A 40,576-nucleotide genomic window follows, 5' to 3' on the forward strand; every position below is an offset into this window, starting at 1 on the left:
TAGATGGCGAAAGGCACTGGCTCGCTGGCATTGGGGTGTGCTTTGGCACCGTCGGCCATCGACGATTCGGCTGCGGTGTACATCACGGCGCTACCTGCGTCTGAGAACTGACCGGCCAGCTCGCCGCGCAGCGTTCCTCTTGGGGGGGAAGTATCAGGCAGGCGAACCCCATTTCGCTTTGTCAGCTCTTTTAGAAGCAGCGCGCTGTCGTAGCCACTGCCCACGGTTTCAATACAGGTGCCCTTGGACAGCCGCAGCATGAGTTTGCCGTCATCGGCAATATGGAATTGAGCAGGATTATCAAAAAACGGCAGTTTGACGGTCAGTTGCGCATCCGTCGAAGGGTAACGTTGGTGAGCGTCCCACACGCGCTGACTGGAAGAACCAGGCTGCCTGCGGGTTTTAAAACCTAAATCATAGAGCACAGGCACGTTGACGAGCAGATCACGCTCCTGAAAACGCATCGAGGCACTGCCGAGGTCGATGGCCCCAAATTTCCAGTAGCCGTTTTCGGTGGCTTCCTCATAACTGACCTTGTCACTGACCTTGCCGGTGTGACTGCTGTGATAGCGGTCCCAGTGAAGGTTGAGCGTTTCCTTGCTGAACAAACCAAAAAACGGCGGATTGCTGAGCGATTGGTGATCCGCCGCCCCATCAGGGTCTTGCTCGTTTTCAATGGTGTGCTTCATTTACTACCTCCTGCCCAGTTGACTTGCACGAAACTGGATTTGAGCAAGTGGTATGGGTTCGCACAACTGGCAGAAATGACAGGTGCCTGCGTACAGCTGATTGGCGGCTGTTTCATCTATCACATTCGATAAGCCGTGATTATTCTTCCTTAGGAAACATTTGCAGGTGAGCGTTGTTATGGCCATAATCAGTACGTAATTACATGCTACATAACACAGTACAAAATCGTAGGAGCACGCATGGCCCGGGGCGGTATCAACAAGGTGGTGGTTCAGCAGGCACGTCAGGCGTTGATTGCCCGCGGCGAGAACCCCAGCATCGATGCCATACGTATCGAGCTGGGCAATACCGGCTCGAAAACCACGATTCACCGCTACCTGAAGGAATTGAACGGCCAGCAACCCGTGGCATCCGAAGGCGGCGCGGCGCTAAGCGATGTGCTAAGCCGCCTGGTCGGGCAATTGGCCACGCAGCTACAAGATGAGGCCGACCTGAAGATCGAACAGGCCGAAAGCACCTTCACCCAACAGCGAGAGCAGCTTGAGGCCCAGCTGGAAATCGTCCGTCAGGCCCTGGCGGCAGCGCAGCAGCAGCATCAGATCGATGCAGCGGCCTTGGCCGACGAGACGGAAAAGCGGTTGACCACGCAAAGCACGCTGCAAGCCGAACAGCTGCGCAGCGCCAGCCTCAACCAGTCACTGGGTGAGTTGCAGGTGCGCCTTGCCGACAAGGACGAACAGGTGAAGTCACTGGAGGACAAACACTGCCATGCCCGCGATGCTCTGGAGCATTACCGCAATGCCAGCCGTGAACAGCGCGAGCAGGAACAGCGCCGTCATGAAGCACAACTGCAGCAGATGCAGGTGGAAGTGCGCCAACTGCAGCAGGGCATGATCGTCAAGCAGGACGAGCTGACCCGCTTGCACCGCGATAATGAGCGTTTGCTGGGTGAGCACCGCCAGGCCGCCAGCGAGTGCCGGGCGCAGGACGAGTTGCTGGAGCAACGCGATGCGCAGATCCAGGGCTTGCGGACGATCCTGGCCCAGGCACAAGGTGCCAGCGAAGAAATGCGCCGGCAGCTGGATATGCAAGCGCAGCACCTGGAAACCAGGCGCGACGTGTGCGCGGAACAGGCGCGGCAGTTGCTGCGGTATGAAGAGCAGTTAAAAGAACGCGATGCGGCGTTGGCGCAATGCAGGGCACAGCTGCCGGCACATGCAGAGTGACGGGCCGTCTAATGTTCGACGTAACGGCGCATTGCACAACGCTCAGTGAGGCCGTGCGCACGTTCATTGGCCAGGATTTCCCGTAACCGGGGGCTCAGCAGCCGCTCATCGAGCACCTCGAACCCGAACCGTGCATAGAAGGGCGCATTCCAGGGCACCTTGGCAAAGGTGGTCAACGTGAGCTCGCGCAGGCCTGCGTCACGCGCGGCATCAGCCACTTGCTGCAGCAAACGCCGCCCCACGCCTTGCCCTTGAACCTCCTGGCGCACCGATATTTCATAAAGGTGCAGAGCCTGCCCTTCACGCCGGGCACAAGCAAAACCGGCAAGCCACCCATTATCGTCCTCGGCCACCCAGCTACCGCCCGCGTCGACGAAAGCCCTGTGCGCAACGCAATCCATCACATCACCTTGCGCCAGCCAGGCCAGCGTTGGCCAGCCGGCAAACGCCTGGGCTGCCGAACGCTCTACGTCCGGCAGGTGTTGAATATCGCGCTTGAGGGTAGGGCGGATACGCATGAATCACTCCTGTTTCAGTAATCCGCCGCCAGTGCCTGCGGCTGTAATTGCCAGCGCACCGAGCTTACACCTTTCTCCAGGCTCACCCGGCTGACCAGCCGCTCCAGTTGCGCGGGTGCCTGCGCGGTGCCCAACAGCTCGGCGCGTACTTCCAGGCGCGGCGGGCTGTCCAGGTCCTGGCTTTGCAGTGACTGCAGCCGCAGTTGCGGATCGCCCAGGCTGTGCAGCATCAGGCTGCGCACCTGGATTTCGTCCTCGGCACGGCAGACGATTCGCACTTCGAAGTGCTGCTCCACCTCGCTGGCCGGCACCACGTCCTGACGGTCCAGCCGCTGGGCGATATCACGCAGCAGGATATTGGCACATAGCACCACCAGGCTACCCAATGCCGCCTCCAACAGCAGCCCAAGGCTGCACAGCACACCCACTGCCGCCGTGCACCACAAGGTGGCTGCAGTGTTCAGGCCTCGTACGTTGAAGCCGTCACGCATGATCACTCCACCCCCGAGAAAGCCGATGCCCGACACCACATAGGCGGCGACGCGCGATGCATCGGTAGGAGCCATGCCTGGCACCGCCTGGGTCATCAGCACGAACAGGCAAGCACCGGTGCTGACCAGCGCATTGGTGCGCAGCCCGGTCAGGCGTTGGCGCAATTGCCGTTCGGCACCGATCAACGCCCCCAACAGCAAGGCAATGCTGACGCGCAGCAGAAATACCTTCCAATCCATAGCAAACCTCTTGCGCAGGCATACACCCGCATGAACGCCATCAGTTGGCGCGGTTGAAAAACCAGAACAATGCGCAGGACCACGAGGAAGGGAGGAAAAGCGGGGGTTACAGGAAACCACCGTCTTGCCAGGGCGGCCAGACAGTGCAGGACACTGCCGGGCTAGTGCGCCACGCGGGCCTGTCGCAAGCGACTGGGGCTACTGTCCAAGGCAGGTCTCCTGTTGAGGAAGGCAAAATTGCGTCGCGGACCATACGCCCCGGGGCAGAGCAGGTCAAGGGCGAAAACATGACAAGGGCTTCATCCTTGAATGGCCTGCAGCCGGTCACGCCCGCATGGAAAAAAACTTGGGCAGCCGTTAACCTTGCGCCTCTCTTTGCCATCACCCGGACCGTTCCATGCTGTTCAATCTCGCCGTACTGTTCGGCACCCTGGTGGCCATGGAGGGCGTTGGCACGCTGGCTCACAAGTACATCATGCATGGCTGGGGCTGGTGGCTGCACCGTTCACACCATGAGCCTCAGCTGGGCATGCTTGAAACCAATGACCTGTACCTCGTGGCCCTGGGCCTGATCGCCACGGGACTGGTAGCGCTGGGCAAAAGCGGTTATGCACCGTTGCAGTGGGTGGGCGGTGGGGTGGCAGGGTACGGGGTGCTGTACGTGGTGGCCCATGACGGTTTTTATCACCGGCACTGGCCGCGCAAGCCTCGGCCGGTCAACCGCTACCTCAAACGCTTGCACCGGGCGCATCGGTTGCACCATGCTGTGAAGGGGCGCACGGGAAGTGTCTCGTTCGGTTTCTTCTATGCGCCCCCATTGAAGGTGTTGAAGCAGCAGCTGCGCAGCAAACGCAACCAGCGGTAACTACCTGAACGGGCCTCAATTCACCGTTTCGCCTTCGGGTTGAGCCGCCACATGCCCACGGCTTACCCACCAGCCAAACCCCGCTGCCGTAAAGAACATGATCAGGCTATACAGCGCCGCCGGTACCGCCATGGTCGCGTTGTTCAGCAGCGAAGGGCTCAACGCCAAGGCAATGGCCAAGGTCCCGTTATGGATGCCGATTTCCATGCCAATGGCAATGGCCTGGCGTTTGGGAATATTCAACAGGCGCGGCACCCAGTAACCCACTACCAGGCTCAACAGGTTGAACAGCAGCGCCGCCAGGCCCACCACCGGCGCATACTCGACCACGGTCTGCCAGTCCTTGGCCAGGGCCAGGACGATGGTGAAGGCGAGGAACAGCGCGGCCACCAGCTTCATCGGTTTTTCCATACGCGCGGCGAAAACCGGGGCGAAATGGCGAATCAGCATGCCCAGTGCCACCGGCAGCAGCACAATGGCAAACACCTGCATCACTTTGGCAAACTGCAGCGGAATGGCTTGATCCGAAGCCATGAACCAGCTCAACGACAGGTTCACGAGCAATGGCATGGTCAGGATTGCGATCAGCGAATTGACCGCCGTGAGGGTGATGTTCAGCGCCACATCGCCATGGGCAAGGTGGCTGAACAGGTTGGCCGTGGTGCCGCCTGGCGAGGCCGCCAACAGCATCAGCCCTACCGCCAGGGCCGACTCCAGGCCAAAACCGTTGGCGATCAGGAAACACACCAGCGGCAGCAGCAGGATCTGGCAGGCCAGGCCCACCATCACCGGTTTGGGGTACTTCACGACGCGAGCGAAGTCCGCCAGGGTCAACGACAACCCAAGGCCGAGCATGATGATGCCCAAGGCGAGCGGCAGAACGGCGGTGAGCAAGGGCGAGGCTGTCATGGGCAATCTCTTGGGCGAAGGATCTCGAGGAGTGTAGGCAGGCGCGGATTGATAGCTAATCGCAAAGGGCCCGCTATTGGTAACCATTTGTTACCAAGCGCAGCGGCTGGCCGGGCTGCATGCCGCGTTGCAGTAGGCCTGCAGGCGCAGTAGCATTTCTGTTTTTACCAAGGATTAGCCTGTCATGCCGTTCCAGCAAGGTCTGCTTGCCAACCCTGTGCCGGCCCATGCCCGTCACCTGTTCTTCACCCTGCAGTCGCCCGAAGCGTTGCCAGCTGCGCTCGATGCCTTGCTGCCGCAGGTCGATGGCGAACAGCTGCTGCTCGGTGTCGGCGCCCCGCTGGCCAAGGCCCTGGGCCGCGAAGTGCCGGGCCTGCGCGCCTTCCCGCTGCTGGACGCCGCCGTTGAAAACCCGAGCACTCAGCACGCCCTGTGGCTGTGGTTGCGCGGGAACGAGCGCGGCGACCTGCTGCTGCGCGCCAACGCCCTGGAGCAGGTGCTGGCACCGGCCCTGCGCCTGGCGGACAGCGTTGATGGCTTCCTGCACCGTGGCGGCCATGACCTGACAGGCTACGAAGACGGCACCGAAAACCCGGTGGACGAAGATGCGGTGCAGGCGGCCATTACCAGCGATGGTTCCAGCTTTGCCGCGTTCCAGCTGTGGAAGCACGACCTTGACTACTTCAAGTCGCTGCCCCAGGCCGACCAGGACAACATTATCGGCCGCCGCCTGAGCGACAACGAAGAGCTCGACGATGCGCCCGAGTCCGCACACGTCAAGCGCACCGCCCAGGAAAGCTTCGAGCCCGAGGCGTTCATGGTGCGTCGCTCGGTCGCCTGGGCCGACCAGCGCGGTGCCGGCCTGGCCTTTGTCGCCCTGGGCCACAGCTTCGATGCATTCGAGGTACAACTGCGGCGCATGAGCGGCCTGGAGGACGGCATCATCGACGGCCTGTACCGCTTCAGCCGGCCACTGACCGGTGGCTATTACTGGTGCCCGCCGATGGGTGACGCGGGTGTCGACCTGAGCCAGCTGCTGCAGGCCTAATCACTAAACATCCAGATACAGAAACACCCGCTGGCGCGGAGCAGAGCGACTAGCCTTGAAAGTTTCCGATTCATGACGGGAGCTTTCCATGTACGCACGTCGTGATGTCCTACGCGCCAGTGCCGCCTTGAGCTTGCTGGCGGCGGCCCCTTGGCTGCATGCTGCCAGCCCGGCCGGCTTGCTGACCCGTAAAGTGCCGTCCTCCGGTGAAGCGTTGCCGGTGATCGGTGCCGGTACCTCGGGCAGCTTCGAAGTGCACGCTGGCTCGGCTCAGTACGAGCAGCTCAAAATCGTGCTCAAGGCCTTTTTCGAAGGCGGTGGCCGGGTGATCGATACGTCGCCCAATTATGGGGGGGCCGACAGCGTACTTGGCCAGTTGCTCGAGGAGGGTGGCTGGCACCGGCAGTGCTTCATAGCCACCAAAATCGCGGCCAACAGCAGGTCCGAGGCCGGAGCACAGTGGGCCGGCAGCCTGAAGAGCCTGCGTACCGACAAAGTCGACTTGCTGCAAATTCACAATCTGCGTGAGTGGCAGACCCAGCTGCCCTATGCCCGTGAGCTGAAGCAGCAGGGCAAGACCCGTTACGTCGGCATCACCCATTACCTGAACAGTGGCCAGGATGAAGTCGCCCGCATCGTGCGAAGCGAGCCGCTGGACTTCATCCAGATCAACTACTCGGTCAACGCCCCCGACGCAGCCCGCGAACTGCTGCCGCTTTGCCAGGACAAAGGTATTGCGGTGCTGATCAACCGCGCTTTCGACGATGGCCGCCTGTTTGCCAGGGTCAAGGACCGGGCGTTGCCCGGCTGGGCCGCAGAAGCAGGCATCGGTAGCTGGGCGCAGCTGTTTCTGAAATTTGCCATCAGCCATCCTGCGGTGACCACGGTCATCCCTGCCACCGGCCGGCCCGAACGCCAGCTCGACCAACTCAAGGCCGGGCATGAACCCCTGCTTAGCCAGGCGCAGCAACAGGCGCTGATCAAGCAGTTTGCCTGACTCCATGCAAGCGTGGCGGCGGCGGCTCGATCAAGGCCTGAACATCAAGCCCGGCGAAGGGCCGGCGGTCATCGCCGGCTTGCTGCTGTTCTACCTGCTGTTCACCGGCTACTTCATGCTGCGCCCTGTGCGCGAAACCATGGGTATTGCCGGTGGGGTGGACAACCTGCAGTGGCTGTTCACCGGCACCTTCATCGCCACCCTGGCGTGCCTGCCATTGTTCGGCTGGCTGGCGTCCAGGGTGCAACGCAGGCTCATCCTGCCGTGGACCTATGGCTTCTTTGCCAGCAACCTGCTGCTGTTCGCCGTCCTGTTCGCAGTCGCCCCTGACGACTTGTCGGCGGCTCGGGGCTTCTACATCTGGCTGTCGGTATTCAACCTGCTGACCATCTCCCTGGCCTGGAGCGTACTTGCTGATCTGTTTTCCACCGCCCAGGGCAAGCGTTTGTTCGGCCTGTTGGCCGCTGGGGCCAGCCTGGGCGGGCTGAGTGGCCCCCTGCTGAGCACGTTGCTGGTGGCGCCGCTAGGCCATGCCGGGCTGCTGGTGCTGGCGGCGGTATTGTTGCTGGGCAGCAGTGGCGCGGCCCTGTTCCTGCAACGCTGGCGAGCACGCCAACGTCTTCCGGAACAACCCCAACGCTCGGGATCGCGACCTTTGGGCGGTAACCCGTTTGCCGGTGCCACCGCGGTACTGTGCTCGCCGTATCTGCTGGGTATCGCACTGTTCGTCGTGTTGCTGGCCAGCGTCAGCACCTTCTTGTATTTCGAGCAGGCACGCATCGTCAGCGAAACATTTGCCGATCGCACCCGGCAAACTCAGGTATTCGGCGTGATCGACACCGTCGTGCAGGCATTGGCCATCCTTACCCAGGTATTCCTCACGGGCCGCCTGGCGCGTCGGTTGGGCGTGGGGGTATTGCTGGTAGCGGTGCCGCTGGTGATGGCTGTGGGCTTTGTGTGGCTGGCGCTGGCACCGGTGTTCGCAGTATTCGTGGTGGTCATGGTGGTGCGCCGAGCTGGCGAATACGCACTGGTGCGGCCTGGGCGGGAAATGCTGTTCACGGTGCTGCCGGCCGAGGACAAGTACAAGGCCAAGAACTTCATCGATACGGTGGTCTACCGGGGTGGCGATGCCTTGAGCGGATGGGTCAAGCGGGCACTGGACGTGATGGGCGAGCACCCGCAACTGGCGATGCTGACCGGCGCATTGATTGCCCTAGGCTGGGCAGTGACCGGCGGCTGGCTTGGCCGCCGACAAGCACGCCTGGATAGCCCGCCGCACGACTGACAGGCGCCCCAAATATGGCGTTGTCGCTTATTTAACGCCACCGGTCCGAACCCTTCGCAATAAACCGAATCCCCCGAGGGGGCCGTACTCACAACCTGTGTACGGCAACGTGCCGTGCACATCCAAGTCATACGAGGTTTCAAGACCATGGCCAACAAAGAAAACAGCCGTACTGGCAATCAACAAGGCAGCCAGGGTGGTAGCAAGAACCCGGGCAACTTCGCCAACGACCGTGAAAAGGCTTCCGAAGCCGGGCGCAAGGGCGGCCAGTCTTCGGGCGGCAACATGCCCCACGATAGCGAGTCGGGCCGTAAGGGCGGCCGCTCGTAAGTGACCTGATGGCAGTGCCGGGGCGACCTGGCACTGCAATGAACCGGGGGTTTGCAATTAGCCAGGGTTGGCCGACAATGGCGGCGCCCTTTGCAGCCACCCGGAATCATCTGCTCCATGATGCTGATCAAGCAATTCCCTGACATTTCACTGGATGACACGCTATTCGTCTTCGCCCTCGAGGCCGAGGCTGGCAATGTATTCAGCGAGGTGCGTACCGTATTCACCGGTATTGGCAAAGTGAATGCTGCCATCGCCCTGACCAAAGCCATTGCCGCGCACCGCCCAAAGCTGATCGTGAACCTGGGCTCGGCGGGCAGCCAGCGCCATGGCAAGGGCGAAGTGGTGTGCTGTAACCGCTTCGTGCAACGCGATATGGACGTGACCCCACTGGGCTTTGCCCGTTATGAAACACCGCTGTCGGACATCCCGGTGGTTCTGGAGCACGGCACCGCAATCCCGGGCCTGACGCTGGAAACCTGTGGTAGCGGTGACAACTTCGAGATCAACCATGGCGATGCGCCTTATGACGTGGTCGACATGGAAGCCTATGTGCTGGCGTTGATCGCACGCGACGAACGCATTCCGTTTGTATGCCTTAAGTACATTTCCGACGATGCCGGCAGTGAAGCTGCAGATGACTGGGCGGTGCAGGTGCATCTGGCGGCTGAGGCGTTCAAGCGGGTGTTGTTCAGCCGCGTGTGACCTGCGTCGCAACGCCAGGCCAGACGGCCGCTGCAGGGCGTTGCACCAACAGGGTGAGGTCGGGTTGAACTTTGCGGCGGTTGACGTTTCCACCGCATACACGCCAAGCCCAAGGAATGACCTGCCAACCCTGGAGGCAAACATGGCACGACATATCATCCATTTCACCGGGCCTATCAACTCGTCAACCTGCGGCAACCTGGTCAATACCTGTTCACGGGCGTTGCAGCAGGGGGCCGATGTACTGCAATTGAACATCGCCACCATGGGAGGCGAGTGCAGCTACGGGTTTACCCTGTACAACTTCCTGCGGGCGTTACCGGTCCAGGTGCAGACGCACAACCTGGGCACGGTGGAGTCCATGGGTAATATTCTGTTCTTGGCCGGGGAGCGGCGTACGGCATGCAGTTACAGCAAGTTCCTGTTCCACCCGTTTCATTGGACCTTGCATGGCTCGGTGGACCATTCACGGATGGCAGAATATGCCATGAGCCTGGATTACGATTTGCGCTTGTATGCGCAGATCGTCGCCGAACGAACCGAAGGCGCCGCTGAGGTACTGGATGTGCCGCGGTATCTGATGGCCTATCCGCGCATCTTGGGGCCACGGGAGGCGCTGGAGAACGGGATGATCCATGCCATTGATGAAATGCCGATCGATGTGGATGCGGTCCAGTGGAGTGTTCATGCTTGACGGTCAAAAGCCGGCAGCTTTGCCGCGCAAAAATTTTGCCCGTGGGAGTTTCGTGCCGCTCGTCACCTGCGGGCAAAACGATTGAGCAGACCTTGCAATTGGCGGCTCGGAAGTAGGGCATGGTACAGGCCATGCAACCGCCAATTCCTCGCAAGGAGTAATGACATGGCACTGGATCAAGCGCAAACCGGCCAACGTGGTGGCACCAAGGAAACCAACCCAGGCAACTTCGCCAACGACAGGGAGCGCGCCTCCCGCGCCGGACAAAAGGGAGGGCAGGCTTCTGGCGGCAATTTTGCCAATGACCGCCAGCGGGCATCGGAAGCGGGCCGCAAAGGGGGGCAGAACAGTCATGGGCGTAGCCGCAGCCAGTGACTGAATATCCCCACCGTAGGGTAACGGGTTCTAATTGTTCGACAATTTTTTGAATTATCTGGCCCTGCCCGAATCAATCAGGTTGTCATCCATGGAGAAGAGGAGGCCCCCTGCGATGCCTAGCCCACAACTGTACATCATCGATTACCAACTGCATGGCCAGCCGCGCAGTTTCATCATTCGTCTGGAGCGGTTGGACAATGCCGAGGCCTGGCATTGGGCAAGTTGCGATGCGGGCATTGGCATCATTCCCAAGTTCGGCCGCGAGAAGATCAGAAAGATCAGCCGACCCATGGCCGAGCGCTACGGCATTACCGCCGTGACGTGGCGGATTTCGGGGAGCAAGCCGAACCCGTCGGTGGTCGACCCGGCGGCAATGCGTTGAGGCCATACCTGAAGCTGCCGGCCACTTCGCGGTTGAACCGGTGAAGTGGCCGGGGAGGTCAAGCCATCACTCCGGCTGCTTCAACACCAGGGTCAGGATGTCATAACTGGCCACCAGCTCACCCAGCTGGTTCGTGACTTCAACATCCCACGCCACCACACCCTGCGGCTGGCCCAGCGGGCTGGTCTTGCCCTGGTCGATCTTGCGCTTGCAGGTCAAGCGCGCCTGGATGGTGTCGCCGATGCCCACTGGGTTGATGAAGCGCAGGGTGTCCAGGCCATAGTTGGCCAACACCGGCCCGGCACCTGGCGACACGAACAGGCCGGCTGCCGCCGACAGCACGAAGTAGCCATGGGCAATGCGCTTGCCAAACTGCGATTCCTTGGCCGCGATTTCGTCGAAATGCATGTAGAAGTGGTCACCCGAGAGGCAGCCGAAGTTGACCAGGTCGGCTTCGGTCACCGTGCGGCGGTGGGTCAGCAGCGACTCGCCGATGCGCAGCTGCTGGAAGTAGCGGCGGAACGGGTGGACTTCGGTTTCGATCACTTCGCCACCGCGTACGTATTCGCCGGTGATTGCCGTGAGCATGCTCGGCGAGCCCTGGACAGCGGCACGCTGCAGGTAGTGCTTGACCGCACGCAGGCCACCCAGCTCTTCACCACCACCGGCCCGGCCAGGGCCGCCGTGCTTGAGTTGCGGCAGTGGCGAACCGTGGCCGGTGGACTCCTTTGCGGCCTCGCTGTCGAGCACCAGCAGGCGACCATGCCAGGCAGCCGCCACCGGAATGGCCTTGGCAGCCACGCTACGGTCGGCGGTGACCAGGGTTGCCACCAGGCTGCCTTTGCCCCGTGCGGCCAGCGCCAAGGCTTCGTCAAGGTCATCGTAGGCCATCAGCGTGCTGACCGGGCCAAACGCTTCGATGTCGTGCGCGCCGCCTTCGGCGTGCGGGTCGCGGGCTTGCAGCAGGGTCGGTGCGAAGAACGCGCCCTCGGCCACACCTTCGCCGCGCGGGGCAAAGCCATCGCTGGCGCCGAACAGCTGGTCACAGCTTTGCAGCAGGCTGCGTACCCGCTCGGCCACGTCGTGCTGCTGGTCGTGGGAGGCCAGGGCACCCATGCGCACACCTTCCAGCGAGGGGTCGCCAACCACGACTTTGCTCAGGCGCTCGCGCAAGCGTGTTGCAACGGCGTCGATGTGCCTGGCCGGCACAATGGCCCGGCGGATGGCCGTGCATTTCTGCCCGGCCTTGGTGGTCATTTCACGTACCACCTCTTTGATATACAGATCGAACTCTTCGCTGTCCGGGCTGACGTCCGGCCCGAGGATGGCACAGTTCAGCGAGTCCGCCTCTGCGGTGAAAGGTACCGAGTTACGTATCAGGTTCGGCGTGACGCGCAATTTGGCAGCGGTATCGGCAGAGCCGGTGAAGGTCACCACATCCTGACCTTGCAGGCGGTCGAGCAAGTCGCCTGTGCTGCCGATCACCAGTTGCAGGCTACCTTCCGGCAGCAGGCCGGAGGCGTTCATCAGGCGTACGACGGCTTCGGTCAGGTAGCTGGTGGAGGTCGCAGGCTTGACGATACAAGGCATGCCGGCCAGGAAGGTCGGCGCGAATTTTTCCAGCATGCCCCAGATGGGGAAGTTGAACGCGTTGATGTGCACCGCAACGCCTGCACGCGGCACCAGGATGTGGCTGCCGGCGAAGTGGCCTTGTTTGCCCAGCGCAATGGCAGGGCCTTCGTGCACCAGGTTGCCCGACGGCAACTCACGGCTGCCAATGCCCGCGTACGAGAACAACGTGGCGTTACCGCCCTCGATGTCGATCCAGCTGTCGGCACGGGTAGCGCCGCTGTGGTGGGACAGGGCGTAAAGCTGTTCTTTGCGTTCGGCCAGGTACAAGGCCAGGGCTTTGAGGCGCTGGGCGCGTTGCTGGAAGTCCATGGACATCAAGCTGGAAAGGCCACGGGCTCGGGCATAGTCCACGGCTTCGGCGAAGTCCGGGCGCTCTTCATGGCTGTAGGCAAGCACGTGGCCGTCGAGGGCACTGCGCAGGGCCTGAGCGCCATGCTGGCCCAGCCAACGGCCGGCAATGAAGCTTTGCAGGGTAGGGGCGGCAGACATGCTGTTCTCCATGCTGTTCAAATGTAGGGGCGCGCTGTTACCACAGCGCCAGGGTGTAGCCGATGATCAGGCGGTTTTCGTCCACGGCATTGGTCAGGCCGTTGCCGGAACGGAAAGTGACATTGCGCCAGCGCAGGCTCACGTCCTTGAACGGGCCGCTCTGGATGACGTAGGTGATGTCGGTGTCGCGTTCGCGCTCGCGGCCATTGCTGACGGTGGCGGTTTCGGCGTGGCGGCCGTCGGTGTAGCGGGTCATGAAACTCAGGCCGGGGATACCCATCGCCACAAAGTCGTAGTCATAGCGCACTTGCCATGAGTCCAGCCCGGCACGGGTGAAGGTGTTGTAGGTGACCAGGTTGACCGTGAACGGGTCGCCGCCGTTGACGAACGGGAAAGCGCTGTTGCCGGACATCTGCTGCCAGGTGGTGGTGAACTTGTGCGCCCGCACACCGAGGGTGAACATGGCGTTGAAGTTGCGGTTGTCGATGTTGCCGGCACGCTCGGCGCCGTCGTTGCGGCTGTCGAAGTACCGCAGGTCGCTGCGCAGGCTCACACCTTCGCTCAATGGGCGGGTATCGATCAGGCCCACGAATTGCTGGCGGTAGATGTCTTCGAGTTTGGCGTAGTAGTAGCTGACGCTGGTTTGCGGGGTGATGGCATAGCTGCCACCGCCGAAGTCCAGGTGATCGCTGGTGGCAGCGCCATAGCCGATGTCGTCCCGGCCCGAGGAATCGCGCAGGTTGGCCTTGGTCAGGCGGCCGGCGTTGAAGGTGAGGCCATCAAGGTCCTGGCTGGTCAACAGGCCACCCTGGAAGGTGGACGCCAACAGGCGGGTGTCGTTGTAGACCACCACCGGCAAGATGGGTTGCAGCGTGCCCAGGCGCAGTGTGCTTTTGGACACGCGTACTTTGCCGGTCAGGCCCAGTTCGCTGTAGTCGTCGACCGGTTCATGGCTGTTCGGGCCAAAGGGCAGCAGGCCGGTGTTGCGGCGATCGCGACTGGAGTCGAGTTTGATACCCAGCTGGCCCATGGCATCAACACCAAAACCGACCGGGCCTTCGGTGAAGCCCGACTCCAGCTTCGCGGTCAAGCCCTGGCCCCATTCCTCGGCCTTGGCCTGCGGGGCATTGCTTTGGCGGAAGTCGCGGTTGATGTAGTGGTTACGCAGCTCCAGCCGTGCGTGGCTGTCGCTGATAAAGTCTGCCATCGCTGGCAATGGTAATGCGAGGGTGGCCAGCCAGGCAGCTGACATGAAGTGCGTGCGGTTCATTGTTGTTGTTTTACCCGACATGGTTGTTCGTCCTTGAAGTCAGTGCTTGCTAGCGCCGGCGGCGCCGATACCGGTCATGGAGCGGATGAACTGGGCCAGGTAGCGGCCACGCTCTTCAGTGGCACGCTCGGAGCTGTCGGTGACCGAGAACACCCAGGCGCTAAGGAACGCCAGGCTCATGGAGAACAACGCCGGGTTGCTGTAAGGGAACACTGCTGCTTCATTGTGCAGCACGTTGACCCACACCGCCGGGCCAAGCACCACCAGCAGCACGGCCGAAACCAGGCCAGCCATGCTGCCGCATACCGCGCCACGGGTGGTCAGCCCCTTCCAGAACATCGAGAGCAGCAGCACCGGGAAATTGACCGAGGCCGCCACTGCCAGTACCAGGCCGGAGAGGAAGGCGATGTTCTGCGACTCGAACATCAGGCCGAGGATCACCGCCAGCAGGCCGATCAGCAGGGTGGCGATACGCGACACACGCATTTCTTCCTGCTCGGTGGCCTTGCCTTGACGGAACACGCAGGCGTACAGATCGTGGGACACGGCCGATGCGCCAGACAGCGCCAGGCCGGCAACCACGGCCAGGATGGTGGCGAAGGCCACGGCAGAGATGAAACCAAGGAACAGGTTGCCGCCCACGGCCTGGGCCAGGTGCACGGCGACCATGTTGCCGCCGCCGATGATGGCGCCGGTGGCATCGCGGTAGGACGGCTCGGTACCGACCATGACGATGGCGCCAAAGCCAATGACGATCAGCAGCAGGTAGAAGTAGCCGATAAAGCCGGTGGCATAGAACACGCTCTTGCGTGCTTCCTTGGCGTCGCTCACGGTGAAGAAGCGCATCAGGATATGCGGCAGGCCAGCGGTGCCGAACATCATGCCCAGGCCAAGGGAAATGGCATCAATCGGGTTGGACAGCAAGCCACCCGGGGCCATGATCGCCTGCCCCTTGGCATGCACGGCCACGGCGCTGGCGAACATGGCTTCGGTGCTGAAGCCAAAATGCCTGAGCACCATGAAGGCCATGAAGCTGGTGCCCGACAGCAGCATGACGGCCTTGATGATCTGCACCCAGGTGGTGGCGAGCATGCCGCCGAAGGTGACGTAGGCCACCATCAACACGCCAACCAGCATGACCGCGTACAGGTAGCTGATGCCGAACAGCAGCTCGATCAGCTTGCCAGCGCCGACCATCTGCGCGACCAGATACATCAATGCGACGACCAAGGTGCCGAACGCCGATGTGAGGCGTACCGGCGTTTGTGCCAGGCGGTAGCTGACCACGTCGGCGAACGTGTACTTGCCCAGGTTGCGCAGGCGCTCGGCGATCAGGAACAGGATGATTGGCCAGCCGGCCAGCACGCCAAGGGCATACAGCAGGCCGTCGTAGCCGTTCATGAACATCATGGCCGAGATGCCCAGGAAGGAAGCGGCACTGATCATGTCGCCAGCGATCGCCAGGCCGTTCTGCATGCCGGTCAGCCCCCCGCCAGCGGTATAGAAGTCGCTGGCCGAACGGGTGCGCAGGGCCGCCCAGCGGGTGACCAGCAGGGTGAAGCAGACGAACACCATGAACATCGAGATGGCAGTCCAGTTCATTGTGCGCACTCCTGCTTGACCTTATCGTTGAGCGGGTCGAGCACATTGTTGGCGCGGTGCACGTAGATGCCGGTCAGGGCGAAGGACAGCAGCACCATCAGCACACCCACCAGCATGCCCACGGTGGTTACGCCGCCGCTGAGGGACTGGCCGAGGGTGGTGGGCGAGAACGCCACCAGCAGGACGAAGCCGTAGTAAATTACCAGCATGGCCAAGGTCAGGCTGCCGTTGAGGCGGCGTTTGCGCCGTACCAGGTGCTGGAAGTCGGGGTGGTTGGCGATGCTTTCTATGCGTTCGGGTGTCATGGGTTGCGATCTCTGGGTGTTGTAATTGTTTTGTTGAGGTCACGCGGGTGTTGCGGTGTCGCTGATGGCCTCTTCGCGGGCTTGCCCGCGAAGCAAGCGACTTGGTCTCAAAGCTGGTCGAAATCGAGGACCACTTTGTCGCTCACCGGGTAGGTCTGGCACGACAGCACATACCCGGCCGCCACTTCGTAGTCTTCCAGTGCGTGGTTGCTGTCCATTTCCACTTCGCCTTCGATCACCCGGCACTTGCAGGTAGAGCACACACCGGCCTTGCAGGAGTAGGGCAGCTCGGCGCCGATGGCATTGCCGGCGTCCAGCACGTTCTGGGTGTTGCGTGGCAAGTCGAAGGTGAGCGCGCGGCCGTCGCTGATCACGGTGATGTGGCTGAGCGCCGCGTCCACCTGGCGCGCCGCTTCGCGGGCTTCACGTCGTGCTTCGTTCCCGGCAGCGGTGAACAGCTCGAAATGGATGCGCTCCTTGCCCAGGCCGTTGGCCTGCAAGCTGTCGCGTACGGTCTCGGTCATCGCTTGGGGGCCACAGATGAAGGCCGCGTCCAAGCCAGGAACGTCCAGCCAGCGCGAAAACAGCTGGCCGCACTTGTCAGCGTCGATGCGACCGTTGTACAGGTCGACATCCTGCTGCTCGCGGCTGAACACGAAAATCAGGTTCAGGCGGTCGAGGTACCGGTTTTTCAGGTCTTCGAGCTTGTCGCGGAACAGCGCGCCAGAGCTGGAGCGGTTGCCGTACAGCAAGGTGAAGCGGCTGTGCGGCTCACGGTCCAGGGTGGTGCCAATGATCGACAGGATCGGGGTTATGCCGCTGCCGGCGGCCACGCCCAGGTAATTGCCGTGGCGGGCAGGGTCCAGCGGCACGAAGAAGCTGCCCGACGGCGGCATCACGTCCAGTTGCTGGCCGGCTTTGAGTACATCATTGGCAAACGCCGAGAAACGCCCGCCTGGCACGCGTTTTACGGCCACGCGCAGCTCACCGTCCTGGACAGCGCTGCAGATGGAGTAGGAACGGCGGACTTCTTCGTTGTCCAGCCGGGTACGCATGACCAGGTATTGGCCCTGGGTGAAACGGAACTGCGCCTGCAGGTGCTCGGGCACGTCGAAGGCAATCGACACCGCGTCACGGGTCTCGTTGCGCACTTGCTTGATGGTCAGGCTGTGAAACTGGCTCATGGCATTCTCCACGGCTCAAATGCATTTGAAATAGTCGAACGGCTCCAGGCACTCGCGGCAGCGGTACAGCGCCTTGCACGCGGTGGAGCCGAACTGGCTGAGCAATTCGGTATGGGCGCTGCCGCATTGTGGGCAGCACACTTGGGGCACCTCGCCCAGCAGGCTGCGCTTGCTGGCGCTGCCTTGGGGGGGCGCGATGCCGTAAGCCCGCAGGCGCTCGCGGCCCAGTTCGCTGATCCAGTCAGTACTCCATGCCGGTGTCAGCCGGCGCTCAAGGTCTGGCGCGGCAAAACCGGCCTGTTCCAGCGCCTGGCGGATATCACCTTCGATCACCTCGGTGGCCGGGCAACCGGAGTAGGTCGGGGTAACCACCAGGTGCAGGTGGCCGGCGCGCCAGTCGAGGTCGCGAACGATCCCCAGGTCGACCACGCTGACCACGGGTACTTCCGGGTCCATGACCTGGCCAAGCACCGCCCATGCCCGGGCCAGGTCGTCACCTTGCAGCGCCCGTGCACCCCGGTCGCCGGCAATCAGCTCACCAGGTTGCATCGGGGTAGGCCCTTGGCAGGAACTGCATTTCGGCCAGCAGCAGGCCCAGGTGCTCGGTGTGCAAGCCTTTGCGACCGTCTAGGTAGAAGTGGCTGGCAGCCTTTGGCAGCGGCAGGTCGACCGAGCTGAAGGTTTCGCTCACCTGCTTGAGCCAGGCAGCACCCACGGCAACGGGGTCGGCAGCGATACCCGCTTTGGCCAGCTGCACTTCATTGTCACTGCCAGCCGTCAGCTCGACCGTGAAACGCCACAGTGCCGCAATGGCGGCGAGCATGCGCTGGCGGCTTTCTTCCGTGCCGCCACCCAAACGCTGTACCCACTCACTGGAGCGGCGCAGGTGGTAGGTAACCTCCTTCAAGGCCTTGGCGGCGATACCGGCGATACGTTCATCGCTGGAGCCAGCCAACCCCTGCAGCAGGGCGAAGTGCCAGGCGTCGTAGAGAAACTGTTTGGTCATGGTCACGGCGTAATCGCCGTTAGGCTGCTCGACCAGCAGCAGGTTGCGGTAGGCTCGCTCGTCACGGCGGAAGGCCAGGGCATCGGCGTCGCGGCCGTCATCCAGCAGCTCAGCGGCGTACTCCAGCCAATTGCGCGCCTGGCCGACCAGGTCGAGGCCGACGTTCATCAGGGCCAGTTCTTCTTCGATGGCCGGGGCGTGGCCACACCACTCGCAAAGGCGCTGGCCTTGTACCAGGGCACTGTCGCCAAGCAGCAGCAGGTAGGGGATAAGGGCTTCGTTGTGCATGGCCAACCTCACATGTGTCCGACTTCGTCGGGCAGTTCGTAAAAGCTGGCATGGCGGTAGACCTTGTCGTCCGAAGGGGCGAACAGCGGGTCTTTCTCGTCGGGGGACGATGCGGTGATCAGCGCCGAGGGCACCACCCACAGGCTGACGCCTTCGCTGCGGCGGGTGTAAAGCTCGCGGGCGTTCTCGATGGCCATGGCGGCATCGGCGGCATGCACACTGCCGACGTGCTTGTGGTTAAGGCCGTGCTTGCTGCGCACGAACACTTCGTAGAGGGTCCAGACAGACATTTTCGATCTCCGCATCAATCGCCGCTCAGGCGGCGTTCTTGTTCTGTTGCTTGCGCGCGTAGGCCACGGCAGCCTCGCGTACCCAGGCACCGTCCTCGATGGCCTTGCGCCGGGTGGCGACACGTTCCTGGTTGCACGGGCCATTGCCCTTGATCACTTCGTAGAACTCGTCCCACTGGATTTCGCCAAAGTCGTAGTGACCCCGTTCGGCGTTCCACTTCAGCTCCGGGTCGGGGGCGGTGCAGCCGAGCAGTTCGAGCTGCGGCACGGTCTGGTCGATGAAGCGCTGGCGCAGCTCATCGTTGGTCTGGCGCTTGATCTTCCAGGCCATGGACTGGGCGCTGTTCGGGGAATATTCGTCGCTGGGGCCAAACATCATCAGCGAGGGCCACCACAAGCGGTTGATGGCGTCCTGCACCATGTCGCGCTGGGCCTGGGTACCGTGGCGCATCATTGTCAGGAGAATTTCGTAGCCCTGGCGCTGGTGGAAGCTTTCTTCCTTGCAGATACGGATCATCGCGCGGGAGTAGGGGCCGTAGGAGGTGCGCTGCAAGACCACCTGGTTGACGATGGCGGCGCCATCCACCAGCCAGCCCACTGCGCCCATGTCGGCCCAGCTGAGCGTGGGGTAGTTGAAGATGCTCGAATACTTGGCCTTGCCGCTGTGCAGCTTGGCGATTTCTTCATCGCGGTCGGCGCCCAGGGTTTCCATGGCGCTGTACAGGTAGAGGCCGTGGCCGGCTTCGTCCTGGATCTTGGCCATCAGTTGCAGCTTGCGCTTGAGGCTGGGGGCGCGGGTGACCCAGTTGCCTTCGGGCAACATGCCGACGATTTCCGAATGGGCGTGCTGGGAGATCTGCCGGATCAAGGTCTGGCGGTAGGCCTCAGGCATCCAGTTCTTGGCTTCGATCTTGATTTCAGCGTCGATCTTTTCCTGGAAGTTGCGCTCTTCGGGCGACATCTCTTCCAGCGACTTGACGCGCTTGGCTCCGGTTTCCACTAGCTGTGCGTACATGTGCTGCGACTCCTGCTAAGGCATGAGTCATTTGTAAGCGATACAAAACATAACGTCAAACTGTTTTGTGTGTATCAAATAAGATTTCTGTATCGCTTTCAGGCCTCTTCGCGGGCAAAACCGTCCCCGAAGGGATCTTGCAGCCCCTGTGAGGGCGTGCAACACGCAAAAAAAAGCCCCGGACTGAGCCGGGGCCGAAAAGGCAGCCGAATGAATCAGCTGGCCAACCGTTTATCAAACACGTGGCAGGCCTTGCCCTCTGAGCGCTTGAGCGTGCCGCAAGGCTGCAGGTGCACCTGGGTGCTGATGCCAATGTAGGTCTTGATCTGCTTGCTCAGCTCACCGATCACCTGCTTGCGCTGGCCGTCATCGAGGTGCTGGCACTCTCCGCGCAACTCCACGTGCACCTCGACACTGTCCAGGTTTCCATTACGATACAGATGGATCTCATAAAGCTCTGAGAGTTGTTTTATTTTAAGTACCTGCTCCTCGATTTGGGTCGGGAACACGTTGACCCCGCGAATGATCAGCATGTCGTCGCTGCGACCGGTAATCTTGCCGATCCGCCGCATAGGGCGAGCGGTGCCCGGTAGCAGCCGGGTGAGGTCGCGGGTGCGGTAGCGCACCATCGGCAACGCCTCTTTGCTCAGCGAGGTGAACACCAGCTCGCCGAGCTGGCCGTCTGGCAGCACTGCGCCGGTGACCGGGTCGATGATCTCGGGGTAGAAGTGGTCCTCCCAGATGGTCGGGCCGTCCTTGGTTTCGATGCACTCCATCGCCACCCCAGGGCCCATGATTTCCGACAGACCATAGATGTCGAGGGCATTGATGCCCAGCCGCCCTTCGATGGAGCGGCGCAGCTCGTCGGTCCAGGGTTCAGCACCGAAAATGCCCAGCCGCAGCTTGAGGTCGTGCGGGTCGATACCCTGGCGCTCAATCTCGTCAGCCAGGTTGAGCATGTAGGAGGGGGTGACCATGATGATGTCAGGCTGGAAGTCGCGAATCAGCTGCACCTGCTTCTCGGTCTGGCCGCCAGACATCGGGATTACCGTGCAACCCAGGCGCTCGGCGCCGTAATGCGCGCCAAGGCCACCCGTGAAAAGGCCATAGCCGTAGGAAACATGCACCTTGTCACCTTTACGCCCTCCGGCCGCGCGGATCGAGCGGGCGACGACATTGGCCCAGGTGTCGATGTCATTCTGCGTATAGCCAACCACCGTCGGCTTGCCTGTAGTGCCGCTTGAGGCGTGCAGGCGCACCACCTCTTCCTGAGGCACGGCGAACATCCCGTAGGGGTAGTTGTCACGCAGGTCGTTCTTGCCGGTGAAGGGGAACTTCGCCAGGTCTTCAAGGCTTTTGAGGTCGTCGGGGTGGGCGCCGCACTGGGCAAAGCGCTTGCGGTACAACGGCACATTGTCGTAGGCGTGCTTCAGGCTCCAGCGCAGCCGCTCCAGCTGGTGCTGACGCAGGGCATCGACGCTGGCGGTTTCCATCGGGTCCAGCAGGGCACGATCGGCATCATGGTACATGTTCATGGCTTCACTCGAATTGTTCTTGTACGCCGCGCGGCACCGGTTGCAGGCCGCGCGGTGAGTGTCATGAGCGCAGCATATACGGCTGCGTTCGGTTGGGTAACAGGCAGATGGTCTGATCCGCTCAGAGGCGCTCGATGACCATCGCAATGCCCTGGCCAACGCCGATGCACATGGTGCACAGGGCGTAGCGGCCGGCGGTTTCTTCCAGCTCATGCAAGGCAGTGGTCACCAGGCGTGCACCGCTCATGCCCAGCGGGTGACCCAGGGCAATGGCACCGCCGTTGCGGTTCACCCTCGGGTCGTCATCGGCCAGGCCCAGTTCGCGCAACACCGCCAGGCCCTGGGCCGCAAAGGCCTCGTTAAGCTCGATGACGTCGAGGTCGGACAGCGACAAACCCGTCAATTCCAGCACCTTGCGGGTTGCCGGTACCGGACCGATGCCCATCAGCCGGGGCTCGACCCCGGCCACGGCCATGCCGACGATACGGCCGCGCGCCTTGAGGCCGTGTTGGCGGGCAGCCGCGCTACTGGCCAGCAGCAGGGCGCAGGCGCCGTCATTGACCCCGGAGGCGTTGCCCGCTGTTACGCTGCCGCCTTCACGGAAAGGCGTCCCGAGCCGGGCCAGTTGCTCGAGCGTGGTATCGCCACGAGGGTGCTCGTCGTGCTCGATCACTTTGGGCGGGCCTTTGCGCTGCGGGATTTCGACCGGCACGATTTCCCGGGCCAGGCGGCCGCGGGCCTGAGCCTGCGCTGCCTTGTGCTGGCTACGCAGGGCGAAAGCATCCTGGTCGGTGCGCGAAATACCGAACTGTTCCGCCACATTCTCGGCCGTTTCCGGCATCGAATCGGTACCGTAGGCAGCGTTCATGAGCGGGTTGACGAAACGCCAGCCGATGGTGGTGTCGAACAGCTCGGCGGCACGACCGAATGCCTGCTCTGACTTGCCCATCACAAATGGCGCACGGGACATTGATTCCACGCCACCCGCCAGCATCAGCCCGGCTTCACCACAGCGCAGGGCGCGGGCTGCATTGCCGATGGCATCCAGGCCGGAACCGCACAGGCGGTTGATGGTGGTCCCAGGCACTTCAAGTGGCAGCCCGGCCAGCAGGCTGGCCATGTGCGCCACGTTGCGGTTGTCTTCACCGGCCTGGTTGGCGCACCCGAGCATGACGTCATCGACGGCTTTCCAGTCCAGTTCGGGGTGACGCTGGATCAACGCCTTGAGCGGGATTGCGGCGAGGTCATCGGCCCGCACGCCGCTCAAGGCGCCGGCGTAGCGGCCAATAGGGGTGCGCACGGCGTCGATGATCAAGGCATCGGGCAGACTGTTTTCATTCATCTTGCGTCTCCTGCGCGAGCACGGTGCCGCGCACTTTGTAGGATTTGCCATGGAACATCGCCACCAGCTCACCGCGCTGGTTATCGATGCGCACGTCGTACAGGCCAGTACGGCCCTTGCGGCTGACCTCGCTGGCGTTGGCGGTGAGCACGTCATCGCGCAACGCCGGGGCCAGGTAGTCGATGCTGCAGCCCAGCGCCACGGTGGCCTCATCGTAGCTGTTACAGGCGAAGGCAAATGCCGAGTCGGCCAGCGCGAACAGGAAACCGCCATGGCAGGTGCCATGACCCTGGATCATGTCGGCACGTACCGGCATGCGCAGGCTGGCGCTGCCTGGGCCGGCATCCAGCAGGGTGATGCCCAGGCTCTGGGTGGCTTGGTCGCGGGCGTACATGGCGTCGGCACAGGCGTGTGCCAGTTCCACTTCAGTCATGCAGGGTGCCTCCTTTGGCTTCGCAGCGGCGTAACAACAGGGAAGGGCGGTAACGGCTCTCGCCGTAGCTTCGCTGCAGGTTGTCGAGCACGCGCAGGGTGTGGGCAATACCTATATTCCCGGCCCAAGCCAGCGGGCCGCAGGGGTAATTGACGCCGGCGCGCATGGCGAGGTCGATGTCGGCGGCGCTGCCGACACCTTGCAGCACGGCATCGGCGGCTTCGTTCGCAAGCATTGCCACGGTGCGCAGCACCACCAGGCCAGGCAGGTCGGCGACCGCCGTGACCTTGAGCCCGGCGCGCTGCAGCAGGGCCACGGCGTGGTCGCGTGCGCTTTCGGTGATGTCCGCCGACCAGCTGATGGCTATTCGCGTGGCAGTGCTGTAGTCCAGTGCGAGGTCGAGCAGCACCAGGTTGCGCAGGCCATCTTCACGGGCGCGCTGGCTGGCGAGCCGGCCATCGGACAGTGCCAGGGTGGCATCGCCGACCCGGATCACACCGCTACCTGCACGCCGGGTGACGGCGATGCCGTTGAGGCTCAGGCGCTCGACCAGTGGCTGCATGACACCCAAGTGTCCCTCGATGACGCAGGCTTCGGCGCTGGTGAGGCTGCACAGTTCAGCAGGTGCTGGCCGTTCGGCGCCTTCGACGTAGCTATAAAAGCCTTCGCCAGTCTTGCGGCCAAGGCGTCCGGCATCCACGAGCTCTTTTTGCACCAGCGAAGGCTGGAAGCGGAAATCTCCATAGAACGCATCGAACACCGAGCAGGTGACGGCGTAGTTGACGTCGTGCCCTATCAGGTCGGTGAGCTCGAACGCCCCCATGCGGAAACCACCCGCATCGCGCAACAGTGCATCGAGGCTGGCGCAGTCGGCTGCACCTTCCTGCAACAGGCGCAGGCTTTCGGCATAGAAAGGCCGCGCCACACGGTTGACGATAAAACCCGGTGTCGAGCGCGTGTGCACTGGCTGTTTACCCCAGGCCTGGGCGGTATCGTAGATGCAGGAGGCCACTGCCGGTTCGGTTGCCAGGCCCGACACCACTTCGACTAAGGCCATCAGCGGCGCCGGATTGAAGAAATGCATGCCAACTACCTGTTGCGGGCGTGCAAGGCCGGCGGCCAGGCTGGTGATGGACAACGACGAGGTGTTGCTGGCGAGTATGCAATCGTCGGCGCACAGGGCTTCGAGCTGACGCAATAGCGTCTGCTTGACCTGCAGGTTCTCGACGATGGCTTCGATCACCAAGCCGGCATCAGCCAATGCTTCAAGGGTGTCGACCGGGCATAGCCGCAGGCGGATCATTTCGTGCTCGGCTGCCTGCAACTTACCTTTTTCCACCAGCCGGGTGAGTTGCCGATCAATGCCGGCCACCGCCTGGGCAGCAGCGCCTGGGCGGTTATCGTACAGTTTCACCGGGTGACCGGCCTGGGCCGCGACCTGGGCGATGCCGGCCCCCATGGCACCCGCACCGATCACCGCCACCTGCACATCGCTTGCGAGTGCACTCATGTTCAGCACCCCTTGAAATCTGGCGTGCGCTTGTTCATGAAGGCGCTCACACCTTCGCGGTAGTCTTCGCTGCGCCCGGCTAGGCGCTGCAGATCGCGTTCCAGCTCCAGCTGTTCATCGAAGCCATTGTCGAAGCTGGCATTGAGGCCGCGCTTGATCAGGGCCAGACCGTAAGTGGGCTGGGTGGCAAGCTGGCGGGCGAGGGTGAGGGCCTCATCACGCAGTGCGGCATCGTCCACTACGCGATGGATCAGCCCCCACTGCAGGGCCTGCTCGGCGCCAAGGCGTTCGCCCAGCATGGCCAGGGCCTTGGCCCGTGCCATGCCGACCAGGCGCGGCAGCAGCCAGGTACCACCAGAGTCTGGCACCAGGCCGATCTTGCAGAACGCCTGAATGAAGCTTGCAGAGCGGGCAGCCAGTACCAGGTCGCAGGCCAGCGGTATGTTGGCACCGGCGCCAGCGGCCACGCCGTTGACCGCACAGATCACCGGCAGCGGCAGGTCGCGCAATGTGCGCACCAGCGGGTTGTAAAACTTGTCGATGGACTCGCCCAGGTCTGGCATTTCGGCACCTGGGGCAACGTTGCGGTCGGACAGGTCCTGGCCGGCGCAGAAGCCACGGCCTTCGCCTGTCAGCAGCAGTACTCGCGCATCACTGCTCTGGCGTACTTGCTTAAGTGCCTCGCGCACTTCCAGGTGCATGGCGGTGTTGAAGCTGTTCAGTTGCTCGGGGCGGTTAAGCGAGAGGAGGGCGACGCCGTCCTCGATGGAAAACAGGATGTGCTGGTAAGTCATGACAGACTCACTCCGTCAGTCGAGGGAAAAATGGTCAGCGGCCCTGGAAGCGGGCCTGGCGCTTTTCCTGGAATGCCCGGATGCCTTCATCGCGGTCGGCGGTACCGGCAAGCAGGGTGAACGCATGCCGTTCGAAACGCAGGCCGCTGGCCAGGTCGGTGTCGCCGGCTTTCAGTAACGCCTCCTTGCCCAGGCGCACAGCCAGGGGCGCCTTGGCGGCAATGCTGCGGGCAACCTGCAGGGCGCGCTCCACGGTGAATTCCGGTTGAGTGGTTTCGCTGACCAGGCCGGCCTGCTGGGCGTGGCGGGCGGTGATCGCTTCACCTGTCAACACCATCTGCATGGCCAACGGCTTGCCGACAGCGCGCAACAGCCGCTGAGTGCCGCCGGCGCCGGGGATGATGCCGAGGTTGATTTCCGGCTGACCGAAACGGGCGTCGGTACCGGCAATGACGATGTCGGCACACATCACCAGCTCGCAACCGCCACCCAGTGCATAGCCGTTCACGGCGGCAATCAGCGGCTTGGCGAATGCGGCGATCGTTTGCCAATGGGCTACACGAGGGTCGTTGAGAATGCCGACCAGATTGCGCTCGGCCATCTCACGGATGTCGGCCCCTGCGGCAAATGCCTTGGGGCTGCCGGTAATCACTACGGCGCGTATCTGCTCGTCGCCCTCGGCAAGCTGCAAGGCCGCAGCCAGCTCTGCCAGTAGCTGGGTGCACAGGGCATTCAGGGCCTCAGGCCGTTGCAAGGTGATGAGCTGAACGCCACGTTCGGGCGCCTGCACATCGAGATATCGCGGCATGTCGGGTTCCTCTGGCTACACGCACGGCACATCGTGGCGCCGGCATTTCTTGGAATTATTTTTTGCAAGGCGTGATGCTGGATCACGACCAGGTGCAGCCAGTATATGCATCATGCGATACCGATGTGCAACGGCAAAAATATTTTTATGTATCTCTTTGCTCGTTTCTAAAGCTCAAAAACGGGCATCGATAACCTTCCGGTAAAACGTTTCATCTGACTATTGGTCATCGTTATCGCCTAGGTTACCCCCAATTTTCCACCCATCAGAGAAGCGATACACGATTGACGACCAAGCTGCTTGTGATACAAGCTCTAACAGCATTTAAAATAATTTCAGGAGTTTTCCCATGCCTTGCTATCGACTGGACGGCCTGACGCCCGTGGTGCATCCATCAGCCTACGTACACCCCAGTGCAGTGCTGATCGGCGATGTCATCGTCGGCCCTGGTTGCTACATAGGCCCATTGGCATCGCTACGGGGTGATTTCGGCCGTATCGTGCTGGAGGAGGGTACCAACCTGCAGGACACCTGCGTAATGCATGGCTTTCCGGGCGGCGATACCGTGGTAGAACGCAACGGGCATATCGGACATGGCGCCGTGTTGCACGGGTGCCGAGTGGGCCAGGACACCTTGATCGGGATGAATGCGGTGGTGATGGATGGTGCACATATCGCACCACGCTGCATCGTAGCGGCTACCAGCTTCGTCAAAGCCGGCTTCGAGTGCGAAGCTCAAAGCCTTGTAATGGGCTCGCCAGCCCAGATGAAACGGCGCCTGAGCGAGCAGGAGCTGGCCTGGAAGCAGCGCGGCACTGCTCAATACCAGCAACTGGCGCTGCGTTGCATGAACACCATGGTCGAATGCCCGCCACTGGCCGAGGTTGAAGCAGGGCGGCTGCGTATGGAAGACACAGGTATCAGGCCCAAAGGCCAGGCGACGGCATGAGCCTGGTTGCGTCACGCAATGGCCAGGCGGCCCGCCGCACAGGTATAGTCGGTGCTTTATCCGCGCACAGTTCGCCCATGAGCAATCTCGCCCCACTGAACAACTTGATCACTCGCTTCCAGGAGCAGACGCCGATCCGCGCCAGTTCCCTGATCATCACCTTGTATGGCGATGCCATCGAGCCCCACGGCGGTACCGTTTGGCTAGGTAGCCTGATCAACCTGCTGGAGCCAATCGGCATCAATGAACGGCTGATTCGCACATCGATCTTTCGCCTGACCAAAGAAGGCTGGCTCACGGCTGAAAAGGTTGGCCGGCGCAGCTACTACAGCCTGACGGGCACGGGTCGCAGGCGCTTCGAGAAAGCCTTCAAACGCGTCTACAGCCCAAGCCAACCCGCTTGGGACGGGGCGTGGACGCTGGTGCTGCTGTCGCAACTGGAGGCAGGTAAACGCAAGGCCTTGCGTGAAGAACTGGAGTGGCAGGGGTTTGGCGTAATGGCGCCGAACCTGTTGGGTTGCCCACGGGCAGACCGTGCCGACCTGGCTGCCACGTTGCGCGAACTCGAGGCCAGCGACGACAGCATCGTCTTTGAAACCCACACACAGGAAGTACTCGCGTCAAAAGCCATGCGCGCCCAGGTGCGGGAGAGCTGGCGTATCGAAGAGCTGGGGCAGCAGTACAGCGAATTCATCCAGCTGTTCAGGCCGCTGTGGCAGGGGTTGAAAGAGCAGACGGTGCTTGATGCGCAAGATTGCTTCCTGGCACGCACGCTGCTGATTCACGAGTACCGCCGGTTGCTGTTGCGCGACCCGCAACTGCCAGAGGAGTTACTGCCAGGGGACTGGGAGGGAAGGGCCGCACGACAGCTGTGCCGTAACCTCTACCGGTTGGTGTTTGCCAAAGCAGAGGAATGGCTGAATGCAGCGTTGGAGACGGCAGACGGACCATTGCCGGATGTTAACGAAAGCTTTTACAAGCGTTTTGGTGGATTGGCGTAAGGGCAAAGAGAGGGCAGTTATGCGCCCTTTTATATAACTACGCTAAATGACTATTTAGTGTAGTTAACGGTAATTACCAGCCAATTTCTACCTATACATTAGAAGAAATCGCCGCCCAATCCAACTTTCTCGCAATGTTAAGCTTCCGCCGCTTGCTTGAATGGAGCAGGCGGCGGGCGCTGGACACCCAACAACCAGTCGCAGTAGCGGGCCACGCCTTGCTGGACTGTCAACGTTTGTGCCTTGTACCCGGCAGCGCGCAAGCGCTCGAGGTCGGCACAGGTAAAACACTGGTATTTGCCACGCAAATGATCCGGAAACCCGCAGTACTCCAGTACACCTTCGAGCAAGGCCGTCTCAAGTGACAACGGGGGTTGGTCTTGTTGCTCACGCAGCCGATTGATTACAGCCAACGCAACGTCATTGAAAGGCTGGGCGCGACCGCTGCCGACATTGAAGATGCCGCTTGATTGCGGGTGATCAAGGAAGAACATGTTGACCTTGACCACATCATCCACCGAGACGAAATCACGCAGGTGGCCACCGCTGGGATAATCACCATAACGGCCAAACAGCGTCACTTTTCCTTGGGCCTGGTACTGGTTGAAGCAGTGCAGGGCCACTGACGCCATGGCGCCTTTATGCTGTTCCTGGGGGCCGTACACGTTGAAATAACGCAAACCGACGATCTGGCTGCGTGCTGTAGTCAATTGACGGCGTACCTGTTGATCGAACAGGAATTTGGAATAGCCATAAACGTTCAGCGGTCGTTCGCATTCGCGCTGTTCGCGAAAATCTCGTCCTGCACCGTACACAGCTGCCGACGACGCATATAAGAACGGCGTTTGCTGGTGCTGCGCAGATACAAGCAATTCGTGGCTGTACCGGTAGTTGTTGTCCATCATGAAACGACCATCAGCCTCGACGGTGCTCGAACATGCGCCTTGGTGCAGCACCGCGCGAACCTTGCCAAACTGACCACGGGCAAAACGATCGAGAAAATCGTCCTTGTCCAGGTAATCAGCGATTTCACTGTCGGCCAGGTTACGGAATTTGTCGCCATCGGTCAGGTCGTCGACGGCGATGATCTCCGTTTCGTTACGCCGGTTAAGTGCCTGGACGAGATTGCTGCCGATGAAGCCTGCAGCGCCGGTTACGATAATCGTCATGCCAGATTCCCCGTAAGGGTGCGTAGCCCGGATTTTAATCAAGGCACAGGTACCCAACCTTAACCTGGGTCAACGAATTCGCCGGCAAGGATAATCCAGGCGCTTGAGCTGGCTTAGCATCTGGCACTCCACGGTGCCGCTTGAAATATCAAATAACCCCATAATGCATATTATGTTAAATAATATATTATGCTTCCGCTCTGTAACACTTCGCCGGCGCTAACCTCCGCCTGAAATGCACGTCAGCACCTGAACATCAGTCGTTATGCAGGTGCTTTTTCAGAAAAGCCCGGGTGCGGTCTTGAACGGGATTTCTCAGCATCTCACTGGGTGCACCTTGCTCTACAACAACCCCGCCATCCATGAACACGATCTGATCGGCCACTTCACCGGCAAAGCGCATTTCATGCGTGACGATCAGCATGGTCATGTGTTCGGCCGCCAGCTGTTTCATTACCAGGTTCACTTCTTCCACAAGCTCAGGGTCCAGTGCCGAGGTTGCTTCATCGAACAACATCACTTTGGGTTGCATGGCCAAGGCCCGGGCAATGGCCACGCGCTGTTTTTGCCCGCCGGACAACCGGGACGGGAACTCGTCGATCTTGTTGCCCAGCCCGACTTTCTGCAGGTACTCCAGGGCCAGCTCCCTGGCCGCACGTTTCGAATAGCCTTTGAGCTTCACAGGCCCTATCGCGATGTTTTCACAGACCGTGAGGTGCGGAAACAGATTGAAGTGCTGAAACACCATGCCCATCTGCTGGCGCACCTTGTTGATATGCTGCTCAAAGGCGCGGCCTTTCAAGGGTTGATTGACCTGAGCGCCGTCAAGCCAGATTTCACCACCATTAAGCACTTCGAGATGATTGATCGAGCGTAGCAAGGTACTTTTGCCCGAACCGCTTGGGCCGATGATGGCGAAAATCTGCCCACGCGATACCGAAAGATCGATCCCCTTGAGTACCTCAAGGGTACCGTAGGCTTTACGAGCGCCCTTCACTTCTACCATAGCGTTGTTGTTCATCGTGACATCTCGACCTTTGCTTCAATAAGATGCAACCCGGCTTCGAGCGCCAGGTTGGCCATGTAGTAGATCACCGCGACGGCGATGTAGAACTCAAACGGGCTGTACGTTTCGCTGACGGCCAGCTGGGCGCTGTAGACGAGTTCGGCAATACCGATGATCGATACCAGCGACGTGTCCTTCAGCAACACGATGAGGTTGTTTCCCAATGGCGCGATGGTTTTTCTGAGCGCCTGCGGGACAATAATGTAGCGCTGGGTCATGGCCTTGCTCAGGCCGATTGAACGCGCGCCTTCTATCTGGCCCGGGTCAACCGCCTCGATACCGGACTTGATCACGTCGGCGTTGTACACGGCAAAATGCAGGCTGAGCCCGATGATTCCCGCAGCCAGCGCCGGAATATCGATACCCACCTGAACCAGCCCGTAGTAGATCAAATAGAGTTGCAACAGCAATGGCGTGCCCATCAACAGCCAGGTCATGAAACGCACAGGCAGCGCCATGACGTGAGGCGCATACAAGTCGATCAGCGCAATTAGCACACCCACGACCAGGCTGATGACACTGCTGCAGAGAAACATGACAACCGTCCACCACAGCCCGGTCGCCAGCATGTCGTAATAAGGTGCGATGACACTCAGGTTTAATCCTTCCACTGCCAACCCCTCACTTGGTCGCGTATCGCTTGTCCAGCACTTCCACCAGATACTTGACCGCGTAGACCATGACGATATAAAGCAACGCCGACACCATGAATATTTCGAATGGTTTGTACGTTGAACTGATGAAGCGCTGTGCGGTGTATGTCAGTTCAACCACCGAAATGGCCGACACCAAGGCGGAGCCTTTGATCAGGCCAATGGCATTGACGCCAAGCGGCCGGATCATGAGTTTCAGTGCCTGGGGAACGATGATGAATAACAATGTTTGCCTACGGCTGAATCCAATCGACCGTGCACCCTCCTCCTGGCCTGGATCAACGTTGACGATTGCACCTCGAATGGACTCTGACATATAGGCCGCGATGTTCATGCCCAAACCGATTACCGCAGCAGCGAACGGCTCCAGTTCTATGCCTATTTGTGGTCCGCCAAAATAGATGATGAACAACTGCACCAGGCAGGGTGTGCCGCGAAACACGCTGACGTACAGACTTGCCGCCCACCGCAGGATAATGAACGGCGATAACCTGCAGGTCACCAGCGCAATGGCGATAACCAGGCCAAGTAGTAATGAAAGCAATGAGATCTGCACGGTGACCCAAGCGGCTTCCAGAAAAAAGGGGTAAGTGCGATGGATTAATGACAGGTCCATGAAACCACTCACAAAAAGTCTGCCAACCCGGCCCAGCCTGCCGGCCAGGCCATTCCTGGTGCGCTTCAGCGAATGTCGCTGCCCACCCATTTCATTGAAATTTCCTTGTACGTGCCATCTGCCAGAATCTCGTCCAGAGCCTTCTGCAACTGGGCCTTGAATTCAGGGTTGTTTCTGCGAATGGCGATGCCCAGACCCTCGCGGCCACCCTGCTCGTCCGGCAAACTGATGATCCGCACTTTTTGCCCGGTTTCCTTTACCGCAACCATGACCGGGATGCTGTCCATCACCACCGCATCGATACGGCCGGCATCCAGGTCGACCAGCATTTCAGGCAGGCCTTTATAAGTGCGCACTTTGAGATTGCCGCGCGCACGCGCCCATTTGTCATGCGAATCACCCAACGTGACGCCGACGGTAACATCCTTGAGGTCATCAAGTTCTTTAATCGGAGAGCTTTCCTTGACACCAATGGTACGGCCCGCATGGTAATACGGTCCGACGAAGTCAACGGCTCTAAGGCGCTCGGGGGTAATGGTCATCGAGGCGATGACAGCGTCATACTTCTTGGCCAGTAACCCTGCAATAATGCCGTCAAACGGTGTGGTGATGATTTTTATATTCACGCCCAGGCGCTGGGCAAGTGCTTCTCCGATGGAGGCGTCGAAACCGACAATTTCATTCTTTTCATTAGCAAAGCTAAAGGGAGAATACTGCCCGCTCATTGCCACCCGTAACACGTTCGACGCTTGAACAGCCTGCAAGTCGTCGGCGTATGCCACACCTTTAGAGCACAAGGCGACAGCCGCTACCGCAGTGGAAGCCAGTAGCATTCTGGTTTTTCTTGCCAGCATCGAGGCACTCCTTGGAAGTTTGTATTTCTTATTGTTCCGGGCTCTTAGGCCCCATCCTTCACAGAAAGCTTTGCACACTGAAACCTTGAAATCACCCTGCAAAGTGCGTGTCGGACTGGCACATTGCCGGAATCGACCGACATAATGCCGGCGCCACTTCGACCCTGGGAGAAACTGGAGTAGTGTCTTCCAATGCACAAAAAAGGAGCAAATGGCTAACTATTCCCTGCTCTTTATTGGGGCGGACGGCCCTTTACCGGCGATCAGACAGGAGTGTCAGCATTGCGCGAATTAGACGTCAAAGATCGGGAAATCCTCGAAATACTCTCCAAGGAAGCACGTGTCGCACTCAAGGCACTTGCGGCAAGAATCGGCCTGTCAAGAAGCGCGACCAGCGAACGGGTTTTACACCTGGAGCGCAGCGGAATCATTCGGGGATATCGCGCGGACATTGGCGAAATTGATGCCAACGTAATACGGGCAATCATTCTGGTCTCGCTGAAACGCACACCGGCGCTTGGCCTGCTGGACCTGCTGGCACAGAACGCCCAAGTGAAACGGGTATCCTCGGTCAGCGGCCAACTCGACCTGGTTGTAGAGGTCGAGGCACGAACGATTGATGACTTGAACCGGGTGCGCGACGCCGTGGCGTGCCACGATTCAGTGGATGACATCACGACTGCAGTGGTGCTGCGGCGCGATATCGACCGCCAAAAAGCCTGAACGCACGGGCAGGACTTGCCGATCGGCACGCCCTGCCCGGTTGAAACGCGTTACTTCAGCGCCGCAGTGAAGCTGTCTTGCAGTACATCAAGCAGGAAGTCCGCATTGGCCCGGCTGAAAATCATGGAAGGACGCATTTTCAGCACGTTGTCATGCGGGCCTTCGGTACCGATCAACACGCCGCGTTCTCTGGCGCCATCGGCAACTTTTCTGGCCAAGGCCGTGGCCGGAGCCTTCGAGGAGCGGTCCGTGACCAACACAATGCCGAGGAACAGGCCCAACCCGCGTACATCACCAATCACATCGAATTGCTGCTGAAGCTTGCGGAAACCCTCAAGCAGGTAATTGCCGATGCTCAAGGCGTTCTCTTTCAGCTGGTCGCGCTCGATGGCATTGAGCACCGCCAGGCCCACCGCACACGACACGGGGTTGCCGGCGAACGTATTGAAATACTCCATGCCGTTGTTGAAAGCATCGGCAACTTCACGCGTGGTCACCACCGCCGACATCGGGTGGCCGTTACCAATCGGTTTGCCCATGGTGACAGCATCTGGCACTACCCCTTGGGTCTCGAACGCCCACCAGTGGCTACCGACGCGGCCAAACCCGACCTGCACCTCATCGGCCAGGCACAGCCCACCTTCGGCGCGAACCATGGCGTATACCTCCTTGAGGTAATGCTCGGGCAGAAACACCTGCCCCGCCACGCTGGGGATCGACTCGGCAAGGAAGTAGCCCGGGCCCTTGCCGGCTTTGCGCATGGCGTCCAGCTGCTCTGCCACCGACTCGGCAAACCGTTTGCCGTGTTCCTCCAATGGCCAGTGCTCGGGCGCGTAGTAGCTGTCTGGAACCATCGCCTCGTATACGTGCGCCGCCCTGCCCTTGCCGGCTTTGCGCTTGTACTTGTAAGGGCTCAGGTCGATGAGCTCTTGCGTGGTGCCATGGTAAGCCCAGTCCAGCACGATCGCCTGGTCGCTACCGGTGTAGTTGCGTGCCATGCGCAGCATGAGGCTGTTGGCTTCACTGCCCGAGCAGCCGAATGACGCCACACAAAGGCCCTCGGGCAACGTGCCGGTCAGCCGCTCGGCGTACTCGACGATGTTGTCGTGCAGGTATCGGGTGTTGGTGTTAAGCAGTGCAGCCTGGCGGGTCAAGGCTTCGACCACGTCGGGATGGCTATGGCCCAGGTGGCACACGTTGTTGAAGCAGTCCAGGTAGGCCCGCCCGAAGTTGTCGATCAGCCATACGCCATCGCCGCGGACGAACTTGATCGGGTCAGTGTACGAAATTGACAAATTCGGTAGCAGCAGCGCTTTACGCTTGGCAATGATCTGGGCCTTGGTCATTCCCTGCTGGTTGTAGGTTTCTGGCGGGATGCCGGCCAAGGTCGAGGCATCAGGGAACAGGTCAGCCCACACCTCGCGGTATTCGGGCTCTCCAACGCCAATGACCTCACTCGCGCTCAGCTGCGTATCGGTGGTCATCTGCAGGTGCAGGTGGGGAATCCAGCCGCCGTTTTCAGTATCGGTGCCCATGTAGCCCACCAGGTCGCCGGCTTCGAGCTTGTCACCGGCCTTCAAGCGGTCGAGCGCCTCGTGGGCCATGTGCCCCCACAGGGTCAGAAATGGCGGGCAACCTGGCGGGCTGTGCTCGATCATCACCAGCCCACCATAGCCCAGCGGGTCGGGTTCAACCTCAACGCTTTTGACGGTACCGGCGACCGGAGCGTACAACGGCGTACCGGCAGGCATCACCAGATCGACCCCCACATGCAGGGTACGGCGCCGCCCCTTGATGAAGCGCGACTCGAAGGCACTGTCCGTATAAATGGTACGCAACTCACCCCATGGCCCAATGGCCAGCGGCACGTTGTGCGCGGTAGAGAACGCATCCCACCAGCGCGTCGCATCGGCAGGCCGCTGCTCGGCTGAGGCGATGGTCATTTCGTGGCTGGCGTCGCCAAACGGCGCGATCACCTTGTTGAGGATGGCGGCTGACGGGCGCACCAGCTCGGCAAATGATGTGTGGTTTTCGGCGATCCAGCGGCGCACTGCACCCGCCCCCTCGACGGCATCGAAACCACAGGCTTTGCGCAGGATGCCTGTAGCCAGCCGTGGATTCATCGAATCAAGCTGTTCCAGCAGGCGCCAGGCTGGCGCTTCACTGATCGCCAGGTAGGGGTTGTCTTCTGTCTGATCGTGCCGGGAAGCGGAGAAAGTAACGCTGATGACCAGGCGCATGGCAATCAGGTTGAACAGCACGTCAAGCTCTTGCGCTTGCAATGGGTACTTTTCATGGAATCCGGCCACCAGCGCTGCGGCAGCGCCGATCGGGTCGTCCATGTCGAGAATGGCGTACGCACTGGCGATCGCGACCTCGGCAATCAGCACGGTGTGAACGGCATCGCCAAAGTCGATGAAGCCGGTCACATGGCGGGTGGTTTCGGCATCGACCAGGATGTTCCAGTCGTTGGCGTCATTGTGGATCACCTGCGCCCTGAGTGATGCCAGCCTGGGCTGTACAGTGTGTTCGAACCGGGTGATGAAACGCTCGACAATGGCCCGGCGCTCGGGGCTTTTAATGTGGTGCAAACGCGTACGGGAGCGTGCGGCATGGCGCAAGTCCCAGTCCAGGTCACGGACGGCACCCGGGTGCATGAACCCCTGCAGGGCGCGGTCAAGTTCACCGAGTGCCCGGCCAAAGTTGCTCATCAGCGCGAAAGAGCGCTTGGCCTCGGCAAGCGGCGTGCCGGCCAACCAGCTGACCAGGCGCACAGCATGCTGCTCACCTGTGGCGCTGGCCACGGATGGCAGGTAGTCACCCGCCACACTGGCCCGAAGGTGAGGCACACCCAGGTGCGCGCCATGCACGGCCAGATGATCGAGCAGCGCGGTTTGAAACTCGCTTTCTACCCGGGGCTCACTGGCATTGACGATTTTCAGTATCCAGCCCGCATCGACGCCCGTATCCAACCGGTAATTGCGGTCACGCTCCCCGTCCAGGGGGGTTGCCGTAGCGGTGACATTGAAGAAATCTTTTGCGAGGCCCTCTGCATCGCTTGCCGAAAACCGAGGTGCCGGGTGGGAAAGGTCTGTCATATCATCACGTTCCGAGCGAGCAAATTGTTTTTCAATAGCTTGTCATGCACTGCCGAAACCGACACCCTGCATACGGTCGGGATCGACAGGCATTATGCCGGTACCGACCGGCATAAAGACGGCGAGCTTATCAGGTGGTGCAATGCGTGAACTGGACGCAAAAGATCGTGAGATTCTTGAAGTACTTTCGAAGGACGCGCGCATTGCGCTGAAGGCGTTAGCCGGCCGCATAGGCCTTTCCAGAAGCGCCACGACCGAACGTGTGGCCAACCTTGAGCGCAGCGGAATCATTCGTGGATACCGTGCAGATATCGGCGAAATAGACGCCAATGTCATACGCGCGATACTGCTGGTGACCTTGCAGCGCACCCCTGCCATGGGGCTGCTCGACCAGTTGGCGACGGACGCACGCGTGCGGCGGGTTTCCTCGGTGAGTGGGCAGCTTGATCTGGTGGTTGAGGTAGAAACCCGGACAATCGACGACCTCAATCAGGTACGCGACAACGTGGCACGTCACGAATCGGTGGATGACATTACCACGTCGGTCGTCCTGCGCCGTGATATCGACCGCCAGGGCGCCTGATCATCCACGCATGATTGTCCAGGCCGGCCTTTGCGCCGGCAAGCCAGCTTGCGGTCGCACGAGCGCTCAACGCGTTAGCAGTACGCGGTCAATCTCGCCAACCACCTGCCGCGTTGCGTCTTCCATGGCCCCTTCATTACGGCACAACACCCAGCCGTGCTTTACCAGCGCCCGCTCGAAAGCCTCGGTGCAGGCCACCTGTTCATCCAGGTTGTGTATCACCGTACTGCCCAGGCCACGCGTGCGTGCCGCAGCCCTTGCCCACGAGGTTTCAGGGGCAGTGACAACCCCGACATGCAAATCTGGCACTTGCACGCTGAGGTCGAGGTTCAATCGCAAGATCTGGTCAAACGGCACCGTGCGGCGAAACGCGGCGTCAGAGGGGTACCAGCGATCAATCAGGACGATGCTGTCTGCTGGCTGCTTGGGCAGTACGTGCCGAGAAATCCAGGCGCGGCTTTCAGCGAAGCGCTCGCACACCTTGAATTCCAGATCCCGGCACGGGGTTCTGGCAAGCTTGTTGACCAGCGCCATGGTTTCGCCCCGGTAGGGATCGCTCTTTTTTTCGCAAAGGCGAATCACCTTTTTCCCGTCCACCCTCAGGGCTTGGGTGACGGCCTCCAGCAGCGTGGTCTTGCCGGTGCCTTTAGGCCCATCGATGGAAACAAACAGCGGGCGGGTCATCGTTCAATACCAGTTGGCTCAGGTGCGGATGAGACCATTGATCGCCGCTTGCCTTCAAGGCCTATCGACAAGAGCACATCTGTACTCCACAGGTAAAAGGCGGCACATGCCGCCTTCTCGTCCTTTCCTGGCGACTGCCTACGTAGGCATCAACCCTGGGCTTTCCAGCCCATTCGCTTCGCTATGCCAAAGGCCGGCTGCCTGCTAGGCTGACGTTGGCGGCCCTGCTGGCAGCCTCTTCATCCCCCACAGGCACGGCCAATGACATTCAACCCCCAAGTAAACCTGACCAACTGCGACCGCGAGCCTATTCAGATACCCGGCAGTATCCAGCCCCATGGCTGCCTGCTGGCCTGTGATGCCTCAGCCACCGTCGTTTTGCGTCATTCGGCCAATGCTTCACAAATGCTGGGCGTAGCAAGCGACATCAACGGCCAGAAGCTGCATGCGGTGCTCGGGGATGAGGTGGCGCACACCCTGCGCAACGCGCTGGCCCGCACCCGGGAGGCCTCGCGACCGGCGCTCAGCTTCGGTGTGAAGCTGCCCAGCGGCGAGGCTGTCGACATTGCCGCCCACTTGTTCAAAGGCACGGCTATCCTCGAGTTCGAACCCGCTGGTGCGAGCATTGCCGAGCCGATCGAACTGGCCCGCACGCTGATCGCCCAACTGCGCGAAATCGACCAGACCAGCAAGCTGTTCCGCGATGCTGCCCGCTATGTCCGGGCCGTGCTCGGTTACGACCGGGTGATGATCTACCAATTGGGTACCGACGGCGCCGGCAAAGTGGTTGCAGAGGCCAGGCGCAGCGACCTTGAAAGCTTCATGGGCCAATACTTCCCGGCCTCCGACATCCCCCAGCAGGCCCGCGCACTTTACCTGCGCAACCCCATCCGGGTGATCTCGGATGCCCAGTTCAAGACGGTCGCCATCGACCCCGTGCTCGACCCCTCGGGCGAGCCGCTAGACCTTTCCTATGCGCACTTGCGCAGCGTCTCGCCGATCCATTGCGAATACCTGTGCAACATGGGCGTGGGGGCCTCCATGTCGATTTCGGTCATCGTCAATGGGGAGCTATGGGGGATGATCGCCTGCCACCACTACGCACCGCGCACACTGGCCATGGGGCAACGTGTGGCGGCGGAAATGTTCGGCGAATTCTTCTCGCTGCATATCGAGACCCTGCGCAGCCGGCAAAAGCTTGAAGCCGCCGTGCACGTTCACAAAGCGCTGGACAGTATGCTGCTTGACGCCAACCAGGCTGCAGACATCGATGGGTTCTTCCGTGCGCGCCTGCCCCAGCTTATGTCGCTGATCCCCTGCGACGGCATCGGCATGTCGCTGCAAGGCCGCTGGTCATCCGGCGGGCTGACGCCGCCCAACTCGGCGGTGCCCGACCTGCTGCGCCTGGCAGATATCGTCAGCTCTGGCCGCACCTGGGCGTCCAACCGCCTGTCGATGGTACTGCCTGCGGCCCACGCGTACTTTACCGATGTGTCGGGTGTGCTGATCATACCGATGTCGCAGCAGCCGAGGGATTACCTGATCTTCTTCCGCAAGGAAGTGGTCGAGACACTCGACTGGGCCGGGGACCCGAACAAGACCTATGACAGCGGCGCACTGGGCGACCGCCTGACACCACGCAAGAGCTTCGCGATCTGGAAAGAAACCGTTCACCAGCAGTCACTACCCTGGACCGAGCAGGACCGCCAGTTTGGCGACGCCATCCGTACCGCGATTGTCGAGGTGGTGCTGCATAACAGCGAGTTGCTGGCCAGCGAGCGTTCGAAGGCAGAAGTGCGCCAGCGCATCCTCAATGAAGAGCTCAACCACAGGGTCAAGAACATCCTGTCGTTGATTGGCGCGCTGGTTGCCCACCCGACCTCGGAGAGCCAGACACTGCAGGACTACGTGGCGACATTGAAGGGGCGCATCCATGCGCTCTCCCTCGCTCACGACCAGGTGGTACGCGGTGACGGTGGCGGGCGACTGGCCAAGCTGCTGGAGGCAGAGCTTTCACCCTACCGCACCGCCGCCGGAGTGATTGAACTGCAAGGCCCGAACGTTATCCTGGATGCCCGCGCCTATTCGGTCATGGCCTTGGTGCTGCACGAACTGGCAACCAATGCTGCCAAATACGGCGCGCTGTCGTGGGCGAGCGGCAAGCTTGCCGTGAGCTGGGCCATCGACGCCAGCAACGGCTGCAGCATTACCTGGCGTGAAAGCGGCGGACCAACGGTGCGCCCGCCCAGCCGCAATGGCTTTGGCTCGGTCCTGATAGAACGCAGTATTCCGTTTGATCTGGGTGGCACCAGCGCAGTGGAATATCACCCCGAAGGCGTGCAAGGGTTGTTCAGAATTCCTGCAAAACACCTGTCCGTGGCCGAAGCGGCCGAGCCTGCGAGCACGGCCGCGCCGGTTACCCGTGCAGCCGATGCCTTTGCCGCCCGGACGGGCTTGTGCGTGCTGATCCTTGAGGACCAGTTGGTGATCGCGGTTGGCCTTGAGCAGATTCTCAACGATGCACAGATCAAGGACGTGATGACCGCCAGCTCCGAGGATGAGGCCATGCGTTTGATTAGCAGCCGCACACCGGACGCCGCGATACTGGATGTGAACCTGGGAACAGGGACGTCGATTTCCGTCGCCGATGAACTGCAGCGCCGGCAAATTCCGTTTCTGTTCGCTACCGGCTATGGTGACGGCATCAGCATTCCCGAGCATCTGAAGGATGTGCCCGTAACCCGCAAGCCCTATGACGCGAACAGCATCCTGACCAGTCTGCAGGCCCTGGTTGATCGCTGAGAGAAGGGTTTACTGAACGGAAGGCGGGAGCGCAAGCCGCTCCAGGGTGCGGCGCCAGCCTTGAGGTGGCGCCGTACCTGTCAAGCATTACACCGCCAGCGCGCGCTCACGCAG

General features: G+C 61.1%; 39 protein-coding genes and 2 pseudogenes. 15 read left to right on the forward strand and 26 right to left on the reverse strand.

Features of this window, described 5'->3' with window-relative positions:
• On the reverse strand, nucleotides 1-689 hold a 689-nt coding region (locus ACF8R4_RS18515), incomplete at its 3' end, for a hypothetical protein (protein ID WP_392493126.1).
• Between the two features lie 240 nt (nucleotides 690-929).
• Here ACF8R4_RS18515 and ACF8R4_RS18520 point away from each other — a divergent pair.
• Nucleotides 930-1,916, forward strand: coding sequence for a DNA-binding protein (locus tag ACF8R4_RS18520; RefSeq protein ID WP_060499393.1), 987 nt, complete (start codon nucleotides 930-932; stop codon nucleotides 1,914-1,916).
• Between the two features lie 8 nt (nucleotides 1,917-1,924).
• Here ACF8R4_RS18520 and ACF8R4_RS18525 read toward each other — a convergent pair whose 3' ends face one another.
• Together ACF8R4_RS18525 and ACF8R4_RS18530 are read right to left on the reverse strand one after the other, a co-directional pair.
• Entirely contained in the window at nucleotides 1,925-2,434 is a 510-nt protein-coding gene (locus ACF8R4_RS18525) for a GNAT family N-acetyltransferase (protein WP_060499394.1), read from the reverse strand.
• A 14-nt stretch (nucleotides 2,435-2,448) separates the two neighbouring features.
• On the reverse strand, nucleotides 2,449-3,165 hold the full coding sequence (locus ACF8R4_RS18530; RefSeq protein ID WP_060499395.1) for an MgtC/SapB family protein: 717 nt from the start codon (nucleotides 3,163-3,165) through the stop codon (nucleotides 2,449-2,451).
• A 397-nt stretch (nucleotides 3,166-3,562) separates the two neighbouring features.
• Between ACF8R4_RS18530 and ACF8R4_RS18535 the strand changes: the two genes are divergently transcribed.
• Entirely contained in the window at nucleotides 3,563-4,030 is a 468-nt protein-coding gene (locus ACF8R4_RS18535; protein ID WP_060499396.1) for a sterol desaturase family protein, read from the forward strand.
• A 15-nt stretch (nucleotides 4,031-4,045) separates the two neighbouring features.
• Here ACF8R4_RS18535 and ACF8R4_RS18540 read toward each other — a convergent pair whose 3' ends face one another.
• Entirely contained in the window at nucleotides 4,046-4,939 is an 894-nt protein-coding gene (locus ACF8R4_RS18540; RefSeq protein ID WP_392493129.1) for a bile acid:sodium symporter family protein, read from the reverse strand.
• 184 nt (nucleotides 4,940-5,123) lie between these two features.
• On the opposite strand from ACF8R4_RS18540, the gene ACF8R4_RS18545 reads away from it, so the two are divergent.
• From ACF8R4_RS18545 to ACF8R4_RS18580, 8 genes and pseudogenes are all read left to right on the forward strand, one after another.
• Nucleotides 5,124-5,987, forward strand: coding sequence for a Dyp-type peroxidase (locus ACF8R4_RS18545; protein WP_060499398.1), 864 nt, complete (start codon nucleotides 5,124-5,126; stop codon nucleotides 5,985-5,987).
• Between the two features lie 88 nt (nucleotides 5,988-6,075).
• Complete coding sequence (locus ACF8R4_RS18550) at nucleotides 6,076-6,984, forward strand: aldo/keto reductase (protein ID WP_060499399.1); 909 nt, start codon at nucleotides 6,076-6,078, stop codon at nucleotides 6,982-6,984.
• Nucleotides 6,985-6,988: 4 nt separating this feature from the next.
• Nucleotides 6,989-8,272 carry an NTP/NDP exchange transporter gene (locus tag ACF8R4_RS18555; protein ID WP_392493132.1) on the forward strand — a complete coding sequence of 428 codons (1,284 nt, stop codon included), beginning with the start codon at nucleotides 6,989-6,991 and terminating at the stop codon, nucleotides 8,270-8,272.
• Nucleotides 8,273-8,476: 204 nt separating this feature from the next.
• Nucleotides 8,477-8,602: pseudogene (locus ACF8R4_RS18560) on the forward strand (general stress protein); the annotation flags it as partial.
• Nucleotides 8,603-8,719: 117 nt separating this feature from the next.
• Entirely contained in the window at nucleotides 8,720-9,307 is a 588-nt protein-coding gene (locus ACF8R4_RS18565; RefSeq protein WP_060499401.1) for a nucleosidase, read from the forward strand.
• A gap of 142 nt (nucleotides 9,308-9,449) precedes the next feature.
• On the forward strand, nucleotides 9,450-10,001 hold the full coding sequence (locus ACF8R4_RS18570; RefSeq protein ID WP_060499402.1) for an ATP-dependent Clp protease proteolytic subunit: 552 nt from the start codon (nucleotides 9,450-9,452) through the stop codon (nucleotides 9,999-10,001).
• A 165-nt stretch (nucleotides 10,002-10,166) separates the two neighbouring features.
• Entirely contained in the window at nucleotides 10,167-10,376 is a 210-nt protein-coding gene (locus ACF8R4_RS18575) for a general stress protein (RefSeq protein ID WP_060499403.1), read from the forward strand.
• Nucleotides 10,377-10,491: 115 nt separating this feature from the next.
• Entirely contained in the window at nucleotides 10,492-10,761 is a 270-nt protein-coding gene (locus tag ACF8R4_RS18580) for a DUF6555 family protein (RefSeq protein WP_060499404.1), read from the forward strand.
• Between the two features lie 66 nt (nucleotides 10,762-10,827).
• Here the strand turns inward: ACF8R4_RS18580 and paaZ are convergent, their stop codons facing one another.
• The 15 genes and pseudogenes from paaZ to paaF form a co-directional block, all read right to left on the reverse strand.
• Complete coding sequence (paaZ, locus tag ACF8R4_RS18585; RefSeq protein ID WP_104834712.1) at nucleotides 10,828-12,882, reverse strand: phenylacetic acid degradation bifunctional protein PaaZ; 2,055 nt, start codon at nucleotides 12,880-12,882, stop codon at nucleotides 10,828-10,830.
• 37 nt (nucleotides 12,883-12,919) lie between these two features.
• Complete coding sequence (locus tag ACF8R4_RS18590; RefSeq protein ID WP_060499406.1) at nucleotides 12,920-14,152, reverse strand: OprD family porin; 1,233 nt, start codon at nucleotides 14,150-14,152, stop codon at nucleotides 12,920-12,922.
• A 39-nt stretch (nucleotides 14,153-14,191) separates the two neighbouring features.
• Nucleotides 14,192-15,760: pseudogene (locus ACF8R4_RS18595) on the reverse strand (cation acetate symporter); the annotation flags it as partial.
• Entirely contained in the window at nucleotides 15,751-16,059 is a 309-nt protein-coding gene (locus ACF8R4_RS18600) for a DUF485 domain-containing protein (RefSeq protein WP_104834710.1), read from the reverse strand. The gene ACF8R4_RS18600 and the pseudogene ACF8R4_RS18595, both read right to left, overlap by 10 nt.
• A 107-nt stretch (nucleotides 16,060-16,166) precedes the next feature.
• Entirely contained in the window at nucleotides 16,167-17,243 is a 1,077-nt protein-coding gene (gene paaE, locus ACF8R4_RS18605; protein ID WP_164524543.1) for a 1,2-phenylacetyl-CoA epoxidase subunit PaaE, read from the reverse strand.
• A gap of 15 nt (nucleotides 17,244-17,258) precedes the next feature.
• Nucleotides 17,259-17,792: a 1,2-phenylacetyl-CoA epoxidase subunit PaaD gene (gene paaD, locus ACF8R4_RS18610; protein WP_016715219.1), complete on the reverse strand. Its 534-nt coding sequence runs from the start codon at nucleotides 17,790-17,792 to the stop codon at nucleotides 17,259-17,261.
• Nucleotides 17,779-18,537, reverse strand: a complete 759-nt coding sequence (paaC, locus tag ACF8R4_RS18615; protein ID WP_060499410.1) for a 1,2-phenylacetyl-CoA epoxidase subunit PaaC — start codon at nucleotides 18,535-18,537, stop codon at nucleotides 17,779-17,781. Before paaC ends, paaD begins: the two co-directional genes overlap by 14 nt.
• A gap of 8 nt (nucleotides 18,538-18,545) precedes the next feature.
• Nucleotides 18,546-18,827 (reverse strand): 1,2-phenylacetyl-CoA epoxidase subunit PaaB, encoded by a 282-nt coding sequence (gene paaB, locus ACF8R4_RS18620; protein WP_004374528.1) that lies wholly within the window; start codon nucleotides 18,825-18,827, stop codon nucleotides 18,546-18,548.
• Nucleotides 18,828-18,852: 25 nt separating this feature from the next.
• Nucleotides 18,853-19,842 carry a 1,2-phenylacetyl-CoA epoxidase subunit PaaA gene (gene paaA, locus ACF8R4_RS18625; protein ID WP_164524544.1) on the reverse strand — a complete coding sequence of 330 codons (990 nt, stop codon included), beginning with the start codon at nucleotides 19,840-19,842 and terminating at the stop codon, nucleotides 18,853-18,855.
• A 215-nt stretch (nucleotides 19,843-20,057) separates the two neighbouring features.
• Entirely contained in the window at nucleotides 20,058-21,377 is a 1,320-nt protein-coding gene (paaK, locus tag ACF8R4_RS18630) for a phenylacetate--CoA ligase PaaK (RefSeq protein WP_156866942.1), read from the reverse strand.
• Nucleotides 21,378-21,498: 121 nt separating this feature from the next.
• The gene (gene pcaF, locus ACF8R4_RS18635; RefSeq protein WP_392493138.1) at nucleotides 21,499-22,719 is read right to left on the reverse strand and encodes a 3-oxoadipyl-CoA thiolase; all 1,221 of its coding nucleotides are present in this window, start codon (nucleotides 22,717-22,719) and stop codon (nucleotides 21,499-21,501) included.
• Nucleotides 22,712-23,152: a hydroxyphenylacetyl-CoA thioesterase PaaI gene (paaI, locus tag ACF8R4_RS18640; protein WP_060499414.1), complete on the reverse strand. Its 441-nt coding sequence runs from the start codon at nucleotides 23,150-23,152 to the stop codon at nucleotides 22,712-22,714. Before paaI ends, pcaF begins: the two co-directional genes overlap by 8 nt.
• The gene (gene paaH, locus ACF8R4_RS18645; protein ID WP_104834705.1) at nucleotides 23,145-24,662 is read right to left on the reverse strand and encodes a 3-hydroxyacyl-CoA dehydrogenase PaaH; all 1,518 of its coding nucleotides are present in this window, start codon (nucleotides 24,660-24,662) and stop codon (nucleotides 23,145-23,147) included. The genes paaI and paaH overlap by 8 nt, the downstream gene beginning before the upstream one ends.
• A 2-nt stretch (nucleotides 24,663-24,664) precedes the next feature.
• Nucleotides 24,665-25,456, reverse strand: a complete 792-nt coding sequence (gene paaG, locus ACF8R4_RS18650) for a 2-(1,2-epoxy-1,2-dihydrophenyl)acetyl-CoA isomerase PaaG (RefSeq protein WP_060499416.1) — start codon at nucleotides 25,454-25,456, stop codon at nucleotides 24,665-24,667.
• A 34-nt stretch (nucleotides 25,457-25,490) separates the two neighbouring features.
• A complete protein-coding gene (paaF, locus tag ACF8R4_RS18655; RefSeq protein ID WP_392493141.1) occupies nucleotides 25,491-26,264 on the reverse strand; it encodes a 2,3-dehydroadipyl-CoA hydratase PaaF in 774 nt (257 codons plus the stop codon).
• Between the two features lie 349 nt (nucleotides 26,265-26,613).
• Here paaF and paaY point away from each other — a divergent pair, with 349 nt between their 5' ends.
• Nucleotides 26,614-27,213: a phenylacetic acid degradation protein PaaY gene (gene paaY / locus ACF8R4_RS18660; protein WP_392493142.1), complete on the forward strand. Its 600-nt coding sequence runs from the start codon at nucleotides 26,614-26,616 to the stop codon at nucleotides 27,211-27,213.
• A gap of 77 nt (nucleotides 27,214-27,290) precedes the next feature.
• On the forward strand, nucleotides 27,291-28,214 hold the full coding sequence (gene paaX / locus ACF8R4_RS18665) for a phenylacetic acid degradation operon negative regulatory protein PaaX (RefSeq protein ID WP_177337105.1): 924 nt from the start codon (nucleotides 27,291-27,293) through the stop codon (nucleotides 28,212-28,214).
• A gap of 137 nt (nucleotides 28,215-28,351) precedes the next feature.
• On the opposite strand, the gene rfaD is transcribed toward paaX, so the two are convergent.
• From rfaD to ACF8R4_RS18690, 5 genes are all read right to left on the reverse strand, one after another.
• A complete protein-coding gene (gene rfaD, locus ACF8R4_RS18670) occupies nucleotides 28,352-29,383 on the reverse strand; it encodes an ADP-glyceromanno-heptose 6-epimerase (protein WP_164525246.1) in 1,032 nt (343 codons plus the stop codon).
• A gap of 256 nt (nucleotides 29,384-29,639) precedes the next feature.
• Entirely contained in the window at nucleotides 29,640-30,389 is a 750-nt protein-coding gene (locus tag ACF8R4_RS18675; protein WP_082426424.1) for an amino acid ABC transporter ATP-binding protein, read from the reverse strand.
• 11 nt (nucleotides 30,390-30,400) lie between these two features.
• Nucleotides 30,401-31,060, reverse strand: coding sequence for an amino acid ABC transporter permease (locus tag ACF8R4_RS18680; protein WP_060499929.1), 660 nt, complete (start codon nucleotides 31,058-31,060; stop codon nucleotides 30,401-30,403).
• Between the two features lie 10 nt (nucleotides 31,061-31,070).
• A complete protein-coding gene (locus tag ACF8R4_RS18685) occupies nucleotides 31,071-31,718 on the reverse strand; it encodes an amino acid ABC transporter permease (RefSeq protein ID WP_060499942.1) in 648 nt (215 codons plus the stop codon).
• A 65-nt stretch (nucleotides 31,719-31,783) separates the two neighbouring features.
• Nucleotides 31,784-32,572 (reverse strand): ABC transporter substrate-binding protein, encoded by a 789-nt coding sequence (locus ACF8R4_RS18690; RefSeq protein WP_060499928.1) that lies wholly within the window; start codon nucleotides 32,570-32,572, stop codon nucleotides 31,784-31,786.
• Nucleotides 32,573-32,854: 282 nt separating this feature from the next.
• Here ACF8R4_RS18690 and ACF8R4_RS18695 point away from each other — a divergent pair, with 282 nt between their 5' ends.
• Nucleotides 32,855-33,295, forward strand: a complete 441-nt coding sequence (locus tag ACF8R4_RS18695) for an Lrp/AsnC family transcriptional regulator (RefSeq protein WP_060499927.1) — start codon at nucleotides 32,855-32,857, stop codon at nucleotides 33,293-33,295.
• A 50-nt stretch (nucleotides 33,296-33,345) separates the two neighbouring features.
• Here ACF8R4_RS18695 and ACF8R4_RS18700 read toward each other — a convergent pair whose 3' ends face one another.
• Nucleotides 33,346-36,393 (reverse strand): aminotransferase class III-fold pyridoxal phosphate-dependent enzyme, encoded by a 3,048-nt coding sequence (locus tag ACF8R4_RS18700; RefSeq protein ID WP_392493144.1) that lies wholly within the window; start codon nucleotides 36,391-36,393, stop codon nucleotides 33,346-33,348.
• A gap of 142 nt (nucleotides 36,394-36,535) precedes the next feature.
• On the opposite strand from ACF8R4_RS18700, the gene ACF8R4_RS18705 reads away from it, so the two are divergent.
• Nucleotides 36,536-36,976, forward strand: coding sequence for an Lrp/AsnC family transcriptional regulator (locus tag ACF8R4_RS18705; RefSeq protein ID WP_016714074.1), 441 nt, complete (start codon nucleotides 36,536-36,538; stop codon nucleotides 36,974-36,976).
• Nucleotides 36,977-37,042: 66 nt separating this feature from the next.
• On the opposite strand, the gene ACF8R4_RS18710 is transcribed toward ACF8R4_RS18705, so the two are convergent.
• Nucleotides 37,043-37,660, reverse strand: coding sequence for a dTMP kinase (locus ACF8R4_RS18710; protein ID WP_060499925.1), 618 nt, complete (start codon nucleotides 37,658-37,660; stop codon nucleotides 37,043-37,045).
• 261 nt (nucleotides 37,661-37,921) lie between these two features.
• Here ACF8R4_RS18710 and ACF8R4_RS18715 point away from each other — a divergent pair, with 261 nt between their 5' ends.
• Nucleotides 37,922-40,462 carry an HWE histidine kinase domain-containing protein gene (locus ACF8R4_RS18715; protein ID WP_060499924.1) on the forward strand — a complete coding sequence of 847 codons (2,541 nt, stop codon included), beginning with the start codon at nucleotides 37,922-37,924 and terminating at the stop codon, nucleotides 40,460-40,462.
• Nucleotides 40,463-40,576 lie beyond the last annotated feature (114 nt).

It is taken from the genome of Pseudomonas sp. FYR_2, from assembly GCF_043106425.1.
GTDB classification, from domain to species: domain Bacteria; phylum Pseudomonadota; class Gammaproteobacteria; order Pseudomonadales; family Pseudomonadaceae; genus Aquipseudomonas; species Aquipseudomonas monteilii.

Bases quoted from the DNA above. Each gene is read 5' to 3' on its own strand.
- paaG (WP_060499416.1), bottom strand. From the start codon at position 25,456: ATGACTTACCAGCACATCCTGTTTTCCATCGAGGACGGCGTCGCCCTC.
- ACF8R4_RS18520 (WP_060499393.1), top strand. From the start codon at position 930: ATGGCCCGGGGCGGTATCAACAAGGTGGTGGTTCAGCAGGCACGTCAG.
- paaY (WP_392493142.1), top strand. From the start codon at position 26,614: ATGCCTTGCTATCGACTGGACGGCCTGACGCCCGTGGTGCATCCATCA.
- paaA (WP_164524544.1), bottom strand. From the start codon at position 19,842: ATGTACGCACAGCTAGTGGAAACCGGAGCCAAGCGCGTCAAGTCGCTG.
- ACF8R4_RS18715 (WP_060499924.1), top strand. From the start codon at position 37,922: ATGACATTCAACCCCCAAGTAAACCTGACCAACTGCGACCGCGAGCCT.
- ACF8R4_RS18690 (WP_060499928.1), bottom strand. From the start codon at position 32,572: ATGCTGGCAAGAAAAACCAGAATGCTACTGGCTTCCACTGCGGTAGCG.
- ACF8R4_RS18565 (WP_060499401.1), top strand. From the start codon at position 8,720: ATGATGCTGATCAAGCAATTCCCTGACATTTCACTGGATGACACGCTA.
- ACF8R4_RS18530 (WP_060499395.1), bottom strand. From the start codon at position 3,165: ATGGATTGGAAGGTATTTCTGCTGCGCGTCAGCATTGCCTTGCTGTTG.
- paaZ (WP_104834712.1), bottom strand. From the start codon at position 12,882: ATGTCTGCCGCCCCTACCCTGCAAAGCTTCATTGCCGGCCGTTGGCTG.
- ACF8R4_RS18675 (WP_082426424.1), bottom strand. From the start codon at position 30,389: ATGGTAGAAGTGAAGGGCGCTCGTAAAGCCTACGGTACCCTTGAGGTA.
- ACF8R4_RS18550 (WP_060499399.1), top strand. From the start codon at position 6,076: ATGTACGCACGTCGTGATGTCCTACGCGCCAGTGCCGCCTTGAGCTTG.
- paaC (WP_060499410.1), bottom strand. From the start codon at position 18,537: ATGCACAACGAAGCCCTTATCCCCTACCTGCTGCTGCTTGGCGACAGT.
- ACF8R4_RS18535 (WP_060499396.1), top strand. From the start codon at position 3,563: ATGCTGTTCAATCTCGCCGTACTGTTCGGCACCCTGGTGGCCATGGAG.
- ACF8R4_RS18545 (WP_060499398.1), top strand. From the start codon at position 5,124: ATGCCGTTCCAGCAAGGTCTGCTTGCCAACCCTGTGCCGGCCCATGCC.
- ACF8R4_RS18540 (WP_392493129.1), bottom strand. From the start codon at position 4,939: ATGACAGCCTCGCCCTTGCTCACCGCCGTTCTGCCGCTCGCCTTGGGC.
- ACF8R4_RS18590 (WP_060499406.1), bottom strand. From the start codon at position 14,152: ATGAACCGCACGCACTTCATGTCAGCTGCCTGGCTGGCCACCCTCGCA.
- paaE (WP_164524543.1), bottom strand. From the start codon at position 17,243: ATGAGCCAGTTTCACAGCCTGACCATCAAGCAAGTGCGCAACGAGACC.
- paaH (WP_104834705.1), bottom strand. From the start codon at position 24,662: ATGAGTGCACTCGCAAGCGATGTGCAGGTGGCGGTGATCGGTGCGGGT.
- ACF8R4_RS18700 (WP_392493144.1), bottom strand. From the start codon at position 36,393: ATGACAGACCTTTCCCACCCGGCACCTCGGTTTTCGGCAAGCGATGCA.
- pcaF (WP_392493138.1), bottom strand. From the start codon at position 22,719: ATGAATGAAAACAGTCTGCCCGATGCCTTGATCATCGACGCCGTGCGC.
- paaB (WP_004374528.1), bottom strand. From the start codon at position 18,827: ATGTCTGTCTGGACCCTCTACGAAGTGTTCGTGCGCAGCAAGCACGGC.
- ACF8R4_RS18580 (WP_060499404.1), top strand. From the start codon at position 10,492: ATGCCTAGCCCACAACTGTACATCATCGATTACCAACTGCATGGCCAG.
- ACF8R4_RS18705 (WP_016714074.1), top strand. From the start codon at position 36,536: ATGCGTGAACTGGACGCAAAAGATCGTGAGATTCTTGAAGTACTTTCG.
- ACF8R4_RS18600 (WP_104834710.1), bottom strand. From the start codon at position 16,059: ATGACACCCGAACGCATAGAAAGCATCGCCAACCACCCCGACTTCCAG.
- rfaD (WP_164525246.1), bottom strand. From the start codon at position 29,383: ATGACGATTATCGTAACCGGCGCTGCAGGCTTCATCGGCAGCAATCTC.
- paaK (WP_156866942.1), bottom strand. From the start codon at position 21,377: ATGAACATGTACCATGATGCCGATCGTGCCCTGCTGGACCCGATGGAA.
- ACF8R4_RS18685 (WP_060499942.1), bottom strand. From the start codon at position 31,718: ATGGACCTGTCATTAATCCATCGCACTTACCCCTTTTTTCTGGAAGCC.
- paaX (WP_177337105.1), top strand. From the start codon at position 27,291: ATGAGCAATCTCGCCCCACTGAACAACTTGATCACTCGCTTCCAGGAG.
- ACF8R4_RS18575 (WP_060499403.1), top strand. From the start codon at position 10,167: ATGGCACTGGATCAAGCGCAAACCGGCCAACGTGGTGGCACCAAGGAA.
- paaI (WP_060499414.1), bottom strand. From the start codon at position 23,152: ATGACTGAAGTGGAACTGGCACACGCCTGTGCCGACGCCATGTACGCC.
- paaD (WP_016715219.1), bottom strand. From the start codon at position 17,792: ATGCAACCTGGTGAGCTGATTGCCGGCGACCGGGGTGCACGGGCGCTG.
- paaF (WP_392493141.1), bottom strand. From the start codon at position 26,264: ATGCCGCGATATCTCGATGTGCAGGCGCCCGAACGTGGCGTTCAGCTC.
- ACF8R4_RS18555 (WP_392493132.1), top strand. From the start codon at position 6,989: ATGCAAGCGTGGCGGCGGCGGCTCGATCAAGGCCTGAACATCAAGCCC.
- ACF8R4_RS18710 (WP_060499925.1), bottom strand. From the start codon at position 37,660: ATGACCCGCCCGCTGTTTGTTTCCATCGATGGGCCTAAAGGCACCGGC.
- ACF8R4_RS18525 (WP_060499394.1), bottom strand. From the start codon at position 2,434: ATGCGTATCCGCCCTACCCTCAAGCGCGATATTCAACACCTGCCGGAC.
- ACF8R4_RS18570 (WP_060499402.1), top strand. From the start codon at position 9,450: ATGGCACGACATATCATCCATTTCACCGGGCCTATCAACTCGTCAACC.